The following is a 57,671-nucleotide window of genomic DNA, read 5'->3' as shown; positions in this document are numbered from 1 at the left end:
GCAAATTCGATTCTGGCTTTTATGCTGCCCATTGCAGAAGCTTCGCGCAAATATGCAATCGCGCGCTTGTTATCTTGTTGAACTAAAATACCTTTGGCGTAATATCGGCCAAGTTGCTCTAACCCTTCTGGCAAGCCTTGGTGTGCAGCCTGTTTAATATAATATAAGCCAAGCTCAGCATTTTTATCAACACATACACCCCAAGCAAGCATATCGCCCCATAAAAATTGATAAGCGGGTACTTTTACCACTTTTGCTCTTGCTTCTATATCTTGAACAAGCTGACATCTATCTTCCACTACTCGATCAAGGTGGGTATTGTGCTTGATCCAAGAAAGCAGTTCTTCTTGTCCATAAATTTGCACCACTTTAAGGGTTTCAGCGTGAAGCGGCTGTTTTATTAAAGTGAGTATTAGTAATGCGAAAACAAAAAGTAATTTAACCATAGCTATTTTTTTGACAAAGAGTAAATCGTATTAATTTAAAGCAACTATTAGACCATATTTGTTATTATTTTTTATATTATCTTTTAGAATTATTGAAGGAGGCAGATTGTTTATCAGCTTAAAGCGCTTATCTGAACAAGCTAACGGTTTATATGGAATAAACGAATGAGTTGTAGATTTACAAAATTGCGGTATCTACCTCTAACTATGCCACTCCCAATTATCATAAGAAAAGTAATTAATATTAGATGGGCTGCTACATATAACCTTTCCAGTTGACGTGTTTGTTTTGTTCTTTCGAGAGCGTGATCATTTCTGTCTTTGAGCAAATATCTTGCAAACTTCGCTTTTTGCAGCCTGGCCAAAAAATTAATATATTGCCAGCACCTAGCAAGCAGGTGACTAACCGAATAATACATTGGGTATGTGTTAAGCGTTGGCCATTTAAGCTTTGAACCTTTAAGCGCCAAGTTTTCATGCCCGCGGTTTGTCCACCACGGCGCCAAAACCAAGAAAAAAAGCTGTATAAACAAAAAGCTAGATAGCTTTGAAAAATAAAACTATTTCGTAAAAATTCAGAGGGATCTGTATTTGTTGGGAGGGTTATTAACGCCATCGCGATCAGCGCATTTAAACAAAGCAGCGCAATTAATGTTGCTAATAGCAAAATGGCAATAACAATTAATGCGTCATATACCCAGGCGCCTAAACGACGAAAAAAGCCAGCGCGTGGCAAAGCTTGTTGCTGTGATTCAGAAGGAGAAGCCGACATAAACGTCCTTAAAACAAATAAAAATCTGAGTTTAGGTTAAAAACTAAAAAGTCGGCGCGATAATACGTAAATAATGAATAAAAGCCTAGTCTTGCTGTTAGAAACTTTCAGCTTTTATTTTTAATTTTGGTAGTGAGCTCAAGAAATGATCCAAATATTAAATTAGGCTCGTCTTAATTGTTTTTTATAATTTGATTTATTTTGGTATAGCGCTTGATCGGCGCGCATAAACAATTGTTTGCTGGTATCCGTTTGCTGCCAATGCGCAAAGCCGATTGAACAGCTCACTGAAGTATTGCTCATTATTAATGAGCGAGCGACCATATTTTGAACTCTTTGTTTAACTTGAATTGCAATATCTGGGTTATCAGTATCTAAGATGACGGCAAATTCATCTCCGCCAAACCTAAACGCAATGTCGGTTCGTCTTACACTATGGGTAATTATGTCGGCAAAGGCTTGTAGTACTTTATCGCCTTCTGCGTGACCAAAAGTATCATTAGCGAATTTAAAATTATCTAAATCTAGTAATAAGAGTGAAATGCCTGCATGACTGCGATGGCAGCGCTGTATTGCAATTTCTATTTGTTCATCAAAACTTGCTCTATTACCTAAACCCGTTAAATAATCTTTTAATGCTTGTTGTTGTAATAGATTGAATTGCACGGCATTAAAAACAGGTTGAGCCAGCTTTGTTTGCATATGATGTAGTATTTTAGCTTGGTTAGGCCCAATTTCACGGTATGCTGAGTAGGTAATGTAACCTACGGTTTTGTTTTCAGTGCTTAGCTCTGTGATGTGTTCGTAAATGCCTTCAATAAAGCCTTCGGTTTCAACACAAATTGATTCGCACTGAAAGCGTATGCCGCTTAGGTGAACAAAACTTGCCGCTTCTGTGGTAAAAGTTTGCAGTACTCTTTTAATGTCTAACGAGGCATGTAATTGCTCAGATAAATGTGAAATATCTGGGACTAAAGCTTCGCTTAAGCCAGCTAGGATTTGGGTTTTAATCGGATTTAAGAATCCTGAATCTGGTTTGAGATATCGCTGGAAATTATCCACTGTTGACCTCGAGTTTAACTTTAAATAGACTAAATCAGTGTTTTGCACTGTTTGATAAGCGGTATAAAGCTAAATGTATGCCAATATTTTTAAACTTATATAAAACAATGTGTTATTAGGGTTTTTATATGTTTTTTTGTATTATTTACTGGTTTTCGTCAAGTTTTTGACTTGAGGTTGGCTGCAGGTGCAAAGCAAGCGAGTCACTCGTTAGACCTTAATTTGAGCATATTGTTATGCATGGGTTATACTCAATTTTCCTCCTAAAAATAATGATAAGGACTAGTTTGAGCGCATTCGGTGAAATTTTAATTTTATTGGTTATCTCTGTTACTTCTATTGCTTTATTTAGACGGCTTGGATTAGCACCTATTTTAGCGTATTTATTTGCAGGGATTTTAGCAGGGCCTTCTGTTTTCGAACTATTTTCAGACACTCACCAAATAAGCTTGGTTGGCGAACTAGGTATTGTATTTTTGCTTTTTTCTCTTGGTTTAGAGTTTTCTGTGCCGCGTTTAATTGCCATGCGTAACATGGTGTTTGGTGTAGGTTTAAGTCAAGTCATACTCACTTTGTTGGTTGGGTTTACTTTAGTCTTTTTGTTGGGGTTAAATTGGCAAGCTTCGCTAGCCGTTAGTTGTGTTATTGCTTTATCATCAACGGCCATTGTAATTAAACAGCTCACTGAAAATGCAAAATTACAAACACATAAAGGGCAGCTTTCGGTTTCTGTTTTATTATTCCAAGATTTGGCAGTTGTGCCAATGTTGATTGTATTGCCGATTATTGCCGGTGCTTCTGATGTCGGTTTAACAACCAGTTTATTAATTGCATTATTAAAAGGTTTTTTTGTTTTTGTTTTGATGATGGCGGCGGGAAAATGGGTATTACCCCGTATCTTTAATGAAATAGCTCAAGCTCGTTCAGACGAATTATTTGTATTAACCACGATTTTAGTTGCCTTACTGACAGGTGCTATCACCCAATTATTTGGTTTATCTATGGCATTGGGGGCATTTCTAGCTGGGATGATGTTAGGTGAAAGCCAATATAAGCACCAACTAGAAGCCGATATTCGACCTTTTAAAGATGTATTGATGGGGTTGTTTTTTATTAGTGTAGGCATGCAATTTGATATTTTTGTATTAGCGGATATTTGGTATTGGTTACTTCTAAGCGTACTGGCGATTATTGCGGTTAAAGTTTTAATTATTCAAGCGGTGATTCGATTATTTGGTTATAACAAAAGTGATGCTTGGGCCAGTGGTATTATGTTATGTCAAGTTGGGGAGTTTGGATTTGTACTGTCAGCTTTATCACTTGAGCATGGCTTAATTGACAGTTTTGTTGCATCAATCATGATGGGCGTTGGTGTGATAAGCATGGGGATAACACCATTTTTAATTAATCATGCAGAGCACCTAAGCTATTGGATTAATGATAAAAATCCTTTAACAGTAAATCCAGAGGAGTCACTAGAGCCAAGTGATTTAACTGATCATGTGGTAATATGTGGTTTTGGCCGAGTAGGGCAAACGGTTAGCCGTTTTTTAAAAATGGAATCGATTCCATTTATTGCATTAGATGTTGACCCAACGCGCGTAAAAGAAGCTCGCGCGGCATCTGAACAAGTTCGTTTTGGTGATGCCCGTAAACTTGCGATTTTAAGTTCTGTTAATATTCAAACTGCACAATTAGTCATTATAGCGTTTGACGACTTACCTAGAGCGATTACAATTATTAATTTGGTTAAACAACATGCCCCACAAGCGAAAATATTAGTTAGAACACATGCTGATGACTATTTGCAAGAGCTGATTAAAGCAGGCGCTGATGAGGTGATCCCTGAAACGTTGGAAGGCAGTTTAATGTTAGTTTCGCATGTTTTGTTTCATTCTGGGGTGCCGGTAAAGCGGATATTTGGGCGAGTCCGGCGTGAACGGAAAAATCATTACAATGGCTTACATGGATTTTTCCGTGGTGATACGTCAAAAACAGACAGTGATGAAATTGAGTATTTGCACGCTGTGACCTTGCCGAAAAATGCATTTGCGATTGGTTATAAATTAAATGAACTCGATTTGCCGTTGCGCAAAGTGGAAGTAAATAGCATTCGTCGCAATAACCAAGATTTCAACAATCCAGAGCCGAATATTCGCTTAAAAGCGGGTGATGTCTTGGTACTACTGGGGAGCCCGCACAAGGCTGAACGTGCTGAAAAATATTTATTAGAAGGTCGGTAAACTGACCAGTCAATTTTTCAAATTTGAGCCACTTTTATAATAGGATAACTTACGTCGATATGCGGCCCTCTCATTTTAATGATTTTCAAAACAAAGCGTTAAACCTGACAGTATTAAGGCAAATAATCCCTTATTTATTAGAATTTAAGTGGAGAGTAGGTTTAGCTTTAATTTGTTTGGTATTAGCTAAAGTAGCGGGTGTGAGCTTGCCCTTTATTTTAAAACATATTGTTGACGGGCTAAACCAAGCTGATTCTGTTACTCAAATAGTGAGTGTACCTATTGCTTTGTTATTGGCTTATGGCGCTGTTCGGTTTTTAAATACCATCATTGGAGAAATTAGAGATACTTTGTTTGGCCGAGTGACAGAGCGGGCGATGAGGCGTTTGGGTTTACAGGTATTTGAGCATTTACACGCATTGGATATTGAGTTTCATTTATCGCGTCAAACGGGTGGCGTTGCACGAGATATTGATCGAGGCACCAATGGCGTCAACTTTTTAATGCGGTTTTTGGTTTTTAATATTTTACCCACGTTATTAGAAATTGTGATTGTGGTAGGTTTGTTTTTTTATCATTATGGTTGGGCATTTGCCGCCATTATTTTAGTTGCTGTAGTGGCTTATGCGGCTTATTCGATTTTGGCAACGGAATGGCGAACTGAGTATGTACGTCAGGCAGCAAAAGCCGATTCTATTAGCAGTACTCGTGCGATTGATAGTTTACTTAACTATGAAACAGTGAAATATTTCAATAATGAAGCGTACGAAGCAAATTGTTACGACGCAGCGTTAGCCGACTGGGAAAAAGCAAAACGTAAAAACCGGTTAAGTTTATTTACATTGAATGCCGGCCAAGCTTTAATTATTGCTTTGGCGATGACAGCTATGATGTTGCTTGCCGGTTTTGAGGTCTCACAACAACAAATGACAATAGGGGATTTTGTGTTGGTGAACGCCTTTATGATGCAATTATTTATTCCGCTTAATTTTTTAGGGTTTGTGTATCGAGAAATCAAAGGATCACTTGCTAATATTGAGCATATGTTTGATTTATTACAGCGAAAACCTGAAGTGGTTAATGCCTCATCTGCACAAATATTAACAAAATGCGTTGGCCATATTGAATTTAAATCGGTTGATTTTTATTATCATCCAGAACGAAAAATTTTAAATAATATTAACTTAAATATTAAACCCGGCCAAAAAGTAGCGGTGGTAGGAGAAAGCGGTTCAGGTAAATCAACGTTAGTTAAGTTGTTGTTTAGATTTTATCAAACCTCTGGTGGCAGTGTGATGCTTGACGGTCATAATATTAATGAACTCACTCTTGACAGTTTACGGCGGCAAATCGCTATAGTGCCGCAAGATACAGTATTGTTTAATGATACGTTATTTGAAAATATTCGTTATGGACAACCCAGTGCATTAGATGACGCTGTTTTTGAGGCGATCAAGTTGGCACACCTTGGCCCTTTTATTCAAAAGCTGCCTCAGGCTGAACAAACTTTAGTGGGCGAGCGTGGGCTGAAATTATCGGGTGGTGAAAAACAGCGCGTAGCGATTGCCCGAGCTATTTTAAAAGGCTCACCTATTTTAATATTTGATGAAGCGACCTCAGCGTTAGATAGTGAGTCAGAACAAGCTATATTGGCAGCGTTTAAATCACTCGCTAAAGGCCATACTAGCTTAGTGATTGCACATAGATTATCGACCATTATCGATGCGGATAAAATTGTAGTGATGAAACAAGGTGAAATTATTGAGCAGGGCAGCCACCTTGAATTAATTAAACAAGGTGGTCACTACGCTAGAATGTGGCGGTTACAGCAAGATAGCGCTCTGGAGTAGAGTCAGAATAGAGTTGGCTTTAGGACATTAAAACTTCACGGAAAAAACGGTGTAAATCAATATTGAACTCTTCTGGTTTTACACTTTTTTCGATGTTCTCACCACAATTAGGTTTAGCTAAGTCAATATCTTTAATTTCGCTGTGGCGCTGGTATTTTGTGTGGTAAAACACTTTTACGATAGGACATAATGGGTTGTCAGGGTTGGATTCAGTGACGATTGCTAATTTGCCACTTGTTAGCTTTACTAACGAGCCTACCGGATGAATACCAACGCATTTTATAAATTGTTGAAGTAGCGAAGAGTCAAGTGAATTTGGTGTCATGCCCAGCATGATTTTTAAAGCCGCGCTGGGCGACATGCCTTTTTTATAAACTCGCTCGGCTGTCATTGCATCATAAATATCGACAATCGAAATCATTCGACCAGCTTGATCAATTTGTTCTCCAGCTAAGCCGTGAGGGTAACCTTTACCGTCTAGTTTTTCATGATGTTGAATCACAATGTTTATTACTTCTGCTGAAATGCCTTCTACCGCTTTTAAAGCTGTTACCCCTTTAGTCACATGTGATTTCATAATCTCAAACTCAGCTTCAGTTAATTTGCCGGGTTTATGTAAAATTTCATCCGGAACTAAAATTTTTCCGATATCATGTAAAAAAGCACCTAAAGCCAGAGTTTCAATGATCGCTCTAGGCATTTTAAGGTGTTTGGCAAACATGCTAATTAAAATAGAAACATTTAATGAGTGCTCCATTAAATAAGCATCTTTATCACGTATTCTACTGATACAAGAGAGCGCATCTTGGTTTCTGAAAATAGAGTCAATTAACTGACTGGTCAGCTCTTGTGCTGGTTCTAATTCAATTTCATGGCCAACTGAGATATCACGCAAAATTTTAGATTGCAGCGATTTAGCTTGCTTATAGAGTTTATTTGCACGTTTAAGTTCTTGATTTACCGGAACCGTTTTATAAGGCAGTGTTTCAAACTGTTCTTTAGGCGTTTCATTTACAACTTCAGGTTGGTTTTGATTTAATGTTTTATCTGTGTCTATTTCTACTTCGTCTATGCCTTTTTTAATGAGCTGGTCGAGCAGAGCTTGCGATTTAATCCAGCCTTTAGATTTTACCGATATTTTTCCATGTTGCTTTGTCACGGCTGTAACGTACATACCTATTTTTAATGCTTTAATTGGAATTGTTTTTATCATAATGTCTCGATATCTGTTATCTAGATTAGCTGTATATCTAAATTCTGAGAAACCTAATATAAATAACCTACATAGTACCATTTATTCTAATATAACTTAGCGTAACGCACTCAGCCGACATTAAAAGTTAGTCATGTGGCTGAGTATTTTTGGTTAGTTTAATTTACAACCCACTATTTGCAATGCGGGACAATATGATGCTGATGTAGTCTTGCAAGGTTTTTGGGGATTGCTGTAGTAATTGTTCAAGGTTACTTTGTGCATTAGCATCTTCACCTTGATCAAGTGTGTGCTGATCAGCGGCTTGCGCTAATATATCACCTAGCACTATGGGTGTATTAAATTGCACTGTTTTGTTGTGTTCGCAAAAGCCAATGTAAGCGGCTAATACTTCAACCAAAGCAGCTTTATAATATACAGGGTGTGCAGACTGAATTAGGGTATCAATTAAGCGCGCAAAATTTTCTTCACCCGAGGTCATAGAGCTTTGAACTTGGCGACAGTCTAAGCTGTTGCGGCTGTTTTCATGGTCGGCAAATACCAGCTTAGGGCTATGGGCTAAGCTTTGCCAGATGGCGGTTAAAAAGTTATCATCAAAACGAGTAATTAACCCACGCTCTGACCGCCAAGATAGCCAATCTGTATCCATTGCTCGCGATTGGCGGGTGGTATTCGTTTGGGTTCCGTCTTGCTGTGAAAAGCTTGCAGTGACATCAAAATCATAAGCTTGGTGCTGCGATTCTAAAATTGAATGTATATGCCGCATAAATTCAAACGGAGAAAGTTGAGCAAGGGTATCTATGGTTGTGCATTGCTTAATTTCATTGTCGGTACAAAGTGCTAATAAATTATTTAAATGGATAGAGCGGATGCCATTAAATAACTGGATTTGCGTACGCATTATGTAACCTAAAATGACTAGAATTTCTTGCATCAAGGTACGCTCAATCGGACTGCGAGTGGCAATATCAATGGTATGAATGAGTTCTTCCTGCTGCAGGTTACTAGATTCACCCGACAATACGGTTTGATTATCGGTACCAATTAAAATTGACAAGTCGCGTGCACAAAGTAGTGATAAATCGTCGGTGAGGTCATTGTTTGACAAATTTAGCATGGAAAAACACCAACGGGTGGTAAGCCAGCATTGTTTTGCTGCTGCAATTTGGTAGCAATCATTTATTAAACGCGTAAATGGAATCTGTTGCTGAGCGCCAATATTTCCCTCTAACCCGAATTGTTCAAACCATTGGTTGAGCTGTTGGTATGCGAGCGCATCGTTGTCAAATAGACTATCAAACGCCTGACTTATTGGCTCTATAAGCTGTTCGGCAGTTAAGCTCGCTTGCTCTATATCCGATTGTTTACCTATATTCATCTGGTTTAAATCCAGTTGAGGCAAACTAAGTTTGTTAACTCTAGATGCCCTGCGTGCCAACGCAGCGGATGCGTAGCCAACGTTAAGCTGTTGAGATTTAAGTTGCAGCTTTTTAAGTGTTGAAAAAAGCGCGTTAATATTGGTTGAATTACACATGCTTTCTGTAACCATATAGGTTACTACTGCAACTTGTTTATTGATCCAGTGCTTTTTAATGTGCGCTATTTCGCTTTGGAGTATTTCACTTTCAAGCTCGCCATCAAAAAAACGGTAATTGTATTTATCTTGCTGTAGGGACGATAAACACAAATAAGATTTTTGATTGATGTCATAAGTTTGTGCGGTCGCTAAGCTTTGAAAGCGGCGTTTTGGCCGACCAGTCAAATTTAACGCCGCATTAGCGCCAAGCTGCTGGTATGAATCTACCAATTGTTGTGATGTCATCACTTTGATTGGCAAAATATCTTTAGGCGTTTCGGCAATAACGCCGTGTGAAGCCATGATCTGTTTGATACTTTCATTTTCGGCAAGTACAACAAGTGCAATTTGAGTTTCATTACTGCGACTTGAGCGAATACGCAATTTGAGCGGGTCTAAATCTTTTTCTAAAATTAACCCTTCATCTAACATGAGTCCAACATAATAAAGGCTTTGCGCCCATACCAAAGGTAAGTTTTCGTTAGGCACTCTTGTTTGGCTACGAGGCGTGTTTTTTTCGGCTTCAACATGTTCGGGCTGTAAATAGTATAATTCTGGAATGAGCTTTTTCCCATCAACCTCAACCATTAATGATTCTATGCGTTTGCGGTATTGATTTGCCGCTGTGTGATCTTGATCAAATAAAGCTTGAATATATAAGTAGGTATAAAATAATGGCCACTCAGATTCAATTTCAGCAAAATTAGTTAATTCGTTATGCTCGTAATGAATTCGGCTATGATCTTCTATTGCAGTTTGATGGCCATCCCATAAAAATCGTTTACAGCCGTAGTTTCCGCCTAGTTCAGATAAAATCTTGTCACGCGTTTTTTGCGCTAGTGCTTTATCGCCTACGGCAAAAGCCGGAAAACCTATAATACTTAATAAAGCGCTATCAACTTCTTTTGATAAAGATTCTCTAGGCAGTAGGCGAGCGAGCGTATTGCGTGCTCTTGAAATACCATCTGGCACGGTATGAACCACAGCTCGCTGTGAAGCATTGGCACCAAATAAATTAAAGCCATCTAAGGCTTGCAGTGCGGCTTTTGCCATACCAACTGAGCTGGCGTTTATTTCAGTTTTACCGTTGTTAATTTTGTTACCGCGCTCCCAGATACCAAAATCAGGAATACGGTAAGCAAATGCGATGTAGTAAATTAGGTTTTGAATAAAGTCCACTTCATCATACGTGTTGATGATTCTTAAGCCTGTCGCACTCATTTGAGCCAACATTAATAAAAAAATGGAGGTTGCATCAACCTGTAAATGGCCCCAAGCGTCATCTGCTACTACGGTTAAACCAGTTGACGTGTCATATTTGGCATGAAGCGCATCTTTAGGGTCGAGTGTATGTTTAAAGGTTTCTACTTTGCTAGCCTGTCGCATCATAGATTGCAGCAAACCACGCATTAATTTTATGGTCGCTTGATTGAGCTCATCGCTGCGCTCACTCTCACCATGACGACGATAGGCGATGCCTAATGACCAAACACTCATAATTGAATAAACATTATCACGGACCCAAGCATCAGTATAATTACCATGAGTTGTGATTGCAGTGCTGGCAGGCAATAAACCTGTAACAGGGTGTTGGCGGGTTAAAATTATTGAATTTATATCTTGGTAAAGGTTATTTAATAGCTCTGTATTTTTCATTTTCATTCCTTACAGCACGCAGATAGCATTTAGGGTTATTTGGTTACAACCCAACTTAGGCTATGTGTGATTGTCGTGTAATTTGGTACCAATAAAGTGACATTAGCGCAACGGTTTTTGGCCAATAGTATCGGGTAAATAAGTCTTTTTTATGTTGCGTATGATGATTATCACGAATGGTTAGCTTCATTGCATATTGGTTGTTTGATTGACAGTATACGTATGTTTATTTATAGACTGGATATAGTATTAAACCAGTTTTGTAACATGTGCAAGCAGATAATAAGTTTAAACAACGATAAACACCCTATAAACCTACTTTGATGGTCTTTTTTGTATGGTGTACCGAGATATTTTCATAAATAGGTATAATTGAACAAATAATATACGTTTGATTCATATTTATAAAAAAAGACTTGCTTGCCCCAATTGCCTTTGTATAATGCGACCACTTAGTTAGGTTTGCTTTAACATTTAACTAAGCAGATTCAAGCAATGCCGGTGTGGTGAAATTGGTATACACGACGGATTCAAAAAACGTAGTGTCTACTGATTAAAAATCACTAGGCAATTGAAATATAAAGGTTTTATGTTTCAAATTTTTCAAAAGTTATTTGCAAAGATTTGCAAAGTTTTTGAAAGCACAATTTAAAGTAAACAATGCCGGTGTGGTGAAATTGGTATACACGACGGATTCAAAAAACGTAGTGTCTACTGATTAAAAATCACTAGGCAATTGAAATATAAAGGTTTTATGTTTCAAATTTTTCAAAAGTTATTTGCAAAGATTTGCAAAGTTTTTGAAAGCACAATTTAAAGTAAACAATGCCGGTGTGGTGAAATTGGTATACACGACGGATTCAAAATCCGTTGCCTTCGGGCGTGGCGGTTCAAGTCCGCCCACCGGTACCATTGTTTAGACCTTAAATCTCAACCTCTTATACTAGTATATCACTCTCAAATGAATTACCTATTCAAATCAATCAAAAACTGATCTACTCTTCTGTGGTTATGTCGCATATATATGGTTCAATTGTTGTTGCATAAAATACAAAGTTATCCTGCCATATATGAAATATGTCCATTGCTTCTTCGATAGGGAGTACCTGACCGTTTGCAAATTGGGCAATACCACAGTCGAAGTCGAAGTCCATATCCTTAACCAGTTCTTCGTAGCCACCAAACCCTACATAACAAAAATCAGTTATATAACTCACCTTGAAACCAAGGCGAGATTTAACGAACCGTATTTCTACTGGATGGTAGCCACCGTGTTCAGCTGAGTAGCTTGGATCTCTGAAATTCAGGGTCACAGCAGTTCTTTCAGTTAAATCTGTTGTTGATAACGACTTATTGATTAACTCTATTAACCTGCCTTTGAGTTTTAGCGGTGTAGGCTCAATAGTTATTGTCTGTGTCATTTTGTCTACCTCTACTTAGTTTTTGGACGTTGTATGCTTAGTTGGTTTGAAAGCAAGGAATCTAATTCACCAGCGACTGTTGCTTTAATGAGCTTGCCTATTACAGCTGGTAAGCTTTCTTTTTCACCCACTTCAAAAGCGGAGCAGCCCTTTGTGATTTCAATTGGCTTGTTAGCTAAGCGAATTTGAAAGTAATAGGTATTGTTATTCTGAAAGAACCAAGGCGATATACGTTTAGGTATCCGAATTTTCTCAGAAAGGCCAGTTTCAGGATCTTTACGCCATTTTTCTTTATAAACGGTGTACTCCTCATTGTTTATAAAGGCCACGGCCATATCTAATTGTTGATTCAGTTTGGTCAGCAACCTTTCTCGTCGCTGCATCACTAAATCCGTTTTCGGGTTTTTTGGGCGGGCGGTTACCTTGAGTGAACTCAATATCGAAGTAGTCATAATGTGATTCCTTTAAATAATTAGCTTTGTAGAAAGCCGATCGATGGTTTAGGGATTTTGCGGTAGTGCTCTTGCTTTAATAAAGTTAAAACATTATGAGCGGTTAATTTAGTTGTACGGAACTGGGCTTGTCTGGCGATAATGCTAAAGTCACCAGCAGTCAAGTGGGTTAACTCCTCAAGTTCTGTTTTTACGGCTTTAGGTATTTTACTGGTGTTGAGTACCTCCTTTAATAGGCCAATAGATTGTTCGGGCTTTAAATACAGGCAGCGAAATTTAAAGTCGAATCGCCTCATTACGGCTTTATCAAGTGCGTTGTCAAAGTTAGTCGCTGCAAATAGGGGATAACGAAAGGCTTCTATTTGTACCAGTAATTCATTGACTAACTGTCGCTCATGAAGGGCGGTTGCATGCTCTCTGGCAGATAATAGGCTGTCTATTTCATCAATAAAAATACCTGCCTGTTCTTCTGTTGCGCGTTTAAATATGCGAGCGACATTCTGCTCACTTTCTCCTACATATTTACCCAAAATATCCGATGTTTTAATTGAGATAAACTCATTGTTATGGCTGTCAAATAAGTGATGCACTAAAGCTGTTTTACCAGTACCTGGCGCACCATTTAATAACACTCGAATCGACTTGTTATCAGAAACAGCGTTCTTAATCATATCAATTGTTACTTTATCTGCATCTACATTCAGATAGTTAGGATTGAAAGTGATGGCTGTTTGATACTTATACTCAATTTCATGTAAGCCAGTCGCTACTAACTTAGCCCGTATCGCATCGTCTATTATTAGTTCGGCTTCATCTCTTTTCGCTCCAATTGTTTTAGCGATATGAATTGCATTGGTAATGTACGCAGGTGTCACATTTTTAACTTTTGAAATAGATTGAATGAAAGGCTTGCTGACATCCAAACCTTTGTAAAGATACCTGCTAATGTCGTAAATCATCGAAGGCGACAGTGTTGGAAAATCAATCGTTAGCTTAAAACGTCTTATACAACTAGGATCAAAGTAACCAATATAGTTTGTTATCCAAATACATGGTAGAGATAACTCTTCCAGTAATCTGTGGATGAGGTCTTTAGAATAATTCTGGTCAACACTGTCAAAAACGTTCTCACACTCATCAAACAGTAAAATGCAATCTGGACTATTTTTTAAGACCATTTCGATAAATAATAGGTACTGTAACCGCTTGGTACTGGATTTGTTTTCGCTGGTGTTAAACTCATATTTGCTTTTAGTACCGTAGTCGATATTAGGTGATCTGATTTCATACAATTTTTTGCCTGTGTATCTGGCTAAGCTTTTAGCAAGTTCCGTTTTTCCAGTACCTGATTCACCGTAAAATAACAAATTGACGCCAGATACTTTCTGCTCGAGTGCTTTTTCAAGATACCGACTCACTAAATCAACATTGACGTGTGGAAACTGGCTAGTTTTAAACTGCGGCGGTGAGCACTCAAATAATATATTACCAACTAAATCAAGGTCACTCTGGTACTTCCGTTGATCAATGCTGTCTAATAAAAAATCCGGCAGTTCGATAATGTAATCTTCTTCCAGTTCATCACCCCAAGTTAGACCACTAACTTTACATCGCCGTACTAGAGTTCTAATTAAAACAGGTGGAACATTAAATACCTTGCATAACAATCCTTCGATTTGTAAGTTGACACTATAATAGGCTGAAGCTAGCAAGTTTTTAATACCTGTATTGAGGTTTGAAACGATTAAAAACTCAAAAATTGGTATTGCATCATCTCTTAAATTCAGAAATTGGCAAATGTACTGCGCGTTATGTTGGATAATAGAAACGGCTTTTGTATTTTTTTCAACCGTATTCAGAGACGCAATAGATTGTTTCAGATTGAGTTGAGTTCTATGTTTTATTTGCTTTCCTCTAATACTCGCAATACAGTTAGATTCTATTTCGTCGCTTGGCTTAAGAACATATGGCAGTACCTTTTTCATATAAAGACAGGCAATACCATGTAGTTTAGATGGCTCATAATCGAAATGAAGCATTAAACCTCCTTACTGTAGTCTAATGCTTTAGCAGCTACTTTCATTACCTGCTCACTCCGCTTGTCATAAACAATCGTTGTACTGACATCTGCATGTCCGGCCATCTTGCGAACCGTATTTAAATCGACTTTCTGCTCTAATAAACGGGTAATATAAGTCCGTCTCAAGTCATGAGGTGTTACACTGTACACCTGAATGCTGGCTAAACGTCGCTTGATAATACGGTAAATACTTGAGCCATCTAGTGGTAACCTGCTTTTGCCATTGTGGTTGGCACTGTAAATTAAAGTGCCAGTGGTTAGACTGTTTATATTGATCCAACAATACAAGTATGGCATTACCCAGTCCGGCAAATAAGTAATTCTAGATTTGTTCCCTTTCCCTTTTCGGATAAAGACGGTTTGTTCATCCAAATTGCAATCTTCAACCTGTAGGGCACATAGCTCACTTCTTCTAAATCCTGCACCTAATAAAAGTGCAAAAATGAGCGCATCACGTTTGTACACAATGCTATTAGTTGAATTTAAAAATTCGAATAAACCTGAAATGTTGGCTTGAGTTAATATCCGACCTCGGTGCTCACCGTGCTTTACTCGTTTAATGGTCTTGAGTTTTTGAAGCTGCTTATTTGACACTAAGCCCGATAAGACAGCGACCTTTACAACACCGAACAAAGCCACAAACGCTCTGTTAATCGAACGAGCGGAATAATCCATATCGAGTAACTTTTGTTGCAACTGACAGGCCGTTGGATAGTCAATAGTATATAACTGGTGAACATTTAAATGGCTTAGTTCAGCCATTTTTATCAGCTGGGATGTTATAGAACGCTGACTATTGGGGGATAAGCGTCCTATATATAAGTTTAAAGGGTGAAGCTCCATATTTTATAGACCTTATTTATTAAGTGTATTAATAAACTAACAGCCTATTTAGAGCCTTTGTATCGCTATTTTGTACCAAATTAGTAAAGAAGATATTGCTTACCGAAAGCGTGTTTATTGCCAGCTACGAGCCATATCAATTTTGGTGAAATATTCGTTTATCCTCACAAAAACGATATCTGCTTTATCTGAAAGTAGTATTTCTTTAGCACTATGCTTTTTGTTGCTCCAAACGTAGTCAAGGTTTGATTCACAGATTTCCGTACAGGTGATGTAATAGAACCCATGTAAGCGATTTAAGTAATTGATTAATTCATTTTGTTGAATTTTCAAATTACTTTTGTGAAGGTAATCAAGGAAGCTAAATTTTTCAATTTGTAATGTACCACAAATTGGTTTATTTTTATTTGAGAAGTAAATTGAACCATACTCACCGATACCTCTAAAGCTAGTTTTTTCTTTTTTGGAGGTTAAAATTATTTTTTCATTTAAACCTTCTTCTTCTATTAATTCATATAAATAGTAAGCTATTTTAACTTCTTCTAAGGTCAGATAAGGGTTTGATAGGATATTTCCTATATATAGGTTCTTAGTAGATCTATTTGAAGGAGTTCGGCTTAAATCTATTTTTTCTTCTTTGTATTTCGAATGTTCGTTTAGTAGTTTTCTCGTTGTATTTTCTGGAATTACCCAGAGTGGGTTGTCCTCTGTACCAATGCGCATTTTTAAAAGTTCCCTAAGATCAACGCTACAAAAATAAACATCAAAATACCTTAAATATGATTAAAAAACAAAAGCTTATAAATATTATTTTAAAAGTGGATAACTTTTTTTATTTTTTATTTTTTTAAAGATAAAAATTAATTTATTATTTGTTATTGATTTTTATGGTTTTTTTTATGGTTTTTGTCGAGGGCTTTTGGACGCTTTAGTTTATGGTTCTTTCGGCTATTTATTGCCTTAAGATGTCTGTGCAGTGATTTGCTACATGAAGTGATAAATACCCTATTTTGAGGAGAGACTAAAGTGAGTTTTAAAACTACAAAATCAAACCAAAGCAAGCTATCTAAAAAAAGCAAGCTATCTAAAAAAAGTAAGCTATATAAAAAAAATAAGCCATCTAATAATCAGTGTAAGAGCTCCACGGAATTTTTACCTCTTTATGAAACAGTACAGCTTATAAAAAATTCAAAAAAATATAGAAAAAATGATTGGAAAGCAATAAAGAAGTCTGCTTATGCAGGGCTGTACTTTATGAGAGAAGTGGTTTTTACCGCTTATGAAGCTAAAATACCAGAATTATATAATGTCTCAGAAAAGGAGTTTTTTCAACAAGAGTTAGGATTAGAGCCGCACGACGTGAGTAAATATAAGGCCAGGTATCAAATTACACAGGAATTAAGAAGCTGCCTAGAGGAAATGAAAACAGATGTGAGTAAGATAGACTATCTAAAGGATAGTTTTCTAGACGCAATTAATAGCTATTGGGGAAAACAAAAAGACTCTAGAGTGATAGAAGCGGTGGCAGAGCTTATTGAAGAAAATGATTTAATTCCAACAGTTAAAGAACTTAAAAATGTACTCAACAAAAATATTAATTATGAAATAAGTACCTCCATTACGAACACATTTAAATCGAATAAAAGTGTTAAGCAACACAAATGCATCAATCATAATGGTTTTATCATTGCAATTGCATCTCTTAATTCTAATGGAAGCAAAAACTTCAATGAGCTGACCAAATCGATAAAGAAACAATTGAAATAAAATTGAGTTTAGTGTTTTCGAACTCGAAATTGCGAATTCGCAATTATCAAATCGGTTACCTACTACATAAAGACTATAATGTAGTTAACCGATTGATATTGTTATATTTTATTGTGTTGTGTCTATAGCGTGTTATAAGCACTGTAATGTGTATTTTAGGGGAAGATATGAGTGTTGCGAGCTTGCGGTGGAGTAATAAATTTGAAGTTGAAAATAGCTCTCAAGTTGATAAGGAGCTGAATATTAGACTTAGAAAAATCATTAGTTTAAAAACGCTTGGCTATAAGCAAAATAAAACTAAAATCATTAGTGCTTTGAAAAATAAAAAATATGTCGCCTATCAAACTCGACTTCTGAAGTATTATTTTCAGAAGTACCCAGAAAAAATTCCATTTGACTGTGATTATTTAAGTATTGTTAATGGATTAGATTTATCACCTTCTAGTATTCTTAATGCTGACATGCTTTTAAGGGTGTCCCCTAAGGCTTTAAAAAGCGTTTTATCTGTGCGGAAAGATACCAGCCGGAATGTTAATTATGGAAGAAACGAATCACGTGATGTTATTTACGATGTATGTTATCGGTTCGAACTCTTAAATGACCCAAGGAAGCGGCTCCAGCTTTATGTATCTAGTACTAATAATTCAGTGAAAATTGATTTTATACCAACTCGGTTTAGCTTGGCAGAAATTGAGTTAATATTTTCGCATATTAAATCTTGGTTAACGACTAGACGATATGAGCAATTTATTAACAATGCTCACATTGAACGAATAGATATAGCATTTAATATTGTTGGTTTGTTTCAGCCAATGGTGTTACCCGATTATAGATTCTTTAATAATACTAAACATGGCCAGTGCTTTCCGGAGCAAGACGGTACGCTAGTTGAAACAACATATATTAATAGGCACCGAAACAGTAATCATTATATTATTTATGACAAGATTTTAAAGGAAGTAAAATGGGATATTCAGAAATTTGGCATACCTCCTGATGAAGCTAAGGAACTGATCAATTCATTAGCAATGACTACGAGGTTTGAATATCGGTTTAAGCCATCAAGAAGTGGTGGGATGAATCCTTTATTGCTTAAAAGTATAGATGCCCATAGCCCAGAATTTCATAATATAAGACTTTTTGATCCTGAGATATTTACATTATTAAATGATGACGATATTTATAAGCTTGCGACAGATAAAAGCATTAAGGTGGTCAATAACCTGATAACTAAGGGTAGACTGAACCCAGACCGGTATTATGTTTATAGTTTATATAAGTGTCGAAGCACAGTAAAAGACAGCATCAAACATGTCTTGTTCAACCTTCGAAATTCAATTGTCTCAGCCTCTAAGCCGAAGGCCACTGACCTAGAGCAGTACCGTAGACAGAAGCTCGTTAGCCCTAAACAAATTCCATTGCCTACAGACAAAACATTAAAAGGTTCAGAAGCATATTTACACTCAAATCATTTAGTCATAGCTGGGGCTGGCAGTGGAAAGACTTCACAGATTGTGGATCATGTTAACAATCTAGTGGATGTCAAAGATAAAAAAGCAAACAAAATAGTGGTGCTGGCTTATACAAATATAGCCGCTAATGAACTAAAAAATCGTATATCTAATCAAGACGTTGTGATTCAAACGTTCAGCTCATGGTGCCGTTCATGGTTGGTAAAACTAAATCAGTACAAAGGTTTGAAAGTACTGGACAGCAAAGACAAGGAAGCTTATTTCAAATATTGGTTAAAAAAGAACAAAGTCAAGCAGTCGGAAGCAGAAAAGTATATTCATTTCTTTGCTTATTGTGCCCAAGATAGTAAGAAGACTTCAAATAAGAAGTTAATTGACCAATTCAAAGTCGATGAAAAACTGAGCATTAAACTCGAAAAATCATATATATGTTATAAGAAGGAAAATAGTGTTTGGGATTTTGAAGATATGCTGGCCAAAATGCTTAAGGAACTTAAAAACAAGAAATTTCTACAGAAGGTTAAGAAAGAAACTAAGCACTTAGTTATCGATGAAGTACAAGACAGTAGTCGTGTACAGTGGAGTATTCTTAAGGCTTTAGTTAAAGAAGGTACTAAATATTTTTTAGTCGGTGACCCATGCCAATCTATTTACATGTTCAGGGGAGCTAAACCTGAGTTGATGTATGAATTTCAAGGTAAGTTCTCAAAAACTAAGTTCAGTTATTTGAAACGGCACTACCGTTCGAGTCCTAACTTGCTTAGATTAACCAATTTCGTCAGGCAGCAGTGCGATCCTAGAGCAGTTAAATTGAAAACTGTAGAAGAAGAACAATGTCAGCCTAAAGGTTATAGAGCTGACACAATTGAACAGGCATGTGAAGCGTTGTACTCAGAATTATTAAATGACTTCAAGCATAGCACGGGACAGGCTCTGGATATTCTGATTTTAGTTAGAACGAATAAACAAGTTCAAACCGTTCAGACAAAATTGAAATCACTTGCTGCCAATGCCAAAAAGCGTAAGGCAATTAAGCGTTTAAGTTCCAATGTACGGACAATGCATGCAGCTAAGGGGTTAGAAAGTGAAGTTTGTTATGTCCTTGACCCTAGATTTATGGGAAAAAGCATTGATACTAAAAAAGAGTATTTAAACCTAATGTACGTGTCATTGACGCGAGCTAAACGGAAATTGGTGATCTTAAAGAAAAACACTTTCCATCATGGTTACAAAGATGGTGAACATTTTGATGATACTAATGTGCTCGATTCAATTTATAACCAAATGTGCTTGTGTACTTTGAGTGACGATTGAATGCCTGAATTCAATCGTCACTCAACTTTTCACGCTGTTGAACAACATATCGATTAGAATTGCCTTGGACAGTACTAATTCTTCGTGTGCGCTCACATTCCCAAATATCAACCTTATCCAGTATATTCCAGTGTGAAAACTGGATTTTTTCATCATTGCTAACAGGGATGTTGTACTGGTCTATCATGTAAAAATAGGTACGGGCTATATCCCCTTTGATAGAATCAGCCGGTTCTGTTAGGTCGGTCTCAAAATCAATTTCAAAGTCACATTGTCCGTAGTTACGTGGTTCGTTATCAATGTTACCGAAACGGCGATTTAACCGGTCGCCATTTAATTCACCAACAGATGGAACTAAGTTATATAAGTCGTTGTGAGCCTTTTTAAATGACGGTACTAGCTTTTTTGCACAGTCACGGCCAGACAAATATTTGCCGCTAGAGTTTCTACAGTTATCGTAATTGTGCCTGTTTTTCCATTGGTTTAAGTGGCCTACCATTAGCTCTGCAGGAACGATATGTTCCCATTCAACCCTAAGCGCTCTTTCGTTCTGTTTACCGCTTGTAGTCCTAGGGGGGGCGTGTAACCACAGCTCGTGGGTATAATTAATGATTCAGTTTTATTACCATCATGGTCTAAATCATTTTCATCATCGAAAACAATATCACAGCTACAGTAAACGATTTAAGCATATCTTTATGGATAACTTGTTCAGGCTATACGCTTTGCTTTATTAAAGCTGCTAAGGTGGTCTGAGAAGCTATTAAATGGGGTAAATACTAGTGCTATAGTTAATAGTTTTTTCATATGCTTGTATTTTGATTAGCCCCTGTATTAAAATTTTATATTATTCCCATTCTGTAATAAATACCGGAGTGAATATACCTGCGGTCGGCTAAACGTATGAGATAATCAAGGTGTATCGCTTTGTTTTCTTGGGGGGAGACGGTGTTTAGAGAAACTACAGCTAAATATCATGATATGATGGCATTAGATAGCGAAGCAATTTTGTTTGGTGGATTATCTCGCCAATGGGTCGATAAAGTTAGTTAAGAGATTCTTACCTCATTTTGAGTGATAACGAAAGCATCTCACCTAAACTTAGCTTACGTCCACTCTAAATCAATGGTTTTAATTATGCCTCAATAGGGTAACTTAGTGTCAACGTGGTTAGCTCTAAATTTAAAGATATTAAGCTGTTTCTCCCGCTTTTAGAACCATATTTCCCCAATGTTTATTTGCAATAGAGGTTTATAAACCTAGTCGATATAATAAAATTGGCAATCCATTCATCATCGAATATGATTGACATGGCGCTTGATTTAGTTTGGCGTGCTATGTGCCAGTTGCTTACTCTAACTGCAAATCATTTAACGTCAGCTAGATAGATAATACATGAACTTTTCATCTCAAACCGTCCTTATATGGTAGCTAACTATTTAATACTGAAAGATAAGGTTGGAATGAGCCTTAAAGAATTCTAACATTTTGAAATTTTCAATCATCTTGTTGGAATTTACTTCGTATGTCCCAATTTACGTGGGCTAATCATTCAGACTAAACCAGTATTTTTTTTCTAAAAAAGCAACTAGCTCCTCTCTGAATTTTAGTGCTCGCTTGGAAAGAGTTCTTTTTTTTGGCCATACAAGTGATATTTCACGTGGAGAACCAGTCCATAATGGCAGAACTCGTTTTACTTCTCCGTTTTCAATGTCATTATGAACCATACTCATTGGCAGAAGGGCTATTCCGGCACCCGCTTTGACTAAGTTTAATGTCACGCTCATATCGTTACTAATGTGATTATGTTTTTTAGTAAAAATATACTTTTCTTGGTCTTTATTCAATGTCCAATCTTTGAATAAGTGCGCAGCGACACTTGGATAAAATTTCAATTGAGATACCGTCTCAGGTAAGGCTTTGTTGTAGTTTGATGATACTACTAATACAGAATCGATCGTACCGAGTTTTTTTTGTATTAGTGATGAGTTCTCTTGAGGACCTGAACGGATAGCGATATCAACTTGGTTAGGGATTACATCGTCATCAGGATCCCCTAATGTAACATCAAGTAAGATATTTGAATTATCAGCAGTAAAAGAACGCCAGAACTCATTAAGCGGACCGCTACCGATATTTGTAGGAACCATTATTTTAAGCTCACCGCTTAAGCTGTTTAGGTCATTATCTAAGTTTGAAAGACGTAAATTTAGTTCATGTATGAAGTTGGCGGTTTCCTCGTAGTAAGCTTTCCCTGTTTGTGTAAGTGTTATCCCTTTATTAGACCGATGACAGAGCTCGCATCCTAATTTATTCTCTAACTCATGTAACCGCCTTGAAACTGTAGCTATTGTCATCCCAAGTACCTGCGCACCACGGCTTAAACTTTGCTGTTCTGCGACAGCGATAAAAATATTGAGATTATCTAGCATTGGCTTTACATATTTGCAATTGATTTTCTTAACAATACATATATACGAAAAATATGTAAACCAGTAAATTATATGGCCTCACTTGAAGTCAATAAAGGTAAATTTTAGATGAAGCATCGGTTTATTTTCGCCATATTAATGTCTTTCGTGCTTACTTTTTTTATGTCCGCATGGGTTACTTATATCAACGTAGGCTTTATAAATAGCTTTATAAATTATTGGATGTCGGCATGGCTGTTAGCATGGCCAGCTGCGGGTGTAATATCATTCGTGTGCGCTCCTCAACTTCATAACTTAGCCCAAAAAATATCAGATAAATTTTAGACAGCTTAGATTATTTTGTATGGTGGTCAGTTATTTGGCCACTACAAAATACTTAGGGAATATGCTTTAGCAAAGCCTAACCTTGGGGTATTAAAGATCTGCTTCCCGCTCATTTTGAAATTGCTGTTTTAAAGGTAGCACAATATATTACCAATTTTAGACTACGTGCCAATAGCAGAAGCCAAGTTCTAGGATATTTAACATCGGCTAACTGCCTTTTGCTATAATTACGGAAAATTTTTAGTTGTTGTGACACATACTAGGCATATCAGCAGCTTTAACATCATTTACAACAAGCACATTTTTTTATTTCGTACATAAAAGATATCTAATCATTTAGTGGAAGATTAAGAAGATATAATTAAGCTATTTCTTTTGTTTCGATTCCCCAAATATATCGATTTTCAGTACTACAGTAATGATGTACTTTAATAGGTCCGTGCATACCGATTTGGTAACGCTCTCCAAGTTTAAAAACCACACTAGTTTGAGCGCAAATAAACAGATTAACTACCTTAACATGAGCGTTTAATCGAGAAATACACTTAGATATAACTCCTATCACCTCATCCAGTTTTTCATTGTTCTGGATCAATTCAAAGTCTTTAATATTACTATTTATAAATAAAGTAGAATTACTAAACTCTGCCGGTAAATGACTAGCCAAAATATCTTGAGTAAAGGATACTGCAATCGCAGCTTCGTCAGTACCCGATAGTTGCATGGCTGAAATCGCAATTTCAAGATCTGTTTGGTTATTAAAAGTTAATGTAAAATATCGACACTGAAATTTTTCTTTATTTAACAAATACCCGTTTCCTGTTGCTCTGTCATTCGCTACAAACTCTGTTTGTAGATGATTATCTCTAAATACAGTACCTAAATGAAACAAAAAAGGTATAGCTCCTACAGATTTTACATACGCCTTTTGAGCGCGTGAAACATCCGAATTATCCTCAATATATTGCTTGATTCGTTTGAGTTGATCTATTGACTCATGTTTATCACGAGAATCAAAAGGATTTCTTTTAAGTGGTGACATTAACTTTTTTAAATTAGTCGGTGGCAAACCTTGCTTAGTTATATCTAGCTCAGCACTCATGTTTTTGAAAGCAGGGACATAAATAAAACCTATATCTTTCACAGATTCATTTTTCATGACTGTAATAACCCTGCATACAAGTATCAGAAGGCCAATAGCCACGACAACCAAACCAACTAACCAACTATAAAAGCTTGCATCAGAAGGTGCATATTCAAAAATATTTTCTTTGTAAACTACTCGAAAGATAACTCCACCACTAAGTAAAGTAATCCCTGAAATGAATATAATCGTGCCTATCTTTGTAGGCAGATCAGCAGGTCGCCATATGATTTTCGCGATGCTGTAGATAAAGTTGAGCAATTTATCCATTGAATCTCTCATTTAGGTATGTATAAAAATTAGTTTTTTCAGTTCCAACTATAACAAATAGAAACGCTGGAATAATGGAATCATTTTCTTTTATTAAATGATTCCACCCGTTTATATCAATATCGGATGGCGATGGTATTCTTTCAGGGTGAGTGTGCCAAACACCAAGAAAATTACTATAACCACCAGAAGAATTATAAGCATTTACAACAGCCGCATGGTGTTTAGGATCTTTTAGCTTATATGTATATCTCGTACGAATATCTTTGATTCCAGGAGTTGTACATTGATCAACTATAATCAAATTATTACTTGCTTCATAACCTCCAATAATAAATCCACAAGCTTCCCTCCGCGACCCTGTCTGCCTATAGCTCTTCCACATTGAAGATACTTTATCATTTGTTTTAACTTCTATATTTGCTTGTAAAATAAGCTCATTGACAAACATTACAGGCTTTCCGATAGTGTTCAAAAGTTAAACTTCCATCTCTGTGATGATAATATCTATGAGTCAGATCTATTCCTTTAGACAAAGCTTCGTCAGGAGTACCTACCCATGATGATACAAACCCCTGTTGCGGTCTAGCATTCAAGCAATTAATAGCCGTTCTAACGGATAAACTAGCAGTATCTTGGGCATCTAAACCACTAAATGGGAGAAAATGGGTGCCGCAGCCAGCATAACTTACCATAACCTCTTGATTAGGTGATATAAACGAAATATTGCTAACTGTACTAGGCTCATCAGTTACATTATCAATGTAACAGCAGTTTAGACACCCTTTGACTTTAGGTATGGTTGTAATAACATGTCCGCCCAACCCTAACGCTTCCAACCAGCTATATATAACGACTGGTGTATTATTCAACTCAGCTTTATAGATCCATGAGTTAAAACTTCTCTCTTCAGTTTCATCACCTGTAGCGCAAATAATGAGATCAAAATTTTCTATGAATTTAGTATCTTGACACTCAGCCAAAGAATTTTTTCCACTTATCTTAATATCACAATATGGATATTTTGAAGAGACCTCCATCACTAATCCCAAACATTTACTTTTATCCAAACAATATGATGGCAACACATGCCTATGTATGTTTTCCAGATTAAAATTATCTTGATCACAGATGGTGATATGACCTACGCCACTACTCGCTAACTTATCAACTACATGCCCACCCACACTTCCACATCCGATAACACAAACTTTAGCATCACCTAACTTTGTACTGGCTCCTGAACGATATAATAGCGAGTGCCTTGAAATTACATCAATAATTGCCGGTTCGATATGCCAATGTTTGAAATGACTCTCATGTAATGGGAGTCTTTCATCGTTATCTCTAACACAATATAAAGCAACCCATATTCTTTGGCCTTTAACTATTGAACTTAAGATGATATTTAGAGAGTTATGCCTATTATTTTTCGCGTACCGTTTTAATTCTTGTTTTTGCGGTAAAGGGAGTTTTTGTATTTGTTTTTTCCACCACTCGCTGACAGATTCTGTTGGGGATGGAGGCAAAATTAAATGGTGCGCGGGTATATCTATAAAAACGCCTTTACCTCTTATTGAAAGAGGGGTTTTCTTGTATTTGCTATAAACAAGAAAATCTTTATTTAAGCTAGATTTTCCTTCAGCAAAAAATGCATTTAGTTTAAGTTTCTTATCTTGACTGCACTTTACTTTTAGTTCAGAAAGAGAATCTTCATCATCGCCAAAATATTTTATTGATGGAGTTCCGGCTTTAACTTTAAAGTTCCATATTGCAACAAACTCTTTATATGCTTCTTCTTCAAAATAAACTCGATCAGTAAGCAATCTTGCTAGCATATCTTTCGCTTTTTGAAGCGTTTCCAGAAGAACATGTTCTGGTCTTTCAACATCCAAACAATATTGATTATACTCCCCAATACAAACAGTACCGGCTCCATCATCTCGCGTACTTACATGTGGTAACAAGCCATATGCAAACCTGTCCAATAAATAAAACTTAGGCAATGCATTGGGAAACAATTTAGGCAAAAAGACTTTTAGTCCCAAAGTTCTATTGTTGATTTGTAAATCGATAGTTATGTCGTTATTTGAATTTATCTGAGCGCTAAATCCATGACTTGTTAAAAACTTACAATAATGTTGATAATTATGCTCCGCCAATAGAAGTACTCACTGCTGGTTGATTAGTTTTAACTCGCCCGTTACTCGAATTCTCTGATTTGTCTTGATGCTCAGGAAAGTCTTCCCCAAAGACTTTGCGCAGCTCTTTAGTTTGTTTTTCTAGAGAATCCATCTTTGAAACAGCTTCCAGCTTTTCCAAAAGCTTGCTTAAGCGGTTTCTTAACTTTGTACCAGTATCTATGCTCTTGGTTTTAAAAATGTCTATATGAATCGCCCCGAGTTCATCGGAGACCAGTTTGTTTAAGTCAAGCTACTTTACCTGACTCGTTTAAATTATCATAGTAGTCTGTTTCATATTGAGCTGGTGAAATATACCCAATTGAAGATAATAAGCGTTGATTATTAAACCAATTAACCCACTCTAACGTTGCATATTCAACAGCATCAACATTCTTCCACGGGCCATTCCTGCGAATAACCTCTGTTTTAAATAAGCCATTTATTGTTTCAGCCAATGCATTGTCATAAGAGTCACCCACACTCCCTACAGACGCTTGAATTCCAGCTTCAGCAAGTCGCTCAGTGTACCTTATAGACAAATATTGACTGCCTCTGTCGCTGTGGTGAATTAACCCCTCGGGGTTGCCACGATGCCAAATAGCTTGCTCTAATGCATCAAGAATCAGTTCTGTGTGCATTGTCGTTGATACACGCCAACCGACAATGTATCGTGAAAAAACATCTATCACGAAAGCGACGTAAACAAAGCCACTCCATGTGGCAACATAGGTGATATCAGCGACCCAAAGTTGATTTGGCTGCTCAGCAGTAAATTGACGATTAACTAAATCCAGTGGCTTATCTTGTTGCTCGTCAGGTATCGTTGTCTTATGTGCTTTACCCCGACGTACACCTTGAATTCCCATTATTCGCATCAATCGTTCTACCGTACAGCGGGCGACTTGATGGTCGTCACGCTGTAGCTGCTTCCATACTTTTCTTGCACCATAAACTGACATATTATCCTCCCACACTTCGCGAATGAGTATCATCAGCTCAGCATCACGTTTTTTGCGGTTAGACAGTCGCTCAGGCTCTCTTTGTATCTGTTTATGAGAATAATACGTTGATGGTGCAATCGGCAATTCCTTGCAAATTGACTCGACACCGTAATGCTCTCGACAAGCATCAATAAAATCCACTATTACTTCTGTTTGCGGTCGAGCTCCGCTTGGGCGAAAAAAGCGGCAGCCTGCCTCAGAATATCATTCGTTCGCTTGAGCTCTTTATTCTCGCGCTCCAAAGCGGCAAGTCGTTCTTCAGTTGATTGAGTGTTAGAAGATGGTTTAGACGGTTGAGCTTGAGACTTCTTGACCCATGCTCTAAGTGTTTCTGGTGTACATCCCAGTTTATCTGAAATCGATACTAGCGCAGCCCAAAGAGAGGGGTATTCATGCTGTTGTGTAGTAACAAGCCTAATTGCACGTTCACGAAATTCTGATGTATAGCGATTTGATTTTTTCATTATTCCAGTTTCTCAAGTTATTGAGTCTCTGGCAAACACGGGGCGATTCAATATGTGGAACTTTTGGTAAATTTACATCAATATTATACTTACCCTCACCTTGAGGTTTAAAATATTTATAATCGCCCAACATACTTTTCAACGTATTGATTAAACAATTGTGGTCATCACACGCTCCACTATTTACATCGATATCACTCTGAAATTGTTCTCTTGCCATAACAGCCAATGCAATTGAGAATACTTTTTTTCTCTCTGATTCAACTTTATAGTTGTAATCTCTCCATCTTTTAAGGTATCTAACAATCCTGTAATATTGTTTCTTATAATCATCAGACTTAAATTCGCCTTTCCAAACTAACCATTCAAGTAAACCTTCGGTATCGTTGTAATCCCAAAAACGTTCCGACTCACCCGAGAATTCTTTACCAACTCCTAATTTAGTCTGTTTAGTAAAATCATCAGTGAATACCACATAATCGATGTGTATTGGTTTTGATTTATAATCAGCAGTTACACAAGGCTTTTTAATTTTAGGTTCTTTAAAACCATGCTTAGACAAAACTTCTTTGATCTGTTTTTTTACAATAACAGGGTTTTCTGGAGCAGAATCATTGTCTAAAACAATACCTCTATCAATGTCATAATCTCCCCCATTTAGAGGTCTGATAGCAGTATTTGCTTTCATGGAACCCAGTTGGGGAGTTCTAAGAATTGTGTATCTATCTTTAAACTCTTCTTTAATTTTGGATAAAATTAATTCATCTTTGTTTTTAGCTTCTTTATATTCTGAGCTGTAATAATTTAGAGATATATTTGAGTGAAACGTGGAGTATTTGTTTTGTAAGGACATATATTGTTCCATTGATTAGTATATAATCACAATGTAGCCACTAACAAATTAATTCAAGGGCTAATTAAACTTTTCCAAAATTATCGGATTTAAATTTTTCCTAATCTAGTATTTGACAGGCGAAGCAGTTCTTACTATTTTTTATAGAAGAATGTGTAAATATTACTTAACAAAATTAATCTAATAAGGAAAAAACAATGGCTGTGAAACACACCCCACCAAATGAACCAAGTATTGTACACAAAGGGCAAAAAGGCGGAGTTACCGGATGTGGATTCAATACTAGAGAAAATCCAACGCATTGGACTAATACTGATAGCAAAATTACGTGCGATAAAAATGGTTGTAAAAACTAGTCCATCCAAATCGAAGGTGGTACTTTAGATACCACTTTCACAAAACTATACAGTTTAATCTTAAGTAGCTTTGATCTAGAAAACTGGCGTATGGCTTTTTATTACTAACTTCTGCTTTCACTCAAACCTAAAAACTACAACAAGTAAAATAAATTAAACTTTTGTCCTAGCATTACCTTGCTCGGTATATAATTGCACTTAAACATAACCGCCAATTTCAATTAAATAAGTGCAGACTAGGCCAAAATCAGCAATTAATTTCAGGCAGGTGAGCCCATCTTGTTGTGTACTGCGGGGATAAAAACGCTCTTCGCATAGACCATTTTTCGGTCATATTACTGCTAGCAATAAAGGTAGTGCCAGTGCCGTATTTGCTGTTGATTTGGTCGTATACTTGCATGACTTCTGGTTTATCTAGGCTTTTGTCAAATAAGCTGTGCTGCGTGAATTTTCCACTATGTAATTCAATAGCGCCTAACCCGCATTTATAAAAAGACACATTGGCAATAAATAACTTGTCTAATATTGAACTGACAGCACTAGCAATAACACAGGTATCTGATGTTGGCACCACAAATTCATACAAAAAGCTTCGTTTGATGAATTGCGCGTCATGTGGGGAGTTATGAGCAAAAATAGTCAGCTTTTTAACCACTGAGTTCTGTTTTCTAAGCTTCCTACCTATAATCTCAGCGTGGGTATTCAGAGCAGCATGTAAGCTACTTTTATCGGTAATTCTTGCCCCAAAGCTTCGTGTTGAAAATATCTCTTTCTTATCTTGTTTAACTTCATCCCAATTCAGGCATATTTCACCATTAAGCTCTCTTACCGTCTTTTCCAGTACAATACTGTGAAACTTACGCATTTTACTTGGGTTTTGCTGGGCAAGATCATAGGCGTTTTTTAAGCCGAACAACGCCAACCTTTTCGATAACCTAGAGCCAATTCCCCACACATCTGATAATTTCATTTGCGTTAAAATAGGTGTGGCCTGTTTAGTATCGCTGATAACAGCAACACCATTGTAACCATAAAGCTTTTTAGCAGCATGATTAGCACCTTTAGCCAAAGTGGGCGTGATTCCAAACCCAACACCAACAGGTAGTTTAACTTCACGCCAAACAGCTTGTCGTATTTCACGTCCAAGCTTATGCCAATCAGATACTTGGCAACTAAACTGCAAAAAAGATTCATCAATGCTATAAACATGCTGATTGCTGCAATAACGAGCTATGACATTCATCATACGGTCAGATAAATCGGCATAAAGCTCATAATTTGAAGAACGCACAACAACATTATGCTGAGCTAAGTATTCTTTGAGCTTAAAATAGGGTTCAAATTTAGGAATATTAAGCTTACGGGCAATAGGGCAGACGGCACAAACACAGCCATCGTTATTGGTTAACACTACGACTGGCTTGTTACGAATGCTCGGATCAAATACTTTCTCTGCCGAAGCGTAAAAAGCGACAGCATCAACTAAAGCAAACATTTCATTATTTCAGCGCAGTTACGGTGTAAACGAATAGATTGAGTGACCACCCCTTCAATTTGAAATTCGTCCATATCGGAAATATAAACAGGTGCAAACTCGCCAGAAGATGAAATCAAACTCTTCTTTTGTTTGTCTAGCACTTTACATACAAATGAACCATTATAATTAGCGACTATCACGTCATTTTGTTTGGTTGTAACCGCCCTATCTACGATCAATAAGTCACCATCATAAATGCCATTACCTTCCATAGAATCCCCTTTAGCTTGACCGATAAAAGTCGCATGTGGATGCTGTATCAATAGTTCATCAAGCGATAACCCTAGCTCTTTGTATTCTGCCGCTGGCGACTCAAAGCCAGTAATGCCTGCAAATGCATATATGGGAATAATTTTCATATTTCACGACTCGCTTAAAAAAACAAATTAAACTGTATGTTTATACAGTTTAATTTCAAGGTAAGTTTTATTCAAGTAGATTCGTACACTTTATAAAATCTCCAATATAGGTGGGCACTTAAACATAACTCCAGAGTGAAAGTTTATCCGCGTGGTTTGTAAGCACTGGGCTTGTAGATATGAACAAAATCGATACTTTTCGACAAAAAATTTCTTATGACGGATTAAACTGGCTAACGTTATTAAAATAGGTAAGCAAGCTTACAAATACCGAAAATCACAAAAGTTGAGTCAATCACTGATAATTTACTAATTATTTTAAGTAAGCAACATGCACGTTAATACACATTAACGTGCATGTTGGTAAAAGTTTAGTGGTCATTGATTAATTGTCCATTAAAGGAGCGCAGTATAAACTCAAAGTGTAATTTTTTTGGTCTTGTTGTTATTTAATCTTACTGCGATTGAGTCATAGCACCAATAAGCAAGCGGCAAAACTATTCTTCTACCACACACTTCATTACCCTGTAAAAAAACCGGTTGACTTTATTTTTTTGTTGAGTCAAGATTACCCTGTTTTTTTACAGGGGTAATTGTATGGCGAAATTTAATGATGAACAACTAAATTATTTTCAGGCAACCAAAGGAGCATATTCTGAGGTTACTGAGCGAGAAGCTACTGGTGATAAATCTGTAACAGTAGACAAACTCGAAAAAGAGGTTATTGCAACTATATGTAGCCTTGACTCTTTTGCTAGAGGGGGTGGGGGTGCTATGGATATCAAACCTGATACATTGACCTTTAACGTATGGTCTGAAGGCACTTATTTAAAGAAAGAACTTGTAATAAAATATCCAAAATCTCAAGGCAATGAATTAAGGCTTTATTTTAAAAAGGGCTCTGGGTTTTATCCTGAGTTTGGTGAAGTTTGGTTTATTTTTGTGATAGATGGAGTTCAAGAGTTATTCATTGGTTCCATGATGAAAGATACGTTCAATAATTTAACTTCAACTGATGCAAAAAAAATAGCTTATGAAGTAAATAATACGATAGATGAAGAAGATTTTAATTATATCAAGGCAATAAATGCTCCTAAAGCACATAATGAAGCCGCTTCATATTATGTTACATCTCAGCATAGAGATGTAACACTAGCCGCGCAGGTTATGAGAAGAAAAAATTACACCTGTGAGTTCAGTAAAAATCATTCCACATTTACATCTGCTTCAACGGATCACCCGTATGTAGAAATTCACCATTTAATACCCATTTCAAATAATAAAGATTTTGCTTATTCACTGGATGTACAAGCAAACTTAATAGTACTTTGTCCTAATTGCCACCGAGCTATTCATTATGGTGACGCAGAAACAAAACTTCCATTGATAAAAACATTTTATAAGAAGAGGAAGGCAGCCCTTGCTTCTTCTGGAATAGAAGTCGACTTCAAAAGGCTCCTTAGTTTTTACGGAATTAATTAGAAGTGTGAAAGAAATTAGTCGTTTGCTTAAGATGGTGTTGATTATGTAGTTTACCTAAAGCATCCCTTGCTCAAATAGGGCTGTAATTGGATATTGTGTTACGATAGCTTCTGCAATCGATTGGACAACTGGTACTACAACGGAGTTCCCAAACTGTTTGTAGGCTGGTGTTTTAGATGGCGGAGTCCAAAAACCTGCAGGGTATCCAAATAGGTTTGAGCATTCTTGTATCGTCAATTTTCGAGGGTTTCTTTCATTCTGAGGTATGAGACATTCTTTACCATCTTTACCGTATCTAGCAACGATCGTATTTGACGGTTTATTTAAGTTTGCCGCAAATGCAGTAAATCCTGTGCCTCTGTCTAGATTTCTCTGAGTTCTATGAATGTGACCCTGCCATAGCCTATCTGAGATTGTGTACTCTTCTATTTCTGCGACAGTTAAATTTTCCAAGGCTTGAAATAGTGGTAAAGGTTCTCCTTCAAATTCCGGAAATTCGAAGCCACCGAACTCATTGTATATATCTTCTCTGACACATACCATATAACAACGAACACGTCGCTGGGGAACAACTGTTTCAGAGTTCACTAGTTTATAAAAGAACTTATAGGAATGTTTATTTTCCGCTTCTTTCCCCAAATTTTCCATTGTTGAACGAATTATTGAAAATGTTTCTCCTTGATTGTGTGAAACAATATTTTTAACATTTTCCATAAACACGATTTGAGGCTGCTTTACGAAAGCTATCCTAGCTATTGAATGGAATAACGTCCCTTGTGTCTCACATTCAAATCCATGTGCCAGTCCCAAGGCAGTTCGAGCTGAAACGCCAGCATGACTGAAAGGTTGGCATGGGAATCCAGCAGCTAGTATGCTATGGTCTGGAATCGATTGATTAATTACTATATCTTCAACGTTTGTGTTAGTAAACTGGTTAATATCCCCAAACGGCCATTTACCGTAGTTATTGAAATAAGTAACTTTGGCTGATTTGTCCCATTCGCATGCAAATTTAGCACTTCCACCATTTGCCGAAAGTGCTAAATTAAATCCGCCTATCCCAGCAAATAAGTCAATAAATGGAAAGCCATGTTGTTCATTATAGAACGGAGCACTTTCCAATAAAATTTGCTGAAAATCTAAATTATTCGTTACTAGGAATTCATCTTTGGCTTGCTGCATTATCCGAATTAAATCATCAGATAAGCTGTAATTAAAATCATTATTTAAGAGCCAGTGAGTTATTTTTGCTCTTAATTCATTGTCTGATTGGTAATCTGAATTATAAGTTGTTACATCTTTCTCTATTTTTTCTACAAGTTCTCGAAGCATATTTAATTATCAGTTTTGTATGGCTAAAGTTGGGATGGGGTTCTAATCAACAGCACTATTTATAAGCGGCTAATATTAACAAAATTGCATAGTTTAAGCACTACAAATAAAATTGTAGTAAAGCTTAACTTTGTTTGTCTTTTTCGAATAGTTGCATTAAATAAACTATTAATTTTTTTGGTGATTCACATGAGTATATGACCTCATTGCTCCCAGCATATACCTCTGGAGAAACTTCATCACCTTCATTATCTGCTAACTGCAGAGTATACCTATCAGACTCTATTTCTCTTTGATGTTTTTGTGGGTAGTCAACCCATAGGACAAAATACTGTTTTTTTATATTGAAATAAAAACTTGGACAATCATCATTATGGTACGAACGGTCTTTTAGCTTAGGAAAGTCGTACAAATTGAAACCTAACTGAAAATCTAAACCAAATTCTTGTTGATATAGCATTACTAAATTACCTCTCTTAAATACAACCACGCCTTTTGTAATTGATTTCCCATTCGGCTATCAACTTAGCAAATACTCTCTTTGTCTTTTTGGGAACATCAAACCGGCTTTGAATCATTTGTTTATTATCGTCTAAATTAATCCCTGAAAGCTCCTTTTTGTATGTTCTTGGAATGACGTGACTATAATGCTGTTCAATCATCTGGCTGCTTGTACCGCATTGCTTGGCCAAAACTTCAACCGAAAATAGCTGTTCTGTTAATGCAAGAGTAATGTATGTGTGCCTAATTGAATATAAAGATCTAGTACCATGCGAAGACGCCTTAAGCCCGCATAGCTCCAGAGCTTTATCAAAATTTACACCAAGTTCTTTTGTTGTTGCGCCATCTCGTAACCTAAATAATTTATCGGTGGGTTTTCTATCAGGAAAGCGTCTTGCCATAGTTCGGATCGTATCAAATATATGCTGGTTGCAAACAATTTCACGGGTGCCAGTATGTTTAGTTGTTTTACCTTTCCTGACGGTAATATAAAAAATAACGCGATGTTCATGACTTTCAATTTTAATATCTGACCATGTGAGGTTATCCATTTCAGAACCTGGCCTCATGCCCGTATATAGGGCAATATCCATATAATCAGTCAGCAATTCACGAATCTGTCGTGTTTTTTCTTTGCGGCTTTCTTTCATCATTTCAACAACAGCGTCGTAAACTATATCGTATTCTTCCATAGTGAAAGACGCTCTGCGTTTGCCTTCTTGCCCTATATTTGTAAGGGTTGGTACTTGAGCTGCTATCATCCATTTTTGCTCAATCGCTTCTTTAAAGACCATTTGTAAGGCCGCATTGTGAGTTAGAATGGTGGATTTAGCTGGTATTCGCCCAAATTGTTCAATACGCCAAGAGTTGAACTCACGAATCTTGTTTTGGTCGATTGAGGTTATGTGGATGCGATCGAAGTAGGGGATGTGATACTTGTTTAAAGCTTGAATATAGTCTTTATAAATGACCTTACCGCCACCATGTTCTAGTTCTTCTTTCATTTTGGCGATGGTTTCAAGTGCGACATCTTTGAACCTCTTTGTAAGTACATTTATTCCGTGCTCGGCTTTAATTTTGTGTTCCACAACAATTGAATAAGCTTTAGATATTGCTTTATCTAAATCCGTTTCTTTGGTAGATTTAGTTATCCATTTTCGGTCAATAACAAAGCGGCAATACCAACGTTTGCTGTTGTCCTGCAAGTAAACGTATAAACCGTCTTCAATGTCATGTCGTTGGAGTAGTGTGGTCATAAGGCAATCAAATAATAATGGGTTAACTTTGCAAAGTTTTTGCAAAGTGTTTATCTTAGCTTTTAATTAATTGATTTTAAATAGATAATTTAGGCGTGCTATTTTCAAAATCCGTTGCCTTCGGGCGTGGCGGTTCAAGTCCGCCCACCGGTACCATTCTTAAGTTCCTGATTTTTAAATCTTATTACGATTATTTATCCTTGATAGCTGCCTTTGTATATTGTGCTCATTCCTCTCCTCGCTTCTGATGATTTTCTGCTAATGGTAGGAAATGATTTGGCTTTAAAGTGGATACCGAAGCAGTAATATTTCTGACTCCATAGTACTGAGCTTAGAGCGACTGAAAGCTAAATAAATGAAATATATTCATTAAACCGAGTTTAGATGATTTAGCCACTGTTTTTCATACGCCAAGGGCTATTTTGCTTAACGCAATAAAATACAAACAGACTCATTACACAGGGCAAAATCATATTTGAGTAATTTTCACAAAAACGCCGCAAGCACATCCCTGTAAGCTTGAATTTGTCGTCCTGAAAAATATATTTTTCTCTAAAGCTTTTTGCTCTAAATAAAGGTTTTTCTAGATACTGCCATTATATTTCAAAGTGTGATCTTGCCTTGGTTCATTAAAGAGCATTTAAGCTAGCTTACTTTAAAACTAGTTCAACTTGGGTTGGCGTACCTGATTCAACAAAATCATGTACATGATTTATGTTACCTTCAAACGGTTGACGTCCATATATATAGCTTTCTTCTTTTACAATGGCTCTGTACGCTTTGTTTAATTTGTTTGCCCGTGCTTTCGTTGGAATTAATAATTCCCCTATATTTTTATTTAGCTTCGCTAAAGCTGCTTTATTGAGCTCACCTGTTTCCGTTAAAAATTTAGCTTTAATTTCTGAATTTGAGCGAAATTCATCGCCCCAAATATTGTTCGCTAAATAGGTCGCGTATTCGTTGCGGCCATCTGCCAATTTAGGTTCCATTAATCCCGCTAAACCTTTTTCAGACCAATGGTACCAACCTTGTTTGAATGTGCTTGCATCCAGTTTTCGCGAAAATGCAAATGCACCATCGGTCGTTGCACTAATACCAGAGTGGCATCCCATACAAAATACCGTTTCTTCGTAAGTTTGTGGTCTAAGATCACCCACTTTATCTTCAATAAAACCTTGTAATACCCAACCAAAGCCAGTGTATAAACCAACCTCACCATCGCCAGTGAATTGACGTAAACGTTCAGGAAAATCATTTTTTTCTTTTATTTCACTTAACGCTGCATTCTGTAATTGAGGATAAGTATTCCAACCTGTCTTTTTGCTATAACGTACCTCTTTAATGCGCTTAGATAATACTAACGCTTCGTCTTGCCAATCTAAATATCGTAAGGTGTGTAAAAACTCGGTACCTTCCGGATAAAGTCCGCCAGCGATATGCAATTGTTTTTTAGCCAAAGCTTGCTTCGCCTGGCCGACATAACTCATTAAGCGATCATCTAGCGGCGCCCAATCAAACTTGACTTCTATCGCCATTGATAATTCGCCATTTTTATCAATATCCACACCAAACAGGTTTTCATCAATTGGTGTAATTTCAACAGATTGGCGTTTAATCATAGCCTCTACAATGGCCAAATTGACTTTATAAATATCTAGATTAAATTGGCCTTGCTCATCTTGTTGAAAAACGGATGGTAATCGAATGAGCACATCATCAGTAGCGCCATTAGCTGGAAAAAATGCCCCTACAAAAGGCGAATAAGCAAAGGCACGCCAACCGCTAAATTCACCATTAGGTTTTAAATCAAACCCTTGTTGATCAAAGTTAAAATAAGCATCTGGTATAAATCCATTCCATTGGCCATCTTTATTTACATCCCATCCGGGCGGAACATTTTTAAGTTTATTGGCCAAAGTGAGTGAACCATCGTCAGAAAAATAATTTGATTGCCGAATATATTGTTTAATTTCATCATTGCTAATTTCAGCTACTTCTTTAGAAAAGTCTTTAAATAAGTTTGACCATCGGTTGGTTTGTAGGTATGCAGCAGTAAAGCCATATTCCAATTGTAAATCTACACCACTGATATAGTTGGGTTTTTTACCATTATCGTGGCAGGCGTAACACGGGTTTTGAGTTTCACCGAGTTCATCAACTGTTTTGGTGTAACATTGTGGCGGAACATATGCAGCATCGTTATGCATCACTTTATTTCGGGTGTAGGCAAGTCGCTGCTGCTCAATAGCTGTAGTTTCGTTATCAACAACTTGCTGGCTTTCTTTTTTTGTAAGGGTTTGAGAGTGATTTGCTGAGTCGCATGCGCTTAACGTCAGCACGCTCACTATAAAAAGTAGACTTGATTTCATATTATTATCCAGTTTATTAGCTGGCTAAAATGTTTACACGTTTTATTTGTTAATTGACTCCATTTAATAATAAGGAATACTAAACAGCTATTTTTGATTAATTGATTACCTAAAAATAGCTTACAACGTTGACGCATCTCAGCTTAGGTTTAATTGGAACTTATTTAACGCTAAGCAGATTGCAAAAAAATGAAGGAGGTCGTTTAAATTGCCCTTTTGTTTAGTTTTTTAAATTTTTATACTGAGTCATTGTGTTTCGTTTTAGCTCGATATATAAAAAATCAGGTAAAAAGAAAACGATAAAGTGAATTTAAAAATAGAAGTTGAATAGTGTCACGAAAAATGTGGCAAGGTAAAAATAAAAAGAGAAGCAGGTTGCTTCTCTTTTATCATTTTAAGCTAGTTAAAATAACCGCTTTAATACGTTTACTTAAAAGCGGTTATTTCACAATGCGAGTAGGTTATACGCGATTATTTAAGCTTAATGGGGCCTACATAGCCGATTTCAGATTCCATATTGTCTTCACGGCCAGATGGGTGCTGTGTAACCGCTGTTAAATAAGTAAAGCCGTTAATATCTTTATACCAGTAAGGCGATGTTGTTTCTGCACCTAAAGGCGTGGTTAATATGCGTGTTAATGAGCCATCATTTAAATCGAAAGACCAAATCATATTGTTTTCATGTGAGCTGGTATCTTCGCCAATGATCAATACGTTTGATTCCTCTAAATAAGCAACGTTATCAGGGGAGGCGATTGAGTTAATGTCACACTTATTGCCTTCGTATTCACTGCCTGTGTAGTCCACAGACATACCGCCAACAATACCGGCCATATCTTTAGCAACATACATTGAATTCATGCTCTCATCTGCAGATACATTTAATTCATAAACTGCACCACATGAATTTTTAGGTAAACGAATATGGTTATAGCCGCCGTTATCGTTTGAACTACCGTCTTCCATCCCGCGCGCAACTTCAGACATAGCGATATATAATTTCGATTCTTTTGCATTGAACGTAACGCCTTCTTCCTTACGGAATTCGGTTGTTGCGCCTTTATATGCAGCAAAACGACGTGTTTCTAGGCGAGAGGCTAATTTCTCATCTTTTTCGTCAACCACTGAATCTTGATTAACATCTTTTAGTTTCACACACTCAAAACCTGCAGAAGTATTAATAGAGGTAAAGGTGTCAGGACAAACATTATCAACGTCATCTGCCAGTTCAAAAATGTCATCAAACATAGGTTTAGTCGCTATGAACTCACGAATTTCAGCGTTATTAGCGTGGCCTAAATTTACCCAAGTTAAGTCGGCAGCACCGTGATTTTCAGATGAAGTTTGGTTCCATTTAACCGCATATAATGTACCTGCAGATAAGTCTTTTTCTTTATCCGCAATAAACATGAATAAACCCACGTTTGTACCATCGTCTGTTAAATAAACAGTCCGATTATCTGGCATAACATAAGCTAATTCATGTGACATGCGGCCCATGCTGTAATGTTTAGCATAATCAACTTCACCGGTAGCTGTGATTTTAACTTCAGGCGTCCAACCATAATAATATGGGTTAGACAGAGTTAAATCGCCCTGCCAGTAAGGTGCAATAGCGTTGTAGTAGTTATCAGATGTAAGGCCAGAATCATCAACCGTTAAAGTACCACGTGGCTCATATTCTTCAGAACCTAAGTGCGATTGCCAGGGCGTTACCATACCTGCACAGTGAACCCATCCACCAAATTCATCTTTTTGACTGATAAATTCTAATGTACCCTCAACTGGCGACAACATGCCAGTATCTGCATCTTGAGTTATTTCCTGTACATACATTGCACCAATTTGACATTCAAATTGAGAAACCATGTACATTTTGTCGTTTTTCTGCAAAATACTGGTGTAATCAAGGCCGGAACCCACACCTGCATTAGTACCATTGCAAATGTAGTCACTGCCATCTTCAAACTGAATTGGCTCATCTAGATGATTTTTAGCTAAACCAAATACCTCGCCCGTGATTGTATCTTCATGAGCCGTACTCATAAGTTTGTGATAACCGATGCTTTGCACTTTACCGTTAATTGTAATCTCGTTAGAGGCTCGAACGGACTGCTGCGCGTTTTCAGATAAAGGTACAGATATACCTGAAAATGAAATTGTGTCCATCATAGGTGCAGGTGTTTCGCCACCATTGTTTTCATCCTCATCATCTGAGTTAAGATCCAGAGTACAAGCGCTTAAAGTGGTTGCTACCGTTAATGCTAGTAGGCTTAGTTTGAATTGCTCATTCATTTTCATCTTTTGTCCTTATCATTATTTCAATGGCTACTAATTTAAATTATTAAATAAAACAATTATGGTTTTGTTCACTAGCGATTACGTTTTCTTAAAGCTGACAATAAGCCAAGCAAGGCGATGCCATAAAATGTCCATGTACCTGATCCAATGACGAAATCATCTTCTTTGTCTTCTTCGTCACTTTTAACATCTGTTATTGCGACATCTAACCAAACTAAACGGTGATCGGACGAGGCAGTACGTGATGAAATTAAACTGTACAAGTTGTCATTTTCTGCGGGCCAAAATACTGAACCTTGTTTGGCCATTAAGCCAAATTCAGACGATAAAACGTAATCAGCTCGCATTTGCCAGCTTGCAGTGTGGTAAGGTGATAAAGGGTTAGATTCATCATTTTCAAGCCCACCTTCAGAAGACGGTGCAAAATCAGCATAAACATATTCGTTGTTTAATAACTGATTAATAGTGCCATCGTAAGCGTCACCTTCAACGGACGCATTTAAATCGCCCACAATGACAAAACGGGCATTTTCAGTTAACCCAGAGAACGCGCCATTATCGTCATATATATATGCTGAGTTTTCAGGATTTACATAATCAGCCCAAAAACGAACTTCATCGTGGTTACGAGTGCCGTTTCTGTCTTCTGCTCCGTCGAACGTTGGCGGGGTAGGGTGGCTCGCCAAAATATGAATGAGTTCGCCATCTACATTTACTGGAATATCCCAATGAGATTTTGAAGATAATCTAAACTCATTTGTTTCAGCTTCGTTATACCAATTTTCACCTGTTGCTGGGTCGGTAGGCATTAAATTACCAGGCATGTCTTTCCACAAGAATTTTTGGAAAGTACGCACATCTTCTTGTTCAATTGGAAAGCGTGAAATGAATACCATGGCGTAATGGCCTTCAAACTGACCAAAACCATAAGCATCGTTTTGAGTACCAGTGGCAGTGCCATTGTTATCTAAATCAAAATTAGTAGGTGTACCTGTATTTGAAGGGGCAACAAAGTAATACGGATAATCAATTGAATTAACGTCTTCAGCCTGAGCTACATTTAAATATTGGCTTATAAACATTTCAATACCTGAGTTTGCATCTGCAATGTAGTCAAACTCATTGAGTAAAACCATATCAGGACGAACACGTTGAATTATTTCAGCAATATTCTTAATTTGAGCGTTATCGCCAGCGGCTAGTTCATCAGCTAATATTTGTGCGCCTTGGCTAACAACTGTTGAATCGTCTGATTCATAGTTTTCGGCTTCCATGCTGACGTTAAAGGTAGCAACTCGAATATCAGAGGCTGATATTTTAGCGTCAACTGAATATTCATTAGTTTGGGCAACTGAAATATCTTTAGTGAGTACAATTGAGTTTGTTGCATCTTTATCTGCAATGGTTAGCGTGACTGTGTAATCACCAGAATCAAACTGATGATTAACGGATGCGCCCATTGCTGTTGAACCATCACCAAAATCCCATGAGAATTGATAAGGTGTACCGGCACCTTGAGCAGCGGTTGCGGTAAACTCAACATTATCAATACTGCGGAAACTATCCCCCAAGCTTGAATTCAAGCTACCAGATAAAGGAAGCGCAAGATCATCCCCTGTGAGTTCAACATTAACCGCATCAACGTGCCATGCACCGTTAACTTCACCAGCATCAAATGTTGTTTTATAGTGATAAGCAAAATGAATTTTTTGACCTATATAGGCGGCTAAATCAACGTCGCCAGATGGCACAAAATCAGATCCGCTTCCACCACTAGTTTCTGTCGGTATATTAAACGTAACTTCTGTCCAAGTAGCGACTTCAGGTGAGGCGTCTGGCTGATAGTCAGTAGACACCTTTAATTTTAAATTTTGGCCATCATAACGACCACGTGTCGTGAAGGTAAGAATTGCAGTGTCAATTGCGGTTTGAGTTAAATCAATTTCTGGCGAAATCAACCAATCATCACTATTGGTGTCACCGTTATATCCATTCATACTCGCGCTTGTATCGCCATTAAATGAATCATGAAACCAATCTTTATCGCTGGCTACGCTAACGGCTGTAAACTGGCCATCAATACCAAACTCAAAATTTTCGTTAAATAAACTGGCGGCATTTAGGTTTAAATTTAATAACCCTAATGCTGCTATTGCTGATACTTGAAATTTTCTCATGCTAGTCCCGTTGTTTATTATTTTACGCTAATGAAAACGCGAATAAGGTAACGACTTTGCATGACCAAAAATTGAACATTAAGTGACAGTTTTAAAAACAATATGTTGCACTGGTGCAAGTTGTTGGTTTTACTAAATAATCTGAACTCTGGATAAAAAATTCGCTTTGTATTAAGACAAAACTACCTTACTAAAATATTAAATTTTATTTAAATACAATATTTTAGGTAACAGCTTGTCCAATATTTAGGTTAAGTTTTGTATTGGTTAACGTAAATTATTTATTTTTCTGATAAAAAGTTGGAAGGTAGGCAAATTTTATAGTGGAGACTCTACTTGCAATGATAGTACAGTATATAAAGCTGTTAGCTTGTTGACAATAAACACCAAGTTAAGCTAGTTGACTCGGTGTTTATGTTAACGCCATCTTAGATAATAATATTATCCTTGTTAGATGTTGCATTAGATAGTGGTGACCAATGAATTAGCTAGCGGTTGCATTAACGTTTCAGCTTTTTCAGCGTTTTCATGACTGTTCACATGAACTATAACCGACCATTTTCCAGTACGGGTCGCTTTTCTGATTTTATTAATCATATGATCATGATCCGGACGAATTGAGAGAAAACCAGCCACTAAAAGCCCACCAAAACTACATAATAAACTGATAGATACAAAAGCAGTTATAGTATAAGTCTGCATAAACAAAGTGCCAGATATGGAGAGCACGCCTGCGATACATAAACCTATTATTAAACCCAAACCGCCTAACATTAAGTGTGAGTTGAGCAATGTTTTACCAATTTTTTTGTCTTCGGGTTCCAGCTTTTCATCAAAGTGGGTATCTCCGGGAGGGATCACCCTGATTTTTTCTGAGACAAAATCAGCTTTGTCGGTTAATGCTTGCACAACAGTCTTGGCGTTAGCTTCAGAGTTAAAAACACCCGCTACTTTAGTTGGATAGGTTTCTTCATTGATATGTGTATTCATGATTCAAATCCTTGTATCAATTAATAGAGATGGTTTGTCGGTATTAAATTATTAAGCAAATCAAGTGCCAGAGGCGGATTTTTTCTTATCTATTTAATTATTAGGGAGTTTTATATTATTTAAAGGACGGGTAAGTCGCTTAGAATATATCTGGAGTGTAAAATTTAGCTGGTTACACGTTGTTGAATCAGTAAATATTACATTTAGCTAAATGGGCATTTGGGATTTACTATTCTTTGGGCAGGGGATAGTCTTTGAGTAGCTGGCGCAAAGCCAGCTACAAAAATAGCTTAGTAGCCTTGATAATCTGTTCGGGCAAGATTATCAAATCGAGAGAACTGACCTAAAAAAGCGACATCAACATGGCCAATTGGCCCGTTTCTTTGTTTACCTATGATGATTTCGGCAATGCCTTTACGCTCTGAATCTGGGTAGTAAACTTCGTCTCGGTAAATGAACATAATTAAATCAGCATCTTGTTCAATAGAGCCTGATTCACGTAAATCTGAGTTAACAGGACGTTTATCGGCGCGTTGTTCCAAACTTCGGTTAAGTTGCGATAAAGCGACAACGGGTACATTGAGTTCTTTGGCTAACGCTTTTAATGAGCGTGAAATTTCAGCTATTTCAAGCGTTCGGTTTTCTGACATCCCAGGGACTTGCATTAATTGCAGGTAATCGACCATGATTAAACCAATGCCACCAGGGTGGTCACGTGCTACGCGCCTTGCTCTTGAGCGAACTTCAGTCGGGGTTAAGCCAGAAGAATCATCGATATAAATATTATTTTTTTCAGCCAATAATGCCATGGTAGATGAAAGACGAGCCCAGTCTTCATCTTCGAGCTGCCCTGTACGAATGCTGGTTTGGTTAACGCGGCTAAGTGAGGCTAACATTCTCATCATAATTTGTTCAGCGGGCATCTCTAAACTGAATACTAAAACGGCTTTATCAAATGACATTGCTGCATTTTCGCATAAATTCATCGCTAAAGTTGTTTTGCCCATAGATGGACGCGCCGCCACTATGATTAGATCAGAGCCTTGCAAACCTGATGTCATGCTATTTAAATCATTAAACCCAGTAGTCACCCCTGTCACACCAGAAGAGCCATTTTTCATGGCATCTTCAATTCGGGTCACTGTGCTAGCTAATATGGTTTTTAACTGTTGGGGGCCTTCATTGGCGTTGGTTCTTTGCTCTGCAATTTTAAAAACTTTGCTTTCTGCCAAATCAAGTAATTCGTTACTTGAACGGCCTTGGGTGTCATAGCCAGCTTCGGCTATTTCGTTTGCAACTGAAATCATTTCACGAATAACCGCTCGCTCTCGAACGATGTCTGCATACGCTGTGATGTTAGCTGCACTTGGCGTGTTATCCGCAACTTCTGCTAAATAAGCGAACCCACCCACGTCCTCTAATATTTTTTCTTGTTCTAAGGATTCAGATAAGGTGATTAAATCGATAGGTTTGTGTTGTTCAACCAGCTTCGCCATATGTTCAAAAATGGCGCGGTTTGCATAATGGTAGAAGTCTTTTGAAACAACTCTTTCAGCCACTCTGTCCCAAGCATCATTTTCTAGCAATAAACCGCCAATCACTGATTGTTCAGCTTCTTCTGAATGAGGTGCTGTTTTGATGTCTTCAACCGATTGAGTTGGTTTTTTTGCTTGCCAAGTAATATTTTGAGCCATTTAACGCTAACCATGCAAAAACTAAAAAACAGATTATGCCACATTTGCTTTTTGTATTGATATAAGCAGGCTAAAATTGACCTGTTTAATTACACATTTTGCTTAAAAAAGAGCGTGAAGTTTAATTTACAATCTATTTTGTTTTGCTGCTGAGTTGATTTTAATTAATTAGAAAATGCGCCATTTTCTACTATAGTTTTAAGTTAGCTCATGTTGAGCAGGTTAAGTTACTTATTGTAGAGTTCAATTGTGCTTAGCAACATATCGTTTAATGCTTGGAGGTTTAGATGGATTTACATAAAGCAGTGTCTTTACAGCCTAATATTTTGTTAGGCATAGTGAATGACCAATTAAGACATGATTGTGGTGATTTACATAGTTTAGCCTGTGTGATGGAAGTGGATGAAAATACAATTGAAGATAAACTAGCCAGAATTGGCTACCACTACGAATCAGAAATTAACCAATTTAGCCCAGATTTATGACTTCAAAATAAATAAGGCACCCTCGAACATTCCCTTTAGCGCCTAAATAAGAGGCGCTTTTTTTATTTTAAGCACTAATTTTTAGAAAAATAGCCAAAATAAGCAAACAGCTTTGGACACAAGCTTAGGCTTTTAATATGATTCGTTATCATATTATTTATAAAATTTTATTGGCTATTTATATGCAGATAGTTATTGCGCAATGCAATTTTACCGTTGGGGCCATTGCTCAAAATTCTCAACTTATTATTGATACCACATTAGCGTCAGACAAAGGTTCAGTTGTGGTGTTTCCTGAATTAGCTGTTACGGGCTACCCTCCTGAAGATTTATTATATCGTCCAGACTTATACCAAAGAGTTGAAAGTGCACTCGAAAAGATTGCGACTGCGTCTAATGAACATGTCATTGTGGTCGGTCATCCTTGGCGTGAACAAGAGTTCACCTATAATGCTGCGAGTGTGTATTATCAAGGTCAATTATTAACTCGTTATTATAAGCAAGCTTTGCCTAATTACGGCGTTTTTGATGAACAAAGGTATTTTGCCTGTGGCAACGAATCTGCGGTATTTGAATATCAGGGTAAACGAATTGGATTGTTAATTTGCGAAGACTTATGGACAGATCAACCTATTGCTAAATTAGATAATCAAGCAGTTGATTTATTATTGTCATTAAATGCTTCGCCTTTTAATAGTGAAAAACAAAATGAGCGCGAAGCTTTATTAAAAAAACGAGCTAAAAATCATCAATTACCAATTGTGTATGTGAACCATGTTTGTGGTCAAGATGAGCTGGTTTTTGATGGAGGCTCTTTTGCGGTTAATAAAAATGCTGAATTGGTTGCCCGTTTACCGCATTATTTGGAAAAAATTCAAACCTTGACCTTTATTGACGATTTATTAACGAGTGAACAAGCGTTACTGCCGCACACTGAAGAAGCCGAAATATACCAAGCTTTGGTATTAGCAACACGTGATTATGTTTTAAAAAATGGCTTTAAAGGCGCTGTTTTAGGTTTGTCTGGAGGAATTGACTCGGCTCTTACTTTGGCCATTGCCGTTGATGCATTGGGCGCAGATAAAGTTCAAGCCGTGATGATGCCGTTTAAATATACCGCACAAATGAGTGTTGAAGACGCTAAAGCGCAAGCTCAAACCATGGGAATTGAATTTGATATTGTTTCAATTGAACCTATGTTTGATAGTTTTATGCAAGCGCTTAATCCGTTGTTTGATAATGCAGCGGTTGATACAACAGAAGAAAATTTACAGGCTCGTAGTCGGGGTGTTATCTTAATGGCGTTATCCAACAAAAAACGCCGTTTAGTATTAACGACAGGTAACAAGTCTGAAATGGCTGTTGGTTATTGCACCTTGTATGGTGATATGGCAGGTGGTTTTGCACCCATAAAAGATGTGCCCAAAATGTTAGCCTACCGTTTAGCTGAATATCGCAACTCGTTGTCACCTGTGATCCCACAAAGAGTGATAGATCGCCCACCTTCTGCAGAGTTGGCTCCCGATCAGGTTGACCAAGATAGCTTGCCAGCCTACGATGAATTAGATGCGATTTTAGAGGCTTACGTAGAAAATGACTTATCATTAACAGATATTGTTGCATTAGGCTATGATGAGGCAGTTGTTAGCAGAATTATGCGTTTAGTCGATATTAACGAGTATAAGCGCCGTCAATCAGCTATTGGCCCTAAAATAACTCAACGTAATTTTGGTAAAGACAGACGCTATCCAATTACATCAGGGTTTGGGCAAGAGCATAAATAAATATTAAGAGGATATAACAATGAAAAAAGTTGAAGCTATAATTAAACCTTTTAAGTTAGATGATGTACGTGAAGCATTAGCTGAAATTGGTATCACAGGTATGACAGTTACAGAAGTTAAAGGTTTCGGGCGCCAAAAAGGCCATACCGAACTTTATCGTGGTGCTGAATATAACGTAGACTTTTTACCAAAAGTGAGCATCGACATTGTTGTTGCTGACGATCAAGTAGAGCGCTGTGTTGAAACCATTACTAAAACTGCACAAAGCGGCAAAATTGGCGACGGCAAAATATTTGTAACCAATGTCGAGCGAGTGGTTCGTATTCGTACTGGTGAAGAAAACGAAGACGCTATTTAAACTAAATATTTATTTTTTTCATCCATCCACCTTAAAAGCAAACGTGAAGCCATTTATGTTTGCTTTTATACTTTGAGCAAAGTTTTAAAACAGGTTTTCTCATGTCGCAACATAGCTCTGCATTTTTAACGTTAGTTAATCAAGCCAGGCAAAATATTAAAGAAATTGATATTGAAACCATGTTGTCTATGAAGGCAAATGGTGACCCTTTTGTTTTAGTCGATGTCCGCGAGCAAGATGAATGGGCTGCCGGCCATTTGCCTGATGCAGTTTATATGGGTAAAGGTATTATCGAACGTGATATACAAACTAAATATCCAGACATCCACACCAAGCTGGTTTTGTACTGTGGCGGTGGTTTTCGTTCAGCGCTAGCGGCCGATAACTTAGTAAAAATGGGCTATCAAAATGCGATTAATATGGATGGCGGATTTAGACGCTGGGAAGAATTAGGTCATCCTATTATTACGGATTAGCAAAGATGTTAGGAGTGATTTAGGATAGAGTGTCTGGGCATTTTTAAGAGCAGCTGAATATAATTGCTATTGACCTGCCTGTATCTTTTTACTCTTTCACCGCTATCTGCCAAAATTGATGACTATCGACTAGTTCAATAATGCCCGTTAAGTTTTGTGCAAATAGTTTGATTTGCTCGGCTTGATGTCGGTTTGAGCGGCTGATGTACTTTAAATTATCGGCAATAATCTCAGTGCCGTTATCTTGCACTGGGTAAAGGCTAACACTTAAGTTGTACATTTGTTTGTCTGTTTGTAATGGTTTAAGCGCCGTTAAATAATTTTCGTCTTCTTCTAATTCTGATAAACAAATACGTTGTTCTTGTTGTTTGTGCTGACTGACAAAAAAGCTAAGCTCATCATAACTCACTTTTTTGCTTCGAATAAACTTAAGGACAGAGTTTAAATATGTGCTTGAAGCATTACCTTTTAATAAAGGATATACAGATAGTTGGTGTGGCTGGTGGGTTGGTTGTAGCGCTTTTAAAAGCGCTAATTCTTGATTGTCACTTTGACCGGTTAGCAAGCGGTTGACGTTAACTAAGCCTGTGGTGCTTTTTGCAATACCAAATGCCGTGCCAGGATAGCTGCTGATAAATGCAATACAAAGTGCTTTTTGCAATACGATAAATTTGTCGTATTGGTCATTAATTTTTAGCTTGGCTCTGTGTTGTTTAATTAACGAACGCATAAATTGCTGCACGTCAGGCGAATCAACTAATTGCAAATGCAGAGTTTGCGCGTGCTCATTTAAGCCTACCACTTTATATTGAGCATTAGATTGTGCGGCGATTTTATTAAATTGCTCTAATTTGGCGATGCGTAAACTAATATTTTGATCGAGTTCTAATTCATTTGGAATGCGTTCAACCTGTAAGCTTAAACCTCTGGTCGAAATATCTAGTAATTTAGCTGAATAATTTTTAGCATGAAAATTATAAGTGACAGCAGAGCTTAAGAAAAATCGATTTTCTGCACGAGAACATTGAACATTCACGTCAAAAGGCGCAATAGCCTGGTTTTTTATTTTAGGGCAAATATATTGATTCAGTTGGCTAAGTATTTGTTTATTTAGCTGAACATCGTTGCTTTCAGGCAAATAAGCTAAATGGTGATCCATTGGGTAAAAACAAAGCAGCTGGTTGGTTAGTTTAAGTGGCTCTAAGGCTATTTCTGCTTCTTTGCTTGATTTAAACCAATTGAGCTTGAGCTGATTAAGAGCGTCTTGACTTAATGGTTGAGTACGTATTTGAAAGCAAGTTAATTGCCCTTTTAAGTTTGCAAAATGAATAAAAGCTTTTAGCGCATCCTTATTTATTAAATCAGCCAAGCTCGCTGCAATAAACTGAACTTTGTTATTATTTTTGAGCTTAGCGGCTAAAATTGTATGGGCTTTAGAGGCTTGCTCAGCTAATTGTGGCCATAATTTGAATATGACTGAATTAAGGCGGTTGTTGCCGCTCGAATCGTCAAAAAATTGATAGAAAGGTTGGCTATTTAAATTAGTTAACGCATATTTGACTTGCTTTACTTGTTTGTCTTTAACCTGGGCAAAGACAGGTAGCCATTGGCTGCATTTTAGCAATTGGTTTTCTAATAAGCGCGACTCAGTGAGTTCTTTTGCATTGGTTATATCAACCTTAAAAGAAGCTCGATTAGCTAAAACGTATTTGTCTAAAAATTGCATCCATTCATGGTTATCTTCAGTGAGTTGAATCCCTACCCGAAATAATCCATCTTTTTCACTTTTTTTTGCGATAAATTTAATTTGGTATTGGCAGATTGAACTCGTTGACAACCGAAATTGTTCGGTCAGTGATGAAAAATCAATTTTAATGACATCATCTAATTTAAAGTCATCAATCGATTTTACACGGATTAAACAGCCAGAACGTGAGATATTAGAGGTCATGGCATTAAGCTGTTTTTTGTTATTTAAAATAATGATAACGGGCTTAGCGCAGAATAAACGTTCTTCCAACCTTTTGGTTGTTTTTCCTAATTCGGTAACATTAACACTGAATGCTTTTATTTTTTCTTCTTCTTGGTATAAGCGTTCATACGCTTGATAGTTTTTACTTGAAGTGACAGCCTCGTAAACCCCTTCGGTATATTTGCCATGAAATTTATCAATTGCGACTAAAAAAATGCGTTTTGCAATTTCGTCAAAATAAAAGCGTTTGTTCTCCCATTTAAATTCAGCTGTCGGATATTGAGTGCGAGAAGATAAATCTACGGTTTTGATGCAGGGTTTAAACAAGCGTGCTAGCTCTTGTTTTATCAAAAAAGTTTTTTGGGTTGATAGGCCTTGAGTTAATTTATTGAACCGCATATCAAACTGATTAGTATTATAGCTACTAATCAGTTTATTAATAATATTTTGAATATTAGGATCAATTTTAACAGTTGTTGATATCATTAAGTTGCTATCAAATTTATTAGATAAACCAAATTTAGCATAGTCTATACCGAAAGAGAAAAAACGGTATAAAGTTATACTGGTAAAAAGATTAACTGACTTGTGTTCATATTAAGTGGCCTATGAAATTAGTCAAGTATATATTATGCCATTAAGCTAAATGTTTGGTTTGAGTGTAGTTGTGAAACATTCACCGAATTGAGCAACTCATTAGGTTTTGCTTGAGTTATTTTTTGCATCAATGCTTGGGCTTGCTCTGCAGATATTGTGTTATTGCTTTTTATTGTTTCAGATGAGGACGTGAGGTTGTTATTTACGGGCGTTGCTTGATTAGAAAGCGGATTAGTTTGGGTTGAAATGCTAGGGATCATATTTACCTCGGTAATTAATTGCTTAGTTATATAAGCTAATAATGCAGGTTTGATGCCATAAATGGGGTCAATAAAATGACTGTGTTTGTTAGCTCGTACTCTGCTTGCTACCTTTGCTCAAATAAAAATAATTGTAAGCATAACAGCACGGGTTGAATAAAAAACACGCAACCAAGCCAAAACAGCTAATATATATTTATAAGTAATTAAAATCTTTTCCGTTATTCTGCTAAATTTACAGTTATTCAAGTTAAAACTTTATTTAGAGCGTTTTATGTCTATTAATCAAGTTGCAATTGTCTGTGGTACTCATGGAAATGAGATCACAGGTGTATATTTAATGAAAAAGTGGCAAAAAGACAATCATCCTATTAGTCGTGATAGTTTTAAGACAGAGTTAATTCATGGTAATCCAAAAGCGTTTGAGATAAATCGACGATATGTTGATAACGATTTAAATCGTCAATTTTCGTCAGATAAATTAGCTGATGAGTCGCTTGGATCTTACGAAGAATCTCGAGCCAAAGTGCTCAACCAATTAATTGGCCCAAAAGGCGATTCTAAATCTGATTTAGTGATAGATTTACATACGACTACCAGTAATATGGGGCCCACTTTATTAATGCCGCAAAGTGGTACTTTCTATAATTTATTGGCTGCTTATGTTAAATCTAACATGCCAGAAGCCGTCATATTTTGTGATGAAGATCATAAACCGAACGACGAGCACCACCTGTTATGTACAACAGGGCGCTATGGGGTGATTGTGGAAGTAGGGCCTGTTCCTCAATCGGTATTGCGTCATGATGTATTTGAGCAAAGTGAACGCCTGACTCAAATTATTTTAGATTTTGTTGATTTGTATAATCGAAATTCGTTGCCCGATTTGCCTACACAAATTGAAGCGTTTCGATTTATCACAAGTGTAACATTACCACTGGATGATAATGGTGAGCGGATAGGGATGGTACATCAAAATGTGCAAGACAATGATTTTTCTGAATTACACCCAGGCGACCCTTTATTTATAACCTTTGATGGAGAAGTGATTCCTTATCAAGGTGAGAAAACGGTATATACTGCTTTTGTGAATGAAGCAGCCTATTATGATAATAATTTAGCAACTTCGCTAATGGAAAAATTTAATTTACAAATTAAGTAATAACGAACTCATTCAAGGAGGAATTGCATTATTGATTGAGCTCATTAATGCAAATTTAAAATGGAAAAAGTTATCTACGGTTTTGCCTATTGGTTAGCGCTCTTATTATTTTCAAGTGTCGCTTTAGCTAAGCCTGATGGAATGATGCTAGCTAAGGTTTACCATCAATCGATTAAACTTGATGATTATTGGGTAAGCGAAAAGTATGATGGCGTTCGAGCCTATTGGGATGGGCAACAGCTATGGAGTCGCGGCGGGAATGCTATAGCTGCGCCAGCTTATTTTACGGAAAATTTTCCCAACATAGCGCTCGATGGCGAGCTTTGGATAGCACGTCAACAATTTGCAAAAGTTTCAGGCATAGTGCGTTCTCATCATGCAAGTTCGCAGTGGAAAATTGTGCAATATCGAGTATTTGATTTACCTGAATTAGCAAAGCCGTTTAATCAGCGTTTAACTGAACTTAAAAAAGTGATTAAGCTTAGTGCGAGCCCATACCTTTATCTCGTACCGCAGTTTAAAGTAAAAAGCCATGTTGAATTAGCTCAATTGCTGGATGCATATACCGCTAAAGGAGCTGAGGGGTTAATGTTACACAAGGGAAGCTCTATATATAGCCACAAACGTAATGATGATTTGCTGAAATTAAAACAGTTTGTTGACGCTGAAGCTACCGTGATTGAACATTTAAAAGGTAAAGGGAAATACCAAGATATGCTTGGGGCTATTCGAGTTAAAAATAGTGCTGGGCTGGTATTTAAAATTGGTAGTGGATTTAGTGACGCACAACGCAGATCGCCTCCACCAATTGGTAGTGTAATAACTTACAAATATACAGGGGAAACCAAAACAGGTTTGCCAAGATTCCCCGTATATTTAAGAGTTAGATCGGATGCAAGATTAAATAAAAATTAAAGTTTGCTATTCGTTAGTTTGGTTTTTTCTTCACTGAGCGCGACTACCTCAATAGATAAATCGTTGGGGTTCATACGCATCAAAGATAGCACTTTATCTTTATCTAAATGTGCCGCTTGCTGATTAATTGCATTCAGTTCAATTTGTAAATTTGGATGACTGGCAATAGTATTTGCAATGCAACTTGGGTTTTGTGTCAGAGTTTGCTTATTAATACATTGATAAATATTGGCTTCATTAGCAGCAAAACAACTTGCAGTGAAACTGCTAGCAAGTAAAAATGCGGTTAGTTTTTTCATAACATATACTCCAGTTTTATGCTGTTTGTTATAGCGCGATGCATTACAAGATTGAATTTGTCGGCTTTGTTGAATAAAGAATGCCGCAATAAAGGAATTTTTACTAATTTTTAACAGACGTGGCGCTGAATATTATAGGTCGGGGTGTATTAATTTATTTACAAAAACGGTGTTTTATATTGGCGTTATGTGACAGTATTGTCATGTTAATTTGTAACTCAATGATAAATAATAAAATTATTAAAGGTGCTTAAGGCAGCTTATTAATCTGAGGTGATAAAATACAGTAATGATGATCAGGCGCGTTTTAAGGTTTTTCCAGCATCAGATTAGTGAGTTTAGCTGGTTTTTAATTTTAATCTTATTGTTGTTACACATAGTGTTGAGTTGGTTAGGGTTATATTGGGCTGGCGAGGCGCAATTGACCCATTGGCAAATTTATCCTTATTATTATGTCGTAACAACCAGTACAGTCGGTTATGGCGATTTTAGCCCTCAAACCTTATTTGGACGAACCTGGGTTTGGTTGTTTCAAATTCCAATGGGGTTGATATTATTTGGTGCTTTCTTGGCTAAAGCTGGGCAAAGTTTAACTTATTATTTTAAGCGGTCGATTATGGGTAATAAAAATTTTAAGCACTACCAAAACCACATTATTTTATTTGGTTATCACCATAAAATAACAGACGATATGGTGAAGCATATTTTAGCAGACACCCAGCGAGAAGGGCGGCGTATTATTTTATGCGATTTAACTGAAACGGAGCATCCTTTATTAAACCGTGCAGAATGGGTTGATTTTGCAAAATTGAATTCATTTACCCTGGATAGCGATTTAGAAAGAGTGGCAGCCAGCCAAGCAGATCGTATTATTATTTATGGTCAAACAGATGACCAAACTTTAACTTGCGCACTTAAACTTTCGCCGCTGGTTGATGCTAGCTGTCATATCACAGCTTGGTTCGATGATGAATCAAAAGTAGATTTATTGCGCAGCCACTGTCCTAACGTTGAGTGTAGCTCGTCTAAGATAGCTGAAATTTTAGTACGCTCAATGCAAGATCCAGGTGCCAGTCGAGTGCAAGAGCAGTTGTTATCTAATTTATTTGGCGATACTCAATATTCGATACAAGTGCCAGTTGAAATAGAGCAAAACATGGCATTTCAAGTTTATTTTGAGCATTTTAAAAATATCCACGACGCCACCGTATTAGCGATTGCTAAAGAAAAAAATGGCAATTTTCTAGAGGTTAATCCGCCTCTAGATACTCAGGTCATGCCGGGTGATTATTTACATTACATAGGTAACTTTAGAATTAAATCGACTGATGTAAATTGGAAAGCATTGCTTGAATAATAAAATAGTTTCTAAACGAGTTGTCTGTTTGATAAGTTGCTTTAAAGGTAAGCATGCTCAATGAAACTAAAATAATTAAAAAAGGCTAAGCTCAGTTATGACACTGGCTTAGCTTTATTGATTGTTATTCTGGTTAGTTTGGATCAATTCTGAGGTTAATTAGGCTTCTTCAAATTCATTATCGTCAAGCGTTAGCGGTTCTGGCGATAGAACAACTCCTGTGGTGTCGGCATAAACATAGTCTTCTGGTAAAAATGTTACGCCAGCAAAATTAACGGCTACGTCTATTTCGCCTGTATCGTCGTTATCTGCGCCTACGGGAATTGACGCAAGGGCTTGAATGCCTATGTCTATTTCTTCTAAATCGTCAACGTCTCGGACGGCACCATAACAAATAATACCTTCCCAGTTATTTGCTGCTGCGGTTTCTGCTATTTCAGCGTCAACAAGCGCTCTGCGTAGCGAACCACCACCGTCAATTAGCAAAACGCGCCCACTGCCATCTTCTTCAACAATTGAGCTAATTAGGCCGCTATGTTCAAAACATTTCACAGTACGAATGCTTCCGAAAAAAGAGTCTATGCCACCGTAAGTACTTAGCATGGGTTCGGCTACATCAACCATATCTGTGTAGGTATCGCATAAAATCGAAGTTGTGAATTCCATATTAACTGCCTTAATTAGTTTTTATACCTCATTATAAACATCTGTAAGTGGGAATTCCAAGTTAAAACTGAGACTTAATTTGTCATATATCTGTCCTATTTGATTAAAGTTTTTGTCATACTTGCTCCGTATTATGAATTTATGGATGGCTAAAATTGAGGCTGAGATGAATTTAATTACGGCAAAAGATCAACAATTATTTGGCTGGATTTTTTCAACGACACAAAATAAGGACATGCGCTGGGTTAGAATGATTTCGAGATCCGGGGATGGTCATTTTTATTTAGCGTTGGCTATTCTGTTAGCGATTGTTGAACAGCAAGGTTTTTGGTTTTTGGTTGTGGGGCTAGTCGCATTTTTATTAGAGCTCCCATCTTACTTTGTATTAAAGAAAGCTTTTAAACGTATTCGACCGTCGGATTTATTAGTATCAGCTCATATTCAACCTAGTGATAAATTTAGTTTGCCGTCCGGTCATACGGCAGCCGCTTTTTTAATGGCAACCGTCGTGAGTTATTTTTATCCTAGCTTTTCGGTATTAGCTTATAGCTGGGCTAGTTTAATTGGCTTATCTCGCGTTTTATTAGGTGTGCATTTTCCAACTGATATTATTGCAGGCGCAACGCTTGGGTTTATGAGTGCATGGTTTAGTTTAAATTTGGTACTTTAAGTTATATGAAAATACTTTATGGTGTGCAAGGCACAGGAAATGGTCATATTAGTCGTGCAAGGATTATGGCTAAACGGTTTAATGAATTAAACATTGATGTTGATTTCTTATTTTCGGGCCGTAATGCTGATAAATTTTTTGACATGGATGTATTTGGTGAGTATCAAGTACGAAAAGGTATGTCATTTTGTTATCAGAATGGGGAGGTCGATACATTTTCAACGATTAAATCGCTTAAATTTAATCAGTTGAGACAGGATATTAAAACGCTTGATTTATCATCATATGATCTTGTTCTAAATGATTTTGAGCCTATATCGGCGTGGGCCGCAAGAGCTCAACATGTGCCGAGTATTAGTATTTCTCATCAGGCTTCTTTTTTACAGAATATTCCAATGCAAAAAGCAAAGTGGACAGATAAAAAAATTCTCAAATATTTTGCGCCTTGCCAATTTAATTTAGGGGTACATTGGTATCACTTTGATGCCAACATTATTCCACCTTTTATCGAAAGCCCAAATAAATTGAATGTGGTTGATAATAAGATTCTTGTTTATTTACCATTTGAATCTTTAACTCAAATTAAGCAATTGATAGCAGATTTTTGTGATTTTGAATTTTATTGTTACCACCCAGATTTAACGGCAGATGAAGATCATGAACATATTCATTTTCGTCGCGTTAGTAAAACAGGGTTTAAACAGGATATTGCAGATTGTAGCGGAATTATTGCCAATGCAGGTTTTGAGCTATCAAGTGAAGCTTTATGTTTTGGTAAACGTATTCTATTAAAACCCCTGAATGGTCAATTTGAGCAAGCGAGCAATGCCTATACTTTAGAATTACTTGGGTTAGCTAGCGTAATGAATCAATTAAATTTTGATGAAGTTGAGCAATGGCTCGAGCAAACTCAGGCAGGGCAGGTGATATTTCCAGATGATCCACAACCGCTTATTAATTGGATTATGGCTGGCAATTATCAGGATACCTCAGAGCTGCGTGATGCATTATGGCGGCAAGTAAAATTTCCCGCACAAGTTAGAGCTCGTTTAGAAAACAACAAAGCGGCTTAACACCTGTCTATAAACTTATCAAAATAAAGTGTGAGCTCGTTAAATATAGATAGCGTCTGATTGGTTAAATTTTTAAAACCTAGGCGCTGTTTTGCTAAAAGGTGCGCTGTCAGCACACCTCAATGCTACCTTGCAGATGACTGGCAATGATTAATATCCAATTTATCTCAGACCATTTTCTACTGGCAAGGCCCCAATGAGATGATGAGATGGCCTCATCGGCTTAATTCAACGTTTGTAGGCTAATAAATAATCTTTAAGCTAAATAAAATTTGCATTAGCTTTTGTTTATATTTAGCCATATCGCGAATTTTCATAAATTGTTTAAGTGTTAATTGATGTGGCGTCAGCTCAATGGCCTATATTATGATTAATAATGAGGCTACATATGGTTGTGCTAGGGTC

48 protein-coding genes, 1 tRNA gene and 1 other annotated feature (1 of these 50 running past the window's edge) are annotated in these 57,671 nt (G+C 37.0%); of the genes, 17 read left to right on the top strand and 32 right to left on the bottom strand.

The genetic code is table 11. From position 1 onward, the window contains the following. From OLW01_RS10245 to OLW01_RS10235, 3 genes are all read right to left on the bottom strand, one after another. Positions 1 to 446, bottom strand: the 5' portion of a protein-coding gene (locus tag OLW01_RS10245; protein ID WP_268073819.1) for a tetratricopeptide repeat protein. It extends 178 nt beyond the left edge of the window; only the first 446 of its 624 coding nucleotides appear in the window; its start codon is at positions 444 to 446; its stop codon lies off the left edge, out of view. A 256-nt stretch (positions 447 to 702) separates the two neighbouring features. Further along, complete coding sequence (locus OLW01_RS10240) at positions 703 to 1,218, bottom strand: RDD family protein (protein WP_268073817.1); 516 nt, start codon at positions 1,216 to 1,218, stop codon at positions 703 to 705. A 162-nt stretch (positions 1,219 to 1,380) separates the two neighbouring features. Further along, positions 1,381 to 2,280 carry a GGDEF domain-containing protein gene (locus tag OLW01_RS10235; protein ID WP_268073816.1) on the bottom strand — a complete coding sequence of 300 codons (900 nt, stop codon included), beginning with the start codon at positions 2,278 to 2,280 and terminating at the stop codon, positions 1,381 to 1,383. Between the two features lie 287 nt (positions 2,281 to 2,567). On the opposite strand from OLW01_RS10235, the gene OLW01_RS10230 reads away from it, so the two are divergent. Both OLW01_RS10230 and OLW01_RS10225 read left to right on the top strand, forming a co-directional pair. Beyond that, positions 2,568 to 4,523 (top strand): monovalent cation:proton antiporter family protein, encoded by a 1,956-nt coding sequence (locus OLW01_RS10230; RefSeq protein ID WP_326498576.1) that lies wholly within the window; start codon positions 2,568 to 2,570, stop codon positions 4,521 to 4,523. Between the two features lie 59 nt (positions 4,524 to 4,582). Further along, positions 4,583 to 6,373, top strand: coding sequence for an ABCB family ABC transporter ATP-binding protein/permease (locus OLW01_RS10225; RefSeq protein ID WP_268073813.1), 1,791 nt, complete (start codon positions 4,583 to 4,585; stop codon positions 6,371 to 6,373). 19 nt (positions 6,374 to 6,392) lie between these two features. Here the strand turns inward: OLW01_RS10225 and OLW01_RS10220 are convergent, their stop codons facing one another. Both OLW01_RS10220 and OLW01_RS10215 read right to left on the bottom strand, forming a co-directional pair. Further along, a complete protein-coding gene (locus tag OLW01_RS10220) occupies positions 6,393 to 7,586 on the bottom strand; it encodes a cyclic di-GMP phosphodiesterase (RefSeq protein WP_326498575.1) in 1,194 nt (397 codons plus the stop codon). A 163-nt stretch (positions 7,587 to 7,749) separates the two neighbouring features. Beyond that, on the bottom strand, positions 7,750 to 10,818 hold the full coding sequence (locus tag OLW01_RS10215) for a phosphorylase b kinase regulatory subunit alpha/beta (protein ID WP_268073812.1): 3,069 nt from the start codon (positions 10,816 to 10,818) through the stop codon (positions 7,750 to 7,752). Between the two features lie 827 nt (positions 10,819 to 11,645). Here OLW01_RS10215 and OLW01_RS10210 point away from each other — a divergent pair. Continuing rightward, positions 11,646 to 11,730 (top strand) — tRNA-Leu (locus OLW01_RS10210). Between the two features lie 83 nt (positions 11,731 to 11,813). Here the strand turns inward: OLW01_RS10210 and OLW01_RS10205 are convergent. The 5 genes from OLW01_RS10205 to OLW01_RS10185 form a co-directional block, all read right to left on the bottom strand. Continuing rightward, positions 11,814 to 12,239, bottom strand: coding sequence for a DUF2787 family protein (locus OLW01_RS10205; RefSeq protein WP_268073810.1), 426 nt, complete (start codon positions 12,237 to 12,239; stop codon positions 11,814 to 11,816). 11 nt (positions 12,240 to 12,250) lie between these two features. After that, positions 12,251 to 12,691, bottom strand: coding sequence for a DUF6641 family protein (locus OLW01_RS10200; protein WP_268073809.1), 441 nt, complete (start codon positions 12,689 to 12,691; stop codon positions 12,251 to 12,253). Positions 12,692 to 12,711: 20 nt separating this feature from the next. Continuing rightward, the gene (locus tag OLW01_RS10195; RefSeq protein ID WP_268073807.1) at positions 12,712 to 14,730 is read right to left on the bottom strand and encodes an AAA family ATPase; all 2,019 of its coding nucleotides are present in this window, start codon (positions 14,728 to 14,730) and stop codon (positions 12,712 to 12,714) included. After that, entirely contained in the window at positions 14,730 to 15,533 is an 804-nt protein-coding gene (locus OLW01_RS10190) for a tyrosine-type recombinase/integrase (RefSeq protein ID WP_268073806.1), read from the bottom strand. The genes OLW01_RS10195 and OLW01_RS10190 overlap by 1 nt, the downstream gene beginning before the upstream one ends. 195 nt (positions 15,534 to 15,728) lie before the next feature. Beyond that, positions 15,729 to 16,337, bottom strand: coding sequence for a hypothetical protein (locus OLW01_RS10185; protein WP_268073805.1), 609 nt, complete (start codon positions 16,335 to 16,337; stop codon positions 15,729 to 15,731). Positions 16,338 to 16,640: 303 nt separating this feature from the next. Here OLW01_RS10185 and OLW01_RS10180 point away from each other — a divergent pair, with 303 nt between their 5' ends. Beyond that, positions 16,641 to 17,381, top strand: coding sequence for a hypothetical protein (locus OLW01_RS10180; RefSeq protein WP_268073803.1), 741 nt, complete (start codon positions 16,641 to 16,643; stop codon positions 17,379 to 17,381). 167 nt (positions 17,382 to 17,548) lie between these two features. Continuing rightward, the gene (locus tag OLW01_RS10175) at positions 17,549 to 20,167 is read left to right on the top strand and encodes an ATP-dependent helicase (RefSeq protein WP_268073801.1); all 2,619 of its coding nucleotides are present in this window, start codon (positions 17,549 to 17,551) and stop codon (positions 20,165 to 20,167) included. 10 nt (positions 20,168 to 20,177) lie between these two features. Here the strand turns inward: OLW01_RS10175 and OLW01_RS10170 are convergent, their stop codons facing one another. Together OLW01_RS10170 and OLW01_RS10165 are read right to left on the bottom strand one after the other, a co-directional pair. Then, on the bottom strand, positions 20,178 to 20,666 hold the full coding sequence (locus OLW01_RS10170) for an endonuclease (RefSeq protein WP_268073800.1): 489 nt from the start codon (positions 20,664 to 20,666) through the stop codon (positions 20,178 to 20,180). 1,045 nt (positions 20,667 to 21,711) lie between these two features. Further along, complete coding sequence (locus OLW01_RS10165) at positions 21,712 to 22,599, bottom strand: LysR family transcriptional regulator (protein ID WP_268073798.1); 888 nt, start codon at positions 22,597 to 22,599, stop codon at positions 21,712 to 21,714. A gap of 108 nt (positions 22,600 to 22,707) precedes the next feature. On the opposite strand from OLW01_RS10165, the gene OLW01_RS10160 reads away from it, so the two are divergent. Beyond that, entirely contained in the window at positions 22,708 to 22,923 is a 216-nt protein-coding gene (locus OLW01_RS10160) for a DUF2798 domain-containing protein (RefSeq protein ID WP_326498574.1), read from the top strand. A gap of 361 nt (positions 22,924 to 23,284) precedes the next feature. On the opposite strand, the gene OLW01_RS10155 is transcribed toward OLW01_RS10160, so the two are convergent. The 6 genes from OLW01_RS10155 to OLW01_RS10130 form a co-directional block, all read right to left on the bottom strand. Then, complete coding sequence (locus OLW01_RS10155; RefSeq protein ID WP_268073796.1) at positions 23,285 to 24,337, bottom strand: SAVED domain-containing protein; 1,053 nt, start codon at positions 24,335 to 24,337, stop codon at positions 23,285 to 23,287. Continuing rightward, complete coding sequence (locus tag OLW01_RS10150) at positions 24,330 to 24,788, bottom strand: Mov34/MPN/PAD-1 family protein (RefSeq protein ID WP_268073795.1); 459 nt, start codon at positions 24,786 to 24,788, stop codon at positions 24,330 to 24,332. The genes OLW01_RS10155 and OLW01_RS10150 overlap by 8 nt, the downstream gene beginning before the upstream one ends. Continuing rightward, entirely contained in the window at positions 24,775 to 26,499 is a 1,725-nt protein-coding gene (locus OLW01_RS10145) for a ThiF family adenylyltransferase (protein ID WP_268073794.1), read from the bottom strand. The genes OLW01_RS10150 and OLW01_RS10145 overlap by 14 nt, the downstream gene beginning before the upstream one ends. Next, entirely contained in the window at positions 26,486 to 26,632 is a 147-nt protein-coding gene (locus tag OLW01_RS10140; protein ID WP_268073793.1) for a hypothetical protein, read from the bottom strand. The genes OLW01_RS10145 and OLW01_RS10140 overlap by 14 nt, the downstream gene beginning before the upstream one ends. Before the next feature lie 133 nt (positions 26,633 to 26,765). Next, a protein-coding gene (locus tag OLW01_RS10135; protein ID WP_268073792.1) for an IS3 family transposase occupies positions 26,766 to 27,985 on the bottom strand; the annotation gives its coding sequence in 2 pieces (ribosomal slippage) (positions 26,766 to 27,697 and positions 27,697 to 27,985; 1,221 coding nt in all). Further along, positions 27,591 to 27,707, bottom strand: a sequence feature (AL1L pseudoknot). (Overlaps the previous gene by 117 nt.) Beyond that, complete coding sequence (locus OLW01_RS10130) at positions 27,948 to 28,838, bottom strand: nucleotidyltransferase domain-containing protein (RefSeq protein ID WP_268073791.1); 891 nt, start codon at positions 28,836 to 28,838, stop codon at positions 27,948 to 27,950. The genes OLW01_RS10135 and OLW01_RS10130 overlap by 38 nt, the downstream gene beginning before the upstream one ends. 197 nt (positions 28,839 to 29,035) lie before the next feature. On the opposite strand from OLW01_RS10130, the gene OLW01_RS10125 reads away from it, so the two are divergent. Beyond that, positions 29,036 to 29,194, top strand: coding sequence for a hypothetical protein (locus OLW01_RS10125; protein WP_268073790.1), 159 nt, complete (start codon positions 29,036 to 29,038; stop codon positions 29,192 to 29,194). A gap of 247 nt (positions 29,195 to 29,441) precedes the next feature. On the opposite strand, the gene OLW01_RS10120 is transcribed toward OLW01_RS10125, so the two are convergent. Both OLW01_RS10120 and umuD read right to left on the bottom strand, forming a co-directional pair. Next, on the bottom strand, positions 29,442 to 30,689 hold the full coding sequence (locus tag OLW01_RS10120) for a Y-family DNA polymerase (protein WP_268073789.1): 1,248 nt from the start codon (positions 30,687 to 30,689) through the stop codon (positions 29,442 to 29,444). Further along, positions 30,677 to 31,090, bottom strand: coding sequence for a translesion error-prone DNA polymerase V autoproteolytic subunit (umuD, locus tag OLW01_RS10115; RefSeq protein WP_268073788.1), 414 nt, complete (start codon positions 31,088 to 31,090; stop codon positions 30,677 to 30,679). The genes OLW01_RS10120 and umuD overlap by 13 nt, the downstream gene beginning before the upstream one ends. A 597-nt stretch (positions 31,091 to 31,687) precedes the next feature. Between umuD and OLW01_RS10110 the strand changes: the two genes are divergently transcribed. Further along, complete coding sequence (locus OLW01_RS10110; protein ID WP_268073786.1) at positions 31,688 to 32,572, top strand: HNH endonuclease; 885 nt, start codon at positions 31,688 to 31,690, stop codon at positions 32,570 to 32,572. A gap of 54 nt (positions 32,573 to 32,626) precedes the next feature. Here the strand turns inward: OLW01_RS10110 and dcm are convergent, their stop codons facing one another. The 8 genes from dcm to dnaB all read right to left on the bottom strand — a co-directional run bounded on the left by dcm (position 32,627) and on the right by dnaB (position 45,192). Continuing rightward, positions 32,627 to 33,904 carry a DNA (cytosine-5-)-methyltransferase gene (gene dcm, locus OLW01_RS10105; protein ID WP_268073784.1) on the bottom strand — a complete coding sequence of 426 codons (1,278 nt, stop codon included), beginning with the start codon at positions 33,902 to 33,904 and terminating at the stop codon, positions 32,627 to 32,629. A 124-nt stretch (positions 33,905 to 34,028) separates the two neighbouring features. After that, a complete protein-coding gene (locus OLW01_RS10100; protein ID WP_268073783.1) occupies positions 34,029 to 34,364 on the bottom strand; it encodes a hypothetical protein in 336 nt (111 codons plus the stop codon). A 16-nt stretch (positions 34,365 to 34,380) separates the two neighbouring features. Next, a complete protein-coding gene (locus OLW01_RS10095; protein ID WP_268073782.1) occupies positions 34,381 to 35,706 on the bottom strand; it encodes a tyrosine-type recombinase/integrase in 1,326 nt (441 codons plus the stop codon). Positions 35,707 to 36,311: 605 nt separating this feature from the next. After that, the gene (locus OLW01_RS10090) at positions 36,312 to 38,030 is read right to left on the bottom strand and encodes a hypothetical protein (RefSeq protein WP_268073780.1); all 1,719 of its coding nucleotides are present in this window, start codon (positions 38,028 to 38,030) and stop codon (positions 36,312 to 36,314) included. A 471-nt stretch (positions 38,031 to 38,501) separates the two neighbouring features. After that, complete coding sequence (locus OLW01_RS10085) at positions 38,502 to 40,331, bottom strand: alkaline phosphatase PhoX (protein ID WP_268073779.1); 1,830 nt, start codon at positions 40,329 to 40,331, stop codon at positions 38,502 to 38,504. Positions 40,332 to 40,402: 71 nt separating this feature from the next. After that, entirely contained in the window at positions 40,403 to 42,508 is a 2,106-nt protein-coding gene (locus tag OLW01_RS10080; RefSeq protein WP_268073777.1) for an endonuclease/exonuclease/phosphatase family protein, read from the bottom strand. 462 nt (positions 42,509 to 42,970) lie between these two features. Next, positions 42,971 to 43,498: a hypothetical protein gene (locus OLW01_RS10075; protein WP_268073776.1), complete on the bottom strand. Its 528-nt coding sequence runs from the start codon at positions 43,496 to 43,498 to the stop codon at positions 42,971 to 42,973. A 290-nt stretch (positions 43,499 to 43,788) separates the two neighbouring features. Beyond that, on the bottom strand, positions 43,789 to 45,192 hold the full coding sequence (dnaB, locus tag OLW01_RS10070) for a replicative DNA helicase (RefSeq protein ID WP_268073775.1): 1,404 nt from the start codon (positions 45,190 to 45,192) through the stop codon (positions 43,789 to 43,791). 287 nt (positions 45,193 to 45,479) lie between these two features. Between dnaB and OLW01_RS10065 the strand changes: the two genes are divergently transcribed. The 4 genes from OLW01_RS10065 (at position 45,480) to OLW01_RS10050 (ending at position 48,295) form a co-directional block, all read left to right on the top strand. Further along, a complete protein-coding gene (locus tag OLW01_RS10065; RefSeq protein WP_268073774.1) occupies positions 45,480 to 45,677 on the top strand; it encodes a DUF4250 domain-containing protein in 198 nt (65 codons plus the stop codon). 137 nt (positions 45,678 to 45,814) lie between these two features. Beyond that, positions 45,815 to 47,461 (top strand): NAD+ synthase, encoded by a 1,647-nt coding sequence (locus OLW01_RS10060; RefSeq protein ID WP_268073773.1) that lies wholly within the window; start codon positions 45,815 to 45,817, stop codon positions 47,459 to 47,461. Positions 47,462 to 47,480: 19 nt separating this feature from the next. Next, positions 47,481 to 47,819, top strand: coding sequence for a nitrogen regulatory protein P-II (gene glnB / locus OLW01_RS10055; RefSeq protein WP_268073772.1), 339 nt, complete (start codon positions 47,481 to 47,483; stop codon positions 47,817 to 47,819). 101 nt (positions 47,820 to 47,920) lie between these two features. After that, the gene (locus OLW01_RS10050) at positions 47,921 to 48,295 is read left to right on the top strand and encodes a rhodanese-like domain-containing protein (RefSeq protein ID WP_268073770.1); all 375 of its coding nucleotides are present in this window, start codon (positions 47,921 to 47,923) and stop codon (positions 48,293 to 48,295) included. Between the two features lie 88 nt (positions 48,296 to 48,383). Here OLW01_RS10050 and OLW01_RS10045 read toward each other — a convergent pair whose 3' ends face one another. Beyond that, complete coding sequence (locus OLW01_RS10045; RefSeq protein ID WP_268073769.1) at positions 48,384 to 50,753, bottom strand: PilZ domain-containing protein; 2,370 nt, start codon at positions 50,751 to 50,753, stop codon at positions 48,384 to 48,386. Positions 50,754 to 50,896: 143 nt separating this feature from the next. Then, on the bottom strand, positions 50,897 to 51,124 hold the full coding sequence (locus tag OLW01_RS10040) for a hypothetical protein (protein WP_268073768.1): 228 nt from the start codon (positions 51,122 to 51,124) through the stop codon (positions 50,897 to 50,899). Positions 51,125 to 51,398: 274 nt separating this feature from the next. Between OLW01_RS10040 and OLW01_RS10035 the strand changes: the two genes are divergently transcribed. Then, complete coding sequence (locus tag OLW01_RS10035) at positions 51,399 to 52,286, top strand: aspartoacylase (protein ID WP_268073766.1); 888 nt, start codon at positions 51,399 to 51,401, stop codon at positions 52,284 to 52,286. Positions 52,287 to 52,346: 60 nt separating this feature from the next. Next, a complete protein-coding gene (locus tag OLW01_RS10030; RefSeq protein WP_268073765.1) occupies positions 52,347 to 53,201 on the top strand; it encodes a DNA ligase in 855 nt (284 codons plus the stop codon). Here the strand turns inward: OLW01_RS10030 and OLW01_RS10025 are convergent. Further along, the gene (locus tag OLW01_RS10025) at positions 53,198 to 53,500 is read right to left on the bottom strand and encodes a hypothetical protein (protein WP_268073763.1); all 303 of its coding nucleotides are present in this window, start codon (positions 53,498 to 53,500) and stop codon (positions 53,198 to 53,200) included. The two genes, OLW01_RS10030 and OLW01_RS10025, sit on opposite strands and share 4 nt — an antisense overlap. Positions 53,501 to 53,789: 289 nt before the next feature. On the opposite strand from OLW01_RS10025, the gene OLW01_RS10020 reads away from it, so the two are divergent. Next, positions 53,790 to 54,857: a potassium channel family protein gene (locus OLW01_RS10020; RefSeq protein WP_268073762.1), complete on the top strand. Its 1,068-nt coding sequence runs from the start codon at positions 53,790 to 53,792 to the stop codon at positions 54,855 to 54,857. Positions 54,858 to 55,016: 159 nt separating this feature from the next. Here OLW01_RS10020 and rraA read toward each other — a convergent pair whose 3' ends face one another. After that, positions 55,017 to 55,523 (bottom strand): ribonuclease E activity regulator RraA, encoded by a 507-nt coding sequence (rraA, locus tag OLW01_RS10015; RefSeq protein ID WP_268073761.1) that lies wholly within the window; start codon positions 55,521 to 55,523, stop codon positions 55,017 to 55,019. Between the two features lie 166 nt (positions 55,524 to 55,689). Between rraA and OLW01_RS10010 the strand changes: the two genes are divergently transcribed. Both OLW01_RS10010 and OLW01_RS10005 read left to right on the top strand, forming a co-directional pair. Then, positions 55,690 to 56,193: a phosphatase PAP2 family protein gene (locus tag OLW01_RS10010; RefSeq protein ID WP_268076207.1), complete on the top strand. Its 504-nt coding sequence runs from the start codon at positions 55,690 to 55,692 to the stop codon at positions 56,191 to 56,193. A gap of 5 nt (positions 56,194 to 56,198) precedes the next feature. Next, positions 56,199 to 57,266, top strand: coding sequence for an MJ1255/VC2487 family glycosyltransferase (locus OLW01_RS10005; protein ID WP_268073760.1), 1,068 nt, complete (start codon positions 56,199 to 56,201; stop codon positions 57,264 to 57,266). Positions 57,267 to 57,671: the final 405 nt, after the last annotated feature.

Source organism: Catenovulum adriaticum (genome assembly GCF_026725475.1).
In the GTDB taxonomy this organism is placed as follows: domain Bacteria; phylum Pseudomonadota; class Gammaproteobacteria; order Enterobacterales; family Alteromonadaceae; genus Catenovulum; species Catenovulum adriaticum.
The sequence above is the reverse complement of the archived record's forward strand: the minus strand, read 5'-3'. Positions and strand labels throughout refer to the sequence as shown.

Coding starts and splice junctions, on each gene's coding strand:
- OLW01_RS10205 (WP_268073810.1), bottom strand. CDS start 12,239: ATGACACAGACAATAACTATTGAGCCTACACCGCTAAAACTCAAAGGC.
- OLW01_RS10160 (WP_326498574.1), top strand. CDS start 22,708: ATGAAGCATCGGTTTATTTTCGCCATATTAATGTCTTTCGTGCTTACT.
- OLW01_RS10150 (WP_268073795.1), bottom strand. CDS start 24,788: ATGTTTGTCAATGAGCTTATTTTACAAGCAAATATAGAAGTTAAAACA.
- OLW01_RS10110 (WP_268073786.1), top strand. CDS start 31,688: ATGGCGAAATTTAATGATGAACAACTAAATTATTTTCAGGCAACCAAA.
- OLW01_RS10060 (WP_268073773.1), top strand. CDS start 45,815: ATGATTCGTTATCATATTATTTATAAAATTTTATTGGCTATTTATATG.
- OLW01_RS10240 (WP_268073817.1), bottom strand. CDS start 1,218: ATGTCGGCTTCTCCTTCTGAATCACAGCAACAAGCTTTGCCACGCGCT.
- OLW01_RS10075 (WP_268073776.1), bottom strand. CDS start 43,498: ATGAATACACATATCAATGAAGAAACCTATCCAACTAAAGTAGCGGGT.
- OLW01_RS10005 (WP_268073760.1), top strand. CDS start 56,199: ATGAAAATACTTTATGGTGTGCAAGGCACAGGAAATGGTCATATTAGT.
- dcm (WP_268073784.1), bottom strand. CDS start 33,904: ATGCTTCGAGAACTTGTAGAAAAAATAGAGAAAGATGTAACAACTTAT.
- OLW01_RS10010 (WP_268076207.1), top strand. CDS start 55,690: ATGAATTTAATTACGGCAAAAGATCAACAATTATTTGGCTGGATTTTT.
- dnaB (WP_268073775.1), bottom strand. CDS start 45,192: ATGGCTCAAAATATTACTTGGCAAGCAAAAAAACCAACTCAATCGGTT.
- OLW01_RS10140 (WP_268073793.1), bottom strand. CDS start 26,632: ATGGATTCTCTAGAAAAACAAACTAAAGAGCTGCGCAAAGTCTTTGGG.
- OLW01_RS10215 (WP_268073812.1), bottom strand. CDS start 10,818: ATGAAAAATACAGAGCTATTAAATAACCTTTACCAAGATATAAATTCA.
- OLW01_RS10045 (WP_268073769.1), bottom strand. CDS start 50,753: ATGATATCAACAACTGTTAAAATTGATCCTAATATTCAAAATATTATT.
- OLW01_RS10120 (WP_268073789.1), bottom strand. CDS start 30,689: ATGTTTGCTTTAGTTGATGCTGTCGCTTTTTACGCTTCGGCAGAGAAA.
- OLW01_RS10065 (WP_268073774.1), top strand. CDS start 45,480: ATGGATTTACATAAAGCAGTGTCTTTACAGCCTAATATTTTGTTAGGC.
- OLW01_RS10030 (WP_268073765.1), top strand. CDS start 52,347: ATGGAAAAAGTTATCTACGGTTTTGCCTATTGGTTAGCGCTCTTATTA.
- OLW01_RS10165 (WP_268073798.1), bottom strand. CDS start 22,599: ATGCTAGATAATCTCAATATTTTTATCGCTGTCGCAGAACAGCAAAGT.
- OLW01_RS10035 (WP_268073766.1), top strand. CDS start 51,399: ATGTCTATTAATCAAGTTGCAATTGTCTGTGGTACTCATGGAAATGAG.
- OLW01_RS10155 (WP_268073796.1), bottom strand. CDS start 24,337: ATGGATAAATTGCTCAACTTTATCTACAGCATCGCGAAAATCATATGG.
- OLW01_RS10185 (WP_268073805.1), bottom strand. CDS start 16,337: ATGCGCATTGGTACAGAGGACAACCCACTCTGGGTAATTCCAGAAAAT.
- OLW01_RS10090 (WP_268073780.1), bottom strand. CDS start 38,030: ATGAAATCAAGTCTACTTTTTATAGTGAGCGTGCTGACGTTAAGCGCA.
- OLW01_RS10025 (WP_268073763.1), bottom strand. CDS start 53,500: ATGAAAAAACTAACCGCATTTTTACTTGCTAGCAGTTTCACTGCAAGT.
- OLW01_RS10175 (WP_268073801.1), top strand. CDS start 17,549: ATGAGTGTTGCGAGCTTGCGGTGGAGTAATAAATTTGAAGTTGAAAAT.
- glnB (WP_268073772.1), top strand. CDS start 47,481: ATGAAAAAAGTTGAAGCTATAATTAAACCTTTTAAGTTAGATGATGTA.
- OLW01_RS10125 (WP_268073790.1), top strand. CDS start 29,036: ATGGCTGTGAAACACACCCCACCAAATGAACCAAGTATTGTACACAAA.
- OLW01_RS10040 (WP_268073768.1), bottom strand. CDS start 51,124: ATGATCCCTAGCATTTCAACCCAAACTAATCCGCTTTCTAATCAAGCA.
- OLW01_RS10225 (WP_268073813.1), top strand. CDS start 4,583: ATGCGGCCCTCTCATTTTAATGATTTTCAAAACAAAGCGTTAAACCTG.
- umuD (WP_268073788.1), bottom strand. CDS start 31,090: ATGAAAATTATTCCCATATATGCATTTGCAGGCATTACTGGCTTTGAG.
- OLW01_RS10080 (WP_268073777.1), bottom strand. CDS start 42,508: ATGAGAAAATTTCAAGTATCAGCAATAGCAGCATTAGGGTTATTAAAT.
- OLW01_RS10020 (WP_268073762.1), top strand. CDS start 53,790: ATGATGATCAGGCGCGTTTTAAGGTTTTTCCAGCATCAGATTAGTGAG.
- OLW01_RS10170 (WP_268073800.1), bottom strand. CDS start 20,666: ATGGTAGGCCACTTAAACCAATGGAAAAACAGGCACAATTACGATAAC.
- OLW01_RS10190 (WP_268073806.1), bottom strand. CDS start 15,533: ATGGCTGAACTAAGCCATTTAAATGTTCACCAGTTATATACTATTGAC.
- OLW01_RS10130 (WP_268073791.1), bottom strand. CDS start 28,838: ATGTCCTTACAAAACAAATACTCCACGTTTCACTCAAATATATCTCTA.
- OLW01_RS10085 (WP_268073779.1), bottom strand. CDS start 40,331: ATGAAAATGAATGAGCAATTCAAACTAAGCCTACTAGCATTAACGGTA.
- OLW01_RS10200 (WP_268073809.1), bottom strand. CDS start 12,691: ATGACTACTTCGATATTGAGTTCACTCAAGGTAACCGCCCGCCCAAAA.
- OLW01_RS10220 (WP_326498575.1), bottom strand. CDS start 7,586: ATGATAAAAACAATTCCAATTAAAGCATTAAAAATAGGTATGTACGTT.
- OLW01_RS10195 (WP_268073807.1), bottom strand. CDS start 14,730: ATGCTTCATTTCGATTATGAGCCATCTAAACTACATGGTATTGCCTGT.
- OLW01_RS10100 (WP_268073783.1), bottom strand. CDS start 34,364: ATGCTATATCAACAAGAATTTGGTTTAGATTTTCAGTTAGGTTTCAAT.
- OLW01_RS10050 (WP_268073770.1), top strand. CDS start 47,921: ATGTCGCAACATAGCTCTGCATTTTTAACGTTAGTTAATCAAGCCAGG.
- rraA (WP_268073761.1), bottom strand. CDS start 55,523: ATGGAATTCACAACTTCGATTTTATGCGATACCTACACAGATATGGTT.